At 68.2% G+C, this 41,454-nt stretch carries 52 protein-coding genes and 1 pseudogene; 10 read left to right on the top strand and 43 right to left on the bottom strand.

All coding sequences use genetic code 11. From position 1 onward, the window contains the following. The 3 genes and pseudogenes from D466_RS24110 to D466_RS24105 all read left to right on the top strand — a co-directional run. Nucleotides 1-138, top strand: a pseudogene (locus D466_RS24110) (IS5/IS1182 family transposase); the annotation flags it as partial. 462 nt (nt 139-600) lie between these two features. Next, the gene (locus tag D466_RS0116020) at nt 601-1,266 is read left to right on the top strand and encodes a recombinase family protein (RefSeq protein WP_018914723.1); all 666 of its coding nucleotides are present in this window, start codon (nt 601-603) and stop codon (nt 1,264-1,266) included. A 91-nt stretch (nt 1,267-1,357) separates the two neighbouring features. After that, nucleotides 1,358-2,134: a hypothetical protein gene (locus D466_RS24105; protein ID WP_156004368.1), complete on the top strand. Its 777-nt coding sequence runs from the start codon at nt 1,358-1,360 to the stop codon at nt 2,132-2,134. A 227-nt stretch (nt 2,135-2,361) separates the two neighbouring features. Here the strand turns inward: D466_RS24105 and D466_RS24100 are convergent, their stop codons facing one another. The 8 genes from D466_RS24100 to tsaB form a co-directional block, all read right to left on the bottom strand. Beyond that, on the bottom strand, nt 2,362-3,606 hold the full coding sequence (locus D466_RS24100; protein ID WP_156004366.1) for a hypothetical protein: 1,245 nt from the start codon (nt 3,604-3,606) through the stop codon (nt 2,362-2,364). Nucleotides 3,607-3,618: 12 nt separating this feature from the next. Continuing rightward, entirely contained in the window at nt 3,619-3,975 is a 357-nt protein-coding gene (locus D466_RS24095) for a hypothetical protein (protein ID WP_156004364.1), read from the bottom strand. A 330-nt stretch (nt 3,976-4,305) separates the two neighbouring features. Beyond that, the gene (locus D466_RS0116015) at nt 4,306-5,289 is read right to left on the bottom strand and encodes a site-specific integrase (protein WP_026285368.1); all 984 of its coding nucleotides are present in this window, start codon (nt 5,287-5,289) and stop codon (nt 4,306-4,308) included. 132 nt (nt 5,290-5,421) lie between these two features. Continuing rightward, nucleotides 5,422-5,928, bottom strand: a complete 507-nt coding sequence (gene moaC / locus D466_RS0116010; protein ID WP_018914721.1) for a cyclic pyranopterin monophosphate synthase MoaC — start codon at nt 5,926-5,928, stop codon at nt 5,422-5,424. A 31-nt stretch (nt 5,929-5,959) separates the two neighbouring features. Continuing rightward, on the bottom strand, nt 5,960-6,784 hold the full coding sequence (pyrF, locus tag D466_RS0116005) for an orotidine-5'-phosphate decarboxylase (RefSeq protein WP_018914720.1): 825 nt from the start codon (nt 6,782-6,784) through the stop codon (nt 5,960-5,962). A gap of 9 nt (nt 6,785-6,793) precedes the next feature. Further along, nucleotides 6,794-7,723, bottom strand: coding sequence for a uracil-DNA glycosylase (locus tag D466_RS0116000; RefSeq protein ID WP_018914719.1), 930 nt, complete (start codon nt 7,721-7,723; stop codon nt 6,794-6,796). An 11-nt stretch (nt 7,724-7,734) separates the two neighbouring features. Continuing rightward, nucleotides 7,735-8,235: a ribosomal protein S18-alanine N-acetyltransferase gene (gene rimI / locus D466_RS0115995; RefSeq protein WP_018914718.1), complete on the bottom strand. Its 501-nt coding sequence runs from the start codon at nt 8,233-8,235 to the stop codon at nt 7,735-7,737. Further along, entirely contained in the window at nt 8,232-9,002 is a 771-nt protein-coding gene (tsaB, locus tag D466_RS0115990; protein ID WP_018914717.1) for a tRNA (adenosine(37)-N6)-threonylcarbamoyltransferase complex dimerization subunit type 1 TsaB, read from the bottom strand. The genes rimI and tsaB overlap by 4 nt, the downstream gene beginning before the upstream one ends. Before the next feature lie 165 nt (nt 9,003-9,167). Here tsaB and dacB point away from each other — a divergent pair, with 165 nt between their 5' ends. From dacB to D466_RS0115975, 3 genes are all read left to right on the top strand, one after another. After that, entirely contained in the window at nt 9,168-10,622 is a 1,455-nt protein-coding gene (dacB, locus tag D466_RS0115985) for a D-alanyl-D-alanine carboxypeptidase/D-alanyl-D-alanine-endopeptidase (protein ID WP_196803500.1), read from the top strand. 98 nt (nt 10,623-10,720) lie between these two features. Beyond that, entirely contained in the window at nt 10,721-11,449 is a 729-nt protein-coding gene (locus D466_RS0115980; protein WP_018914715.1) for a response regulator transcription factor, read from the top strand. Between the two features lie 3 nt (nt 11,450-11,452). Continuing rightward, nucleotides 11,453-12,937: a sensor histidine kinase gene (locus D466_RS0115975; protein WP_018914714.1), complete on the top strand. Its 1,485-nt coding sequence runs from the start codon at nt 11,453-11,455 to the stop codon at nt 12,935-12,937. Between the two features lie 46 nt (nt 12,938-12,983). Here the strand turns inward: D466_RS0115975 and D466_RS0115970 are convergent, their stop codons facing one another. Further along, nucleotides 12,984-15,611, bottom strand: coding sequence for a DNA topoisomerase III (locus tag D466_RS0115970; RefSeq protein WP_018914713.1), 2,628 nt, complete (start codon nt 15,609-15,611; stop codon nt 12,984-12,986). A gap of 123 nt (nt 15,612-15,734) precedes the next feature. Between D466_RS0115970 and D466_RS0115965 the strand changes: the two genes are divergently transcribed. From D466_RS0115965 to D466_RS22940, 3 genes are read left to right on the top strand one after another with little or no spacing between them, the layout of a single operon-like run. Then, the gene (locus D466_RS0115965) at nt 15,735-16,232 is read left to right on the top strand and encodes an SET domain-containing protein (RefSeq protein WP_051083772.1); all 498 of its coding nucleotides are present in this window, start codon (nt 15,735-15,737) and stop codon (nt 16,230-16,232) included. A gap of 13 nt (nt 16,233-16,245) precedes the next feature. Then, a complete protein-coding gene (locus tag D466_RS22040; protein ID WP_018914711.1) occupies nt 16,246-17,088 on the top strand; it encodes a biotin--[acetyl-CoA-carboxylase] ligase in 843 nt (280 codons plus the stop codon). A 19-nt stretch (nt 17,089-17,107) separates the two neighbouring features. Further along, nucleotides 17,108-18,082: a hypothetical protein gene (locus tag D466_RS22940; RefSeq protein ID WP_026285364.1), complete on the top strand. Its 975-nt coding sequence runs from the start codon at nt 17,108-17,110 to the stop codon at nt 18,080-18,082. A gap of 181 nt (nt 18,083-18,263) precedes the next feature. Here the strand turns inward: D466_RS22940 and D466_RS0115950 are convergent, their stop codons facing one another. After that, nucleotides 18,264-19,466 (bottom strand): M20 aminoacylase family protein, encoded by a 1,203-nt coding sequence (locus tag D466_RS0115950; protein WP_018914710.1) that lies wholly within the window; start codon nt 19,464-19,466, stop codon nt 18,264-18,266. A gap of 126 nt (nt 19,467-19,592) precedes the next feature. Between D466_RS0115950 and D466_RS0115945 the strand changes: the two genes are divergently transcribed. After that, nucleotides 19,593-21,713, top strand: coding sequence for a molybdopterin-dependent oxidoreductase (locus D466_RS0115945; RefSeq protein WP_081629991.1), 2,121 nt, complete (start codon nt 19,593-19,595; stop codon nt 21,711-21,713). Between the two features lie 21 nt (nt 21,714-21,734). On the opposite strand, the gene dsbD is transcribed toward D466_RS0115945, so the two are convergent. From dsbD to tuf, 33 genes are all read right to left on the bottom strand, one after another. After that, on the bottom strand, nt 21,735-23,711 hold the full coding sequence (dsbD, locus tag D466_RS0115940; protein ID WP_018914708.1) for a protein-disulfide reductase DsbD: 1,977 nt from the start codon (nt 23,709-23,711) through the stop codon (nt 21,735-21,737). 87 nt (nt 23,712-23,798) lie between these two features. After that, on the bottom strand, nt 23,799-24,623 hold the full coding sequence (locus D466_RS0115935) for an ABC transporter permease (RefSeq protein ID WP_018914707.1): 825 nt from the start codon (nt 24,621-24,623) through the stop codon (nt 23,799-23,801). 58 nt (nt 24,624-24,681) lie between these two features. Then, nucleotides 24,682-25,659 carry an ATP-binding cassette domain-containing protein gene (locus D466_RS0115930; RefSeq protein WP_018914706.1) on the bottom strand — a complete coding sequence of 326 codons (978 nt, stop codon included), beginning with the start codon at nt 25,657-25,659 and terminating at the stop codon, nt 24,682-24,684. Nucleotides 25,660-25,762: 103 nt separating this feature from the next. Then, complete coding sequence (gene rplQ, locus D466_RS0115925) at nt 25,763-26,161, bottom strand: 50S ribosomal protein L17 (RefSeq protein WP_026285360.1); 399 nt, start codon at nt 26,159-26,161, stop codon at nt 25,763-25,765. A 58-nt stretch (nt 26,162-26,219) separates the two neighbouring features. Beyond that, the gene (gene rpoA / locus D466_RS0115920) at nt 26,220-27,212 is read right to left on the bottom strand and encodes a DNA-directed RNA polymerase subunit alpha (RefSeq protein WP_026285359.1); all 993 of its coding nucleotides are present in this window, start codon (nt 27,210-27,212) and stop codon (nt 26,220-26,222) included. 103 nt (nt 27,213-27,315) lie between these two features. Further along, nucleotides 27,316-27,939: a 30S ribosomal protein S4 gene (rpsD, locus tag D466_RS0115915; RefSeq protein WP_018914703.1), complete on the bottom strand. Its 624-nt coding sequence runs from the start codon at nt 27,937-27,939 to the stop codon at nt 27,316-27,318. Nucleotides 27,940-28,063: 124 nt separating this feature from the next. Next, nucleotides 28,064-28,468, bottom strand: coding sequence for a 30S ribosomal protein S11 (rpsK, locus tag D466_RS0115910; RefSeq protein ID WP_018914702.1), 405 nt, complete (start codon nt 28,466-28,468; stop codon nt 28,064-28,066). A gap of 18 nt (nt 28,469-28,486) precedes the next feature. After that, complete coding sequence (rpsM, locus tag D466_RS0115905) at nt 28,487-28,852, bottom strand: 30S ribosomal protein S13 (protein WP_018914701.1); 366 nt, start codon at nt 28,850-28,852, stop codon at nt 28,487-28,489. A gap of 27 nt (nt 28,853-28,879) precedes the next feature. Beyond that, on the bottom strand, nt 28,880-28,993 hold the full coding sequence (gene rpmJ, locus D466_RS0115900; protein ID WP_026285358.1) for a 50S ribosomal protein L36: 114 nt from the start codon (nt 28,991-28,993) through the stop codon (nt 28,880-28,882). Nucleotides 28,994-29,005: 12 nt separating this feature from the next. Beyond that, on the bottom strand, nt 29,006-29,224 hold the full coding sequence (infA, locus tag D466_RS0115895; RefSeq protein ID WP_018914699.1) for a translation initiation factor IF-1: 219 nt from the start codon (nt 29,222-29,224) through the stop codon (nt 29,006-29,008). A 25-nt stretch (nt 29,225-29,249) separates the two neighbouring features. Continuing rightward, nucleotides 29,250-30,569 (bottom strand): preprotein translocase subunit SecY, encoded by a 1,320-nt coding sequence (gene secY / locus D466_RS0115890; protein ID WP_026285357.1) that lies wholly within the window; start codon nt 30,567-30,569, stop codon nt 29,250-29,252. 20 nt (nt 30,570-30,589) lie between these two features. Then, a complete protein-coding gene (gene rplO / locus D466_RS0115885) occupies nt 30,590-31,039 on the bottom strand; it encodes a 50S ribosomal protein L15 (protein WP_018914697.1) in 450 nt (149 codons plus the stop codon). A 25-nt stretch (nt 31,040-31,064) separates the two neighbouring features. Further along, complete coding sequence (rpmD, locus tag D466_RS0115880; protein WP_018914696.1) at nt 31,065-31,250, bottom strand: 50S ribosomal protein L30; 186 nt, start codon at nt 31,248-31,250, stop codon at nt 31,065-31,067. A gap of 13 nt (nt 31,251-31,263) precedes the next feature. Continuing rightward, on the bottom strand, nt 31,264-31,782 hold the full coding sequence (rpsE, locus tag D466_RS0115875; RefSeq protein WP_018914695.1) for a 30S ribosomal protein S5: 519 nt from the start codon (nt 31,780-31,782) through the stop codon (nt 31,264-31,266). Nucleotides 31,783-31,789: 7 nt separating this feature from the next. Then, nucleotides 31,790-32,149, bottom strand: coding sequence for a 50S ribosomal protein L18 (gene rplR / locus D466_RS0115870; protein WP_018914694.1), 360 nt, complete (start codon nt 32,147-32,149; stop codon nt 31,790-31,792). Nucleotides 32,150-32,160: 11 nt separating this feature from the next. Continuing rightward, nucleotides 32,161-32,694, bottom strand: coding sequence for a 50S ribosomal protein L6 (gene rplF, locus D466_RS0115865; protein WP_026285356.1), 534 nt, complete (start codon nt 32,692-32,694; stop codon nt 32,161-32,163). Between the two features lie 13 nt (nt 32,695-32,707). Beyond that, nucleotides 32,708-33,103 carry a 30S ribosomal protein S8 gene (gene rpsH / locus D466_RS0115860; protein ID WP_018914692.1) on the bottom strand — a complete coding sequence of 132 codons (396 nt, stop codon included), beginning with the start codon at nt 33,101-33,103 and terminating at the stop codon, nt 32,708-32,710. A 33-nt stretch (nt 33,104-33,136) separates the two neighbouring features. Beyond that, nucleotides 33,137-33,442, bottom strand: coding sequence for a 30S ribosomal protein S14 (rpsN, locus tag D466_RS0115855; protein ID WP_018914691.1), 306 nt, complete (start codon nt 33,440-33,442; stop codon nt 33,137-33,139). A 7-nt stretch (nt 33,443-33,449) separates the two neighbouring features. Beyond that, nucleotides 33,450-33,989 carry a 50S ribosomal protein L5 gene (gene rplE, locus D466_RS0115850; RefSeq protein ID WP_026285355.1) on the bottom strand — a complete coding sequence of 180 codons (540 nt, stop codon included), beginning with the start codon at nt 33,987-33,989 and terminating at the stop codon, nt 33,450-33,452. 11 nt (nt 33,990-34,000) lie between these two features. Beyond that, the gene (rplX, locus tag D466_RS0115845) at nt 34,001-34,318 is read right to left on the bottom strand and encodes a 50S ribosomal protein L24 (RefSeq protein ID WP_018914689.1); all 318 of its coding nucleotides are present in this window, start codon (nt 34,316-34,318) and stop codon (nt 34,001-34,003) included. 10 nt (nt 34,319-34,328) lie between these two features. Further along, a complete protein-coding gene (rplN, locus tag D466_RS0115840) occupies nt 34,329-34,697 on the bottom strand; it encodes a 50S ribosomal protein L14 (RefSeq protein WP_018914688.1) in 369 nt (122 codons plus the stop codon). A 206-nt stretch (nt 34,698-34,903) separates the two neighbouring features. Next, the gene (gene rpsQ / locus D466_RS0115835; protein ID WP_026285354.1) at nt 34,904-35,170 is read right to left on the bottom strand and encodes a 30S ribosomal protein S17; all 267 of its coding nucleotides are present in this window, start codon (nt 35,168-35,170) and stop codon (nt 34,904-34,906) included. A gap of 2 nt (nt 35,171-35,172) precedes the next feature. Further along, the gene (gene rpmC, locus D466_RS0115830) at nt 35,173-35,367 is read right to left on the bottom strand and encodes a 50S ribosomal protein L29 (protein ID WP_018914686.1); all 195 of its coding nucleotides are present in this window, start codon (nt 35,365-35,367) and stop codon (nt 35,173-35,175) included. A gap of 10 nt (nt 35,368-35,377) precedes the next feature. After that, nucleotides 35,378-35,794: a 50S ribosomal protein L16 gene (gene rplP / locus D466_RS0115825; RefSeq protein WP_018914685.1), complete on the bottom strand. Its 417-nt coding sequence runs from the start codon at nt 35,792-35,794 to the stop codon at nt 35,378-35,380. Further along, nucleotides 35,791-36,627 (bottom strand): 30S ribosomal protein S3, encoded by an 837-nt coding sequence (gene rpsC / locus D466_RS0115820; RefSeq protein WP_018914684.1) that lies wholly within the window; start codon nt 36,625-36,627, stop codon nt 35,791-35,793. Before rpsC ends, rplP begins: the two co-directional genes overlap by 4 nt. A gap of 9 nt (nt 36,628-36,636) precedes the next feature. After that, on the bottom strand, nt 36,637-36,966 hold the full coding sequence (rplV, locus tag D466_RS0115815) for a 50S ribosomal protein L22 (protein ID WP_026285353.1): 330 nt from the start codon (nt 36,964-36,966) through the stop codon (nt 36,637-36,639). 5 nt (nt 36,967-36,971) lie between these two features. Then, on the bottom strand, nt 36,972-37,247 hold the full coding sequence (gene rpsS, locus D466_RS0115810) for a 30S ribosomal protein S19 (protein ID WP_018914682.1): 276 nt from the start codon (nt 37,245-37,247) through the stop codon (nt 36,972-36,974). A gap of 9 nt (nt 37,248-37,256) precedes the next feature. Next, on the bottom strand, nt 37,257-38,081 hold the full coding sequence (gene rplB, locus D466_RS0115805; RefSeq protein ID WP_018914681.1) for a 50S ribosomal protein L2: 825 nt from the start codon (nt 38,079-38,081) through the stop codon (nt 37,257-37,259). Between the two features lies 1 nt (nt 38,082). Next, nucleotides 38,083-38,397, bottom strand: coding sequence for a 50S ribosomal protein L23 (gene rplW / locus D466_RS0115800; RefSeq protein ID WP_018914680.1), 315 nt, complete (start codon nt 38,395-38,397; stop codon nt 38,083-38,085). After that, nucleotides 38,394-39,017 (bottom strand): 50S ribosomal protein L4, encoded by a 624-nt coding sequence (rplD, locus tag D466_RS0115795; RefSeq protein WP_018914679.1) that lies wholly within the window; start codon nt 39,015-39,017, stop codon nt 38,394-38,396. Before rplD ends, rplW begins: the two co-directional genes overlap by 4 nt. Further along, nucleotides 39,014-39,676 carry a 50S ribosomal protein L3 gene (gene rplC / locus D466_RS0115790; protein WP_026285352.1) on the bottom strand — a complete coding sequence of 221 codons (663 nt, stop codon included), beginning with the start codon at nt 39,674-39,676 and terminating at the stop codon, nt 39,014-39,016. Before rplC ends, rplD begins: the two co-directional genes overlap by 4 nt. A 204-nt stretch (nt 39,677-39,880) precedes the next feature. Continuing rightward, nucleotides 39,881-40,192, bottom strand: a complete 312-nt coding sequence (gene rpsJ, locus D466_RS0115785) for a 30S ribosomal protein S10 (protein WP_018914677.1) — start codon at nt 40,190-40,192, stop codon at nt 39,881-39,883. Between the two features lie 66 nt (nt 40,193-40,258). Beyond that, a complete protein-coding gene (gene tuf, locus D466_RS0115780; protein WP_018914074.1) occupies nt 40,259-41,449 on the bottom strand; it encodes an elongation factor Tu in 1,191 nt (396 codons plus the stop codon). Nucleotides 41,450-41,454: the final 5 nt, after the last annotated feature.

Here is a 41,454-nt window from a genome sequence, read left to right as displayed (position 1 = left end):
GTCATCAAGCGGCTGTGGGGCTTCAGCAAGGTGCGCTATCGCGGACTGGATAAGAACGCGACGCGCGCGTTCGCCGCGCTGGCCTTGAGCAACATCTTCATGTGCCGAAATCGGCTCATGGCACAGGTGCGTCCATAAGGGCGCAAGGCGGGTCGAAAGGCTCGCGAATGAGGCCCGATGGGCGCCAAATCACCCTCATCGAATCGAGTTCCCGCATCCTGAAATCGTAGGGCCCGGCTTCTGCAAAAACAGGTGCTTCTTCAGCGTTGCCTTAGGTCGCGTTGGCGCCACGCCGATTCCGTGCACTTGGGCGCTGAACGGGATGTTCGACGCCCCTCGGCGTATCGGTCCCAGATGTAAGGATCGGCGCTGCCAGGGTCGGAACGAGGAACGCAATACCTCCAAGTCTCGCCTGTTCTTATAGGACATCGATCTCCTGCGCCGGGGAGATGACGCTCGCGGCGTCAACCCCATCCTCGCCGAAGCAACACCTCGCCGGCGCCGTCCTTGGCCTGCACACGCCGGCGTCCTACGGTTGGACCCATCGTGTCCACATACAGGACGAGCGTCCTGGAATGAGGACAGCAACCGGAGAGCAGCATGCAGGGGAAGCAAGCCGTCGTCGCCTACTACCGAGTCAGCACCAGCAGGCAGGGAGCCTCTGGTCTCGGGCTGGAAGCACAGCGTCAGGCCGTGATGAGCTACACCAGCGGGCGCAGCGAGACGATGCTGGCCGAGTTCACTGAGATCGAGACCGGCAAGGGGGCCAACGCTCTCGACAGGCGTCCCGAGCTGCGCAGGGCACTGGAGCTGTGTCGACGGTCAGGTGCCACCCTGCTCATCGCGAAACTGGACCGTCTCGCTCGCAACGTGCACTTCGTCAGCGGGTTGATCGAGACCGGCGTGGACTTCGTCGCGGTCGACATGCCCAACGCGAACAAGGTCATGATCCAGATGCACGCGGTCATGAGCGAGTGGGAGCGCGACCAGATCAGCGAGCGGACCAGGGCGGCATTGGCTGCAGCAAAGGCCCGTGGCGTCGTTTTGGGGGCCACAGGACCGGCAAATCTCGCAAGGCATACCAGGGCACGTCAGGGTGCCGCCAGAGCGTTCAGAGAGCGATTGAAGCCTGTTCTGGACGGGTGTCTTGCCCAGGGGATGAGTCGACGCGCGATCGTCGTGTATTTGAACGACATGGGGCTGAAGGCGCCGAGGGGTGGGGCGTGGTGTTTGGGGCAGGTGCAGCGGCATTTGGCCCAGCAGTGACGCTCTACGTGAGATACTGTCAAAAATTGCAGGTCGGAGCGGAAATGTTCTCCGTCAATCGTAATGCGACACTTAATGCTCGGGGGTTGTTGTGAAACTGACTGATTGGCTCGCATTGATAGGTGCCGCCGCTTGGGTCCCGCAGCTTGTTACCTGGGTTATCAGCTTCTTCTCGCGATCGAAAGTGGTTGTTTTCCCAGCCGCAACAGCCGAAATTTGCTACGGCTCTTTCGGTTCGGCGATAAATATAGGATTCGTCTTTTCCGCCAGCCAAAAGGCCGCCCTGATTACAGGTTTCGCGCTCCAAGTTACGCGATCCGATGGCGCGCGAAAGGAATTTACCTGGACCGGCCTAAATGAGACTATAAGCGAAATAACGGATGCCTATGGAAATAAGCAAATTGTTAAGCGGGCGCAAATCCCGGTCGCTCTTAAGGTTGGCACCGATGACGTAAAAGATAAAATGGTCCTAACGCTGGATGATGAATATTCCAAAGAAAACGACAGGCTCTCCATCGCCGTAGTGAGTCGCATCGACACAATTCGATCAGGCTCCGGAAGCATTGAAGAGATATTTCGGACTCAAGAGTATCGTGATTTGCTTCAATTTCGCAAACGAAATTTTTGGTGGATACCCGGAGGTTATCGAATCGAGATTTCCGTTTCTTCGGCGTCGCCAATCATTTTCCAGCGAAATATATTCGCCTTGGAACTCTCTTCGATAGACTCTGATCGATTGAGGTCAAATGTCGATCTCCTGGAGTCTGACGCCAGAAACGCGATCATGAGAAATTTTGGTCAGAAATCCCTGGAGGAGGCGCCGCTCGTGGTGCCGGTTAATGCTTATCCTCGCCTTGTAAGAAATTAATCTCGAGTTCCGAGGGCGCGCGATGTCGATGGCCGTTCAGCGGAACGCTCGTGGTATTTCGGATCAGGTGGCATCCTCTTCCGTCGGATTACGCCTCGCGCGTTAGATTCTTCCATAAGCGGAAGGCGGCGACGTTCTCCAGCCACGCTTGCGATTCCCATGGATCACTCTCGTTGGCGGGTGGATAAATAATCCTTATATAAGAAAGGCCCGCCAATATAAAGTTCTCAACTGCCTTCGTCGCGATGAAGAAGCGGGGCACGCAAAGCGGTCATAACTGGGCGCAGGAAATTCATTTCTGCAACGCGGCCGTTTTCGGATTCTGACTCGTCCAGCTCCAGACGAGGTTGCGCGTCGCCCTCGCGTATTATACGAAACGCCATACGTTTTTCCAAGCCTTCGCCGGAAGCGCCGACAATTTGAAGGTGCTCGCCAATTATCGGGAGATTCCTCGTCGGCGTTCTATGTCCCGCTTCAAGCCTGCGCACCCAAGACTCACCAATCCAAATAACCCCGGCCGCTCGAAGATTTCTGATTCGATCTCCGACGTGACGCCAAAATATGTATTTATCTGCTTGGTCATCAAAGTTTGTTGATAGTATTAAAATTGGACGCCAGTTGTGGTCGAAGACATGAAGGATTGGGATGTGATTTCCGTAATGATTAAATGTCGCCGCCGCCATGTCAACCAACATACTGAAGGCGCTAAGGAAATCCCTTTGACCACCTAGAGACTGCTGAGACGCTTCAATGTGTTGCAGAAGTTCGCCCGGCGGCACGAAATTCTCATCGCGCTTTAGACGCTCCTGCCCCAAATGGAAGTGCTCTAAGCCATTCAATTTTATATATTCAACCTGCCTCGCCTGCTCTCGCTGCAACTCCAGGGGTTCGGGTTTTCGAATTGAGAGGTCAATTGTGGATCCCAAGTGGTGCGCCAGGCTGTCGCAGCATTCGAACAGCTTCGCGTAGATATAATTTACCGCTCGCAAAAGCTCCCACTCGGGCAAAGATGCCGCAATCCAACGCCGCTCAATTTTAACAACGGCGGCGTCGGATATCCCGGATGGTAGGTTCTTTTGCGCGAATCGAATTAATCTCTTTAGATTTGCGTGAAGCAAAAGATCGCAACCGACATCAACTTGCAGATCTTCCTCCTCAAAATAGGAAAATACTAGAGAAAGAGATAGGGTGCTGTGCAGTTCGAGGTCGCCCTCTTTTTCTATTGTGTTCCTCGACTCAATGGCCCATCGCATCAGGATGTCGTCGGCCCAAGGCCGGCGAACGCTCTCTGCATACCACTCATTGAAACCAACGATTTCCGCTTTTCGCTTCTGGATTAGAAAGGTTACGGTCCGCGCCGTTTGCAGAAATTGATTTATATTCATCCGAAATAAATCCGGATCAAAATAGGTGGCGTGGCAAGATGTCACCAAATGTGCCAGGTCACCAAGTCTTCGCTCCCAGGGGCGCATGTCAACCTCGAATCAAGTTTTGGGGCGTGCTTGCTCGCCGTTTGATTCACAAAAGGCCTGAAGCAAGAACGGGAGCTTCGCCTTGTCAATGACGAGGTCCGAGAAGCGTAGGCCTCGTTTTAATCGCCTTCCTACCCATACCTTCCATGGGCCTCCAAGCCGGCAGACCTCTCGCGTATCGGGATCAAGGAAGGCGTCCTCAAATTTCTCAGTTCGGCGCAGCCTTCCAACAATCTGCGTCGACTCATAGCCGAGCGCGCTGGCAAGCATCGGAAGAGTCACTCTGTTGATTGCCATTGCGTCAACGATCAGGTGGATGGCCGCATCCTCCGTCGTGGCCGAAGGCGTCGGGGCGGGCGCTTCGAGCATGTTGTGTCCCTAGTTCGAGTTGTTGTGAAGCGGCTCAACAAGCGGGTTGAGAATTTGGCCAGAACCCTGCCACACTGTCAGGCAGACAGCGGTGCACGCTGGGACGAGCGATGAAGCACCTGAAGCCCAAGCCCCGGGGTGTGTGCTGGCGGAAGCCGACAAAACGAAAAGGCCATCCTACGATGGCCTTGTTGTCGTTGACCCTAAGAGCTGGATCCTTTGTCCTGCCTTTGCCTGCGGCGAGGTGTCCGGTCCCGGATGTCCTTGATCCTGCAGGAGTGCCTCAGCGGGTCCAGCCTGCGGGGTAGTTCTCGGCCAACCGCACGAGCGCTATCCCAGTTTGAGGGCGATCTCGCTCGCCTGCGGGTGAAAGTATCGCTTGAGCATCTGCAGTGACTCGTGACCCGTCAAAGCAGCAAGCTCGATCACGTTTGGCAGCTTGCGCGCGATTCGACTGGTAGCCGTGTGTCTCAGGTCATGAAAGTGCAAGCCACGCAAACCTGCGCGTCCTGCCGCTCGCGAGAAGGCAGCCTCCATCGCAGCGATACCGATCGGGAAGACACGTCCAGGTTGAGGCGAACCGGTCGACTCGATCACGCGCACCACGCGTGACGACAACGGCACGTAGCGCGGGCGCCCATTCTTGGTCATCGGAAGGAATGCGACGCGCCTGACCAGATCGACATGCTCCCATTGCAGGGTCAGCAACTCTCCCCGCCGCATCGCCGTCTCGATGGCAGCAATCACCAATGGCCGCATGTAGGGATTCCGCCGCCCGCGTGGCTCAAGTTCCTCCAGCAAGCGCAGCTCTTCAACTTCCGACAACACGCGGTCGCGCCCCGCTGGTGCCGCCGGCTTGCGCACCAGCGCGACCGGGTTCTGAATGCGAATGCCCCACTCCCGCCGGGCGTGGTTCACGATCGAGGACAACACCGCCAGGTCTCGAATCACCGTGGCTGCCCCGCAGACCTGAAGGCGCTCATCCCGGTAGCGAGCGACCTCCTGAGGAGCCAAGTTGGCCACGCTGAGCCCGCAGATCCGGTTGCGCAGCATCGCGTTCAAGCGGATCACCTCGTCACGCGCACCGCGCTTGCTGGGAGTCACCTCGACCATGTAGCGCCGCACCAGGTCGCCGAGCGTGGTGCGCGCGACCTCTCGTTGATCGGCGAACTCGCCTCGGTCCATCTCCCCTTCGACCGATCGAGCCCATCGCTCGGCCTCGGCTCTCGTCGGGAAGGTCTTCACCTCATCCGGATAGCCGGCACGGCGCACCCGCGCCTGCCACCCCGTTCCGCGCTTGCGGAAAGCTGCCATGTCGTTCCTCGCTGGGACAAACGAGGGACAAAAGCCCCATGGCGGGCTCTCCAGGCTTCGGGAAGGGGATGGGTGCTGCACGCCCCCATCAGCGTCACCAGCGCGCTGCAAACGCGCCGGAACGCTTGTCGATCAAGGAGTTGCGCCGCCCGCCACCCAGTCCCCCGACTTGCCGCCATGCTTTTCCAGCAGCTTGACGTCGGTGATGGTCATGCCGCGGTCGGCGGCCTTGCACATGTCGTAGACGGTGAGCAGGCCCACCTGCACGGCGGTCAGGGCTTCCATCTCGACCCCCGTGCGCCCGCGCGTCTCGGCGCGCGCGGTGCAGCGCACGGCGCTTGCGGCACGGTCGATCTCGAGCTCCACGGCCACGCGGGTCAGCGCGATGGGGTGGCACAGCGGGATCAGGTCGGAGGTGCGCTTGGCGGCCATGATGGCGGCCAGGCGGGCCACGCCGAGCACGTCGCCCTTGCGCGCGTTGCCGGATTCGACCAGCGCCAGCGTGGCCGGCAGCATGCGGATCATGCCGGTGGCCACGGCCACGCGAGAGGTCTCGTCCTTCGCGCCCACATCGACCATGTGGGCCTGGCCGGCAGCGTCGAAATGGGTCAGCGGCGAGGCGGGGTCGGAAGGCGGCATGGGGCGGGCGAGGCGAAGGATTCCGGGAGCTTCAAAGGGGCGCGAGCTCGGCCATGGTGTCGCGCAGGCGCTCGGCCTCGTCGCGCGCGGCGGCGGCGAACTGGCTGCCGGGCGCCGCGTACAGCACGCTGCGCGAGGCGTTGATCAGGAAGCGGTCGCCGGCGGCGCGCACGGTGGCCTCCAGGTCGCCGCCCTGCGCACCCACGCCAGGGATCAGCAGCGGCAGGTCGGGCGCCACCGCGCGCACCGCGACGATGTCCTGCGGGCGCGTGGCGCCGGTGACCAGGCCGAGCTGCCCGTTGCGGTTCCAGGGGCCGGCGGCCAGGCGCGCGACGCGCTCGAACAGGCGTTCTCCGGGCGCCTCGGCGTCGCGCAGCCCCAGCGCCTGCAGGTCGTCGCTGCCGGGGTTGGAGGTGCGGCACAGCACGAACAGGCCGCGCTCGGGGTAGGCCTCCATGTACGGGTCCAGCGAATCGCGCCCGAGGAAGGGCGAGACGGTCAGCGCGTCGGCGCCGTAGCGCTCGAAGGCCTCGCGCGCATAGTGCCGCGCGGTGGAGCCGATGTCGCCGCGCTTGGCGTCGAGGATCACCGGCACGCCGGGCGCGTTCTCGCGGATGTGGCGGATCAGGCGCTCGAGCTGCGCCTCGGCCCCGACGGCCGAGAAATGCGCGATCTGCGGCTTGTAGGCGCAGACCAGGTCGGCCGTGGCGTCGACCACGGCTGCGCAGAAATCGAAAAACCGCGAGGTGTCGTGGGTCCACGGCGCCGGCAGGCGCTCGGGTTCGGGGTCCAGGCCCAGGCACAGGCGGCTGGAGTTGCGCCGGCAAGCGGCGAGCCATTGGTCGAGGAAGCGCATGCGCGGATTTTAGGCGCCCTGCCCTTCGAGCAGGTCCTGCGCCAGGCAGAGGTCGGCCCAGGCCTTGGCCTTGTCCTGCGGCGTGCGCAGCAGGTAGGCGGGGTGGTAGCTGACCACCAGCGGCGTGCCGTGCCAGTCCCAGGCGCGCTGGCGCAGGCGTCCGATGGGCTCGGCGCTTCCGGTCAGGGCCTGCGCCGCGAAGCGCCCCAGGGCCAGCAGCAGGCGCGGGCGCACCAGCTCGATCTGGCGCTGCAGGATGGGCAGGCACTGCTCGATCTCGTCGGGCTCGGGGTTGCGGTTGCCGGGCGGCCGGCACTTGATGACGTTGGCGATGTACACGGTACGCACCGGATCCTCTCCGGCGCGGCTCAGCCCGCAGGCGCGCAGCATGTTGTCCAGCAGCTTGCCTGCCGCCCCCACGAAGGGTTCGCCGATGCGGTCCTCCTCGGCGCCCGGGGCCTCGCCGACCACCATCACCCGCGCCTGCGGGTGCTCGACACCGAACACGGCGTGGTGGCGCATCGAGCCCAGCTTGCAGGCGCGGCAGTCGTGGGTGAAGGCCTGCAGCGGTTCCCAGGCCAGCGAGCGCACCTGCTGCAGGCGCTGCTCGTTCACCGGCGCGGGCGTGGCCCGCGCGGCCGGCGCCTCGCGGGGCGGCACCGGCGCGCCATGCCCTCGCTCAGTCCGCTCGGTCCGCTCGGTCCGCTCGGTGGCAGCCGGCGGGGCGTCGCGGGCGGGCGTGCCGCGGGTTGCGCCGGGCGCGTCGGAGACCTGCGCGCGACGGCCCTGAGGCGTGGGTGCCGCGGCGGCGCCGGGCAGCGGCGGCAGCAGCGCGGCCAGTTCGGCCGGGTCCAGCGCGTCGCGCGGCACCCAGGCCTGTTCCAGGCCGAGTGCGTGCAGCATGGCCAGGCGGCGCGGGTCGAGCAGCGGGTGGGGCATCGTGGGCACCTTCAGTCCATGCCCCGGCGCCGGCGCAGGGTCTCCACCGGGCAGGACATGACGATGGCGTCCTCGCGCCCAGGCTTGCCGTCCACCAGGGCCGGGTAGTAGGCGCGCCGGCGTGCCACCGGGTGCAGCCCGTAGCCCTCGTACAGGCGCAGCGCGCGCTGGTTGCTGGGGCGCACCTCCAGCCACAGCAGCGCGGCCCCGTGCAACGTGGCGCTGAGCACCACGCCGTCGAGCAATTGCAGGCCGATGCCCTGCCCCTGCAGGCGCGGCTCGACCGTGATGTTGAGCAGGTGCATTTCCTCCACGCCGGCCAGCGCGACGTAGTAGCCCTGCATGTCGCCGCTTTCGTCGCACAGCACCTGGGCGACGTAGCCGGCGGCCAGCGAATCCGCGAAATTGCCGCGGCTCCAGGCGAACTCGTAGGCGCGCACCTCGATGTCCATGACGGCGTCGAGGTCGCTCATGCGCATTTCGCGCAGGCCGGTGCGGGCGACCTGAATCATGCCGGGGACTTCGACGCCGCCGCGGCGGCCTTGGCGCGTGCGCGCTCGTCGCTGGTCAACGCGACCTTGTCGCGCACGTACAGCGGGCGGGCGTCGGCCGCCTGCACGCTCTCGCCGCGAACATGCGCGGCGCGCGCCAGCGCCGCCACCGCGGCGGCCTGCGGCGCCACCGTTCGCGCCGCGCTCAAGGCGGGGGCCCAGCCGGCGCCCAGCGCCTCGCCCAGGGCCTGCGTGTGCTCGACCCAGGCGTTGCCGCACAGGGGCAGCGCGCCCGGGTCGTCGCCGAATTCCCGGCGCCAGCAGGCCGCGGCATCGCGCGGCGACTGCACGTGCGAGGGCCCGGCCAGGCGCCAGCTTCCGGCCGCGCATTCGGCGCGGGCCCAGTACAGCTCGCCCATGCGCGCGTCGTCGGCCGCCAGCACGCAGCCGTCGCGCAGCGCGGGCTCGGCCGCGGCGGCCACCGCCAGCAGCGTGGGCACCGGCACCACCGGGCAGCGCAGGCCGCGCGCCAGGCCCTGCGCGGCCGCGCAGGCGGCGCGCAGGCCGGTGAAGGCGCCGGGGCCGGCGCCGAAGCCGATCAGCCCCACCTCGGCCAGCGTGCGGCCGGCTTGGGCGAGCAGTTCGCCCACCAGCGGCAGCAGGCGCTGCGAGGCGCGCGCGCCTCCCGGCTCGGTGCCTTGCAGCACGCGGCCGTCGCCGAGGTCCAGCGCCACCGAAAGCCACTCGGTGCTGGAATCGAAGGCGAGCACGATCGACGGGGAATTCACGGGAGTTCGAACGGAGAAATGCGGGGCATCCGGCGCCGCGGGATGCGTCCCGGCGCGCAGCCCGCACCGAGCCTGTGCAGTGTAGCCGCGCGGGCGCATCCATCCACGCCCGCGGCATTAGCATCGGGCCGTCCCCGGCACCTCGCCCGCGCCCCCACCCACGCCATGTCCATGCCACCGAACCGCCCCCTGCCCGACCCCCGCCGGCGCCACGCCATGCTGCTCGCGGGGCGCGCTGCGGCCGGGCTGGCGCTGGCCGGCGCGGCCGGCGGCGCCAGCGCACTGCCGGCGGTGCTGGCGCTGCCGCGCCCGGTGCGCCTGGCGCTGCACTCCGCCGGCATCGACCCCGCGCATTGCAGTTTCGTGCTGCGCGACCTGCGCCTGGGCACGGCGCTGGTGGATTGGCAGTCCGATGCGCCGCGCAGCCCGGCTTCGGTGCTCAAGCTGGTGACCATGTACGCGGCGCTGAACCTGCTGGGGCCGGATTACCGCTGGCGCACCCCGGTCTACGCCATCGGCCCGCTGCAGGACGGAGTGCTGGCCGGCGACCTGGGTTTCGCCGGCAGCGGCGACCCGCACCTGATGGCGCAGGACCTGTGGCGCCTGGCGCTGCGCCTGCGCGGGCTGGGGCTGCGGCGCATCGCCGGCAACGTGGTGGTGGACCGCAGCGCCTTCAACCTTCCGCCGCACGACCCCGCGCAGTTCGACGGCCGGCCGCTGGCTCCCTACAACGTGGGGCCGGACGCCTTCCTCGTCGGCTTCGGTAGCGTACAAATGCACATGGAGGCGCAGGGCGGCGCGGTGCGGGCCTGGACCGAGCCGCCCCTGCACGGCTTCGCGCCGCGCCTGCCGCGCCTGGAGCCCGGAGCCTGCGGCTCGCCGGACGCGCGCCTGCACCCGGATTTCAGCCAGACCCTGGCTCCCGACCTGCAGGGCAGCTGGAGCCCCGAATGCGGCGAGATGGACTGGAACCTGGCCGCGCTGATGCCCGCCGACGACTTCGTGCAGGCCGTGCTCGGCGCGGTGCTGCGCGATGCCGGCATCGAATGGACCGGCACCGTGGTGTCGGGGCGCATTCCGCCGGGCGCGCACCTGCTGAGCACCTGGGAGAGCGAGCCGCTGGCGGTGCTGGTGCGCGACATCGACAAGTACAGCAACAACGTGATGGCGCAGCAGGTGTTCCTGACCCTGGCGCTGCATGCGGGGCTGGCACCGGCGGATTTCGGCCGTGCCGCGCAGGTGGTGCAGCAGTGGCTGGACGCGCAGGGCCTGGCCATGCCCGACCTGGTGCTGGACAACGGCTGCGGGCTGTCGCGCGTGGCGCGCATCAGCGCGCGCGACCTCGACCGCCTGCTGGGCGCGGCCTGGCGCGGACCGTTGATGCCCGAGTTCGTGGCCTCGCTGCCGCTGTCGGGGGAGGACGGCACGCTGCGCCGACGCCTGGGCGGCAGGCTGCGCGGCATGCTGCATGCCAAGACCGGCACCCTCGACGGCGTGCTCGGCCTGGCCGGCTACCTGCAGGGCGACGACGGCCGGCGCCGCAGCGTGGTGGCGCTGGTCAACGACCCGCGCGCCGAGCAGGCCTGGCCGGCGCTGCAGGCGCTGCTGGAGCACGGCTGAGAAGCCGCCGGCGCGCTCCGTCCCGGGGCCGCCCGCCAGCTTCTAGAATGGCGCGAGCAGCCGCCAGCAGCTGCCGATCCGGGAGGGAGGAGACCGCGATGCGCATCCTGATCGCCGAGGACGACCAGGTCCTGGCCGACGGCCTGACCCGCTCGTTGCGCGCCAGCCACTACGCCGTCGACCAGGTGGGCGACGGCCTCAGCGCCGACCATGCGCTGCACTCGGGCAGCTTCGACCTGCTGATTCTCGACCTGGGCCTGCCGCGCCTGTCGGGCTTCGAGGTGCTCAAGCGCCTGCGCAGCCGCGGCGACAGCCTTCCGGTGCTCATCCTCACCGCCGCCGACAACCTGGAGGACAAGGTGCGCGGCCTGGACCTCGGCGCCGACGACTACATGGCCAAGCCCTTCGAGCTGGCCGAGCTGGAGGCGCGGGTGCGCGCGCTGACCCGCCGCGGCATGGGCGCCACCAGTTCGGTGATCCGCCACGGCCCGCTCAGCGTGGACCTGTCGGGGCGCGTGGTGATGCTGGACGAGCGCGTGGTCGACCTGTCGGCGCGGGAACTGGCCTTGCTGGAGGTGCTGCTGCAGCGCGCCGGGCGCCTGGTCAGCAAGGACCAGCTGGTGGACCACCTGTGCGTGTGGGGCGAGGAGGTCAGCACCAACGCCATCGAGGTGTACATACACCGCCTGCGCAAGAAGATCGAGACCGGTCCGGTGCGCATCGCCACGGTGCGCGGGCTGGGCTACTGCCTGGAGCGCATCGTCGGCTCGCGCGCGGGCGACACGGCCGCGCCGGGCGCCGGCGGGCAGCCGGCACAGGTCGCCTGAGCCATGTCCGTGGGCGCCACCACGCCCGTGGCGGCCGCCGCCGAGGCGCCCGCGGCCGGGGATCCCGGCGCCGGCCCCAAGCTGCGGCGCCAGCGCTCGCTGTTCGGCGAGATCCTGGACTGGATGCTGGTGCCTCTGCTGCTGGTGTGGCCGCTGGCCATCGGCATCACCTTCCTGGTGGCGCAGGCCATCGCCACGCAGCCTTTCGACCAGGGCCTGCAGCGCCGGCTGGGTGTGATCGCCGCCTGGGTGGAGAGTTCCGGGGCCACGCTGCCGCGCGAAAGCGCCGTGGCGGGCACCCAGCCCCCCGGCGGGCTGCTGACCCAGTTGCGTGCCGGCGACGGCCGCGTGCTGGCCGGAGACCCGCGCCTGCCCGACGCGCCGGACGCGCAGTGGCCGCGCGACGGCGCCGCGCACCTGCGCGACGCCGACGTGGGCGGGCAACGCATGCGCATCGCCTGGCGCTGGGTGCCGGCGCCTCATGCGGGCCTGCTGCTGGTGCAGGTGGCCGAGGGACTGCAGCAGCGCTCGGAACTGGCGCGCAACATCGTCCGCGGGGTGATCCTGCCGCAATTCGTCATCGTGCCGATCTCCATCCTGCTGGTGTGGTTCGGGCTGGGCCAGGGCATCATCCCTCTGGACGAGTTGCAGGCGCGCATCCGGCGGCGGCGCCCCGACGACCTCAGCCCCATCGACCAGCGCGAGGCCCCGGAGGAGATCGCCCCGCTGGTGGACTCCATCAACAGCCTGCTGGGGCGCCTGGAGCATTCCATCCACACGCGCAAGCGCTTCATCGCCGACGCCGCGCATCAGCTCAAGACGCCGCTGGCCGGGCTGCGCATGCAGGCCGAGCTGGCGCAGCGCCAGACCAACCCGGAGGAACTGCGCACCAGCCTGCGCCAGATCGAGGTCTCGGTGGTGCGCACGACCCGCCTGGTGAACCAGCTGCTGGCGCTGGCGCGCGCCGAGAACCAGGGGGTGCTGGCGCAGCGCAGCCCGGTGCTGCTGGACCTGCGCCAGCCGGTGCGCGACGCGCTGCAGGAACTGGCTCCGATGGCGCTGGCCAAGTCCCTGGAGCTGGAATTCGATGCCCCCGAGCACGCGCTGTGGGTGCGGGGCAATCCCATGCTGCTGCAGGAACTGGCGAAGAACCTGCTGGACAACGCCATCGCCTACACCCCCCCGGGCGGAGGCGTCGCGGTGCGCCTGCGCCAGCTGGACGAGCAGGTGATGCTGGGGGTGGAGGACACCGGGCTGGGCATCGCGCCGCCCGAGCGGGAGATGGTGTTCAGGCCCTTCTACCGCGTGCTCGGCACCGGGCACGACGGCAGCGGCCTGGGCCTGTGCATCGTGCAGGAGATCGCGCGCCAGCACACCGCCGCGATGAGCCTGGACGACAACCCGATGAGCGCCGACCCGGCCTGCCCCGGGCTGGTGGTGCGGGTGCAGTTCCCGGGAGCGCCTGCACCCGGGGCCGAGCCCTCCTGAGCCGGCGCCGCGGGCGCGGCGCCCGGCCCTGGCGCCACCGCCGCGCTCAGCCGCGGGTCTTGCGCGCCGCCGGGGCTTTTTTCGCCGCCGGGGCCTTGGCAGCCGCGGTCTTCGTGGCGGTGGTCTTCGCAGCAGCGGACTTGGCGGCGGGCGCCTTGGCCGCCGCGCTCTTGCGCGCGGCGCCGCCCTTCGCCGCGGGGCCGCCCGGCCGGGGGGCGAACTCGAAGCCCACCTTGCCGTCGGGCTGGCGCACCAGGAAGGCCTTGAACTTGCGTCGCGTGCGCGCCGAGACGAAGCCGTCGAGCAGGTCGGTGCGCCCGTCCACCAGCAGCTTGCGCAGCTGCGCGGCGTCGACGGGCTGCTGCAGGATCATCTTGCCGGTGCGGAAGTCGCAGCTGGGCTGTGCCCCCACGCTGTGCTCGCAGACGTAGGAGCTGCCGGCCTCGAACACGCGGCCGCCGCATTTCGGGCAGGCGCCCAGCGGCTCCTGGGCGCTGAAATCGGGCGCCTCGGAGGATTCGCCGGGAGCCGCCTGACCGAAGTCGAACTCCAGCTTGTACTGGCCGCTGCCGCCTTCACGCCCCAGGCGCAGTTCGGCGGAGAAGGGGCGCCCCATCTTGCTGCGGAATCCGCTGAGCGGCCCCAGGTGCTTGTGCTCCAGCAACTGCTCCACCTCCGACAGCTCGAAACTGCGCCCGCCCGGGTGCTTGCCGATGGAGAAATCGCACTGGGTGCACGCGAAGCGGTGGTAGTTCTCGCGCACCACGCCGCCGCAGTTCGGGCAGGGCGTGCCCAGCGTGGCGTAGTCGCCCGGCACGCTGTCGCGGTTGAACTCCTTGGCGCGGCGCACGATGGCCTCGGTCATCTGCGCGATCTCGTGCATGAAGGCGTCGCGGGGCATCTGCCCGCGTTCCATCTGCGCCAGCTTGTGCTCCCACTCGCCGGTGAGCTCCGGCTTGGTCAGCTCCTCCACGCCCAGGCCGCGCAGCAAGGTCATGAGCTGGAAGCTCTTCGCGGTGGGCACCAGTTCGCGCCCCTCGCGGATCATGTACTGCTCGGCCAGCAGGCCCTCGATGATGGACGAGCGCGTGGCCGGGGTGCCCAGGCCCTTGCCGGCCATGGCCTCGGCGTAGTCCTCGTCGTCGACCATCTTGCCGGCGTTTTCCATCGCGCTGAGCAGCGTGGCCTCGGTATAGCGCGCCGGCGGTCGGGTCTTGAGCTCGAGCAGGTTCACCGACTCGGCCAGCACCTTCTCGCCGGCGGCGACGGCCGGCAGGTCGGCTTCGTCGCCCTGCTGCGCGCGGCCGTGGATCTCCAGCCAGCCCGGCACCACCAGGATGCGGCCCTCGGTGCGGAAACGCTGCTCGCCGATGCGGCTGATGCGCGTGGTGACGAGGAATTCCGCGGCCGGGTAGAACACCGACAGGAAGCGCCGGGCCACCATGTCGTATAGCTTGGCCTCGGCCTCCGACAGCGCGCCCGGCTGCTGGTTGGTGGGGATGATGGCGAAGTGGTCCGACACCTTGGAGTTGTCGAACACCCGCTTGCTCGGCTTCACGTAGCCCTGGTCCAGCGCGCGCCGCGCGAAACCGGACAGCGGCCCGCCCGCGTCGCTCATCGCGTGCAGGGTGTCGCGCGCCACGCCGACGTAGTCCTCCGGCAGGTGGCGCGAGTCGGTACGCGGGTAGGTCAGCGCCTTGTGCCGCTCGTACAGCGACTGCGCCAGCGCCAGGGTCATCTTGGCGGAAAAGCCGAAGCGCGAGTTGGCCTCGCGCTGCAGCGTGGTCAGGTCGAACAGTGCCGGCGACATCTGCGTGGTCGGCTTGGATTCGTCGTGCACCTCGGCGCTCGCGCCGCTGCAGGCGTCGACCAGCGCCTGGGCCTGCGCGCGGTCCCAGAGGCGGTCGGCGCGGCGGTCGGCGTCGGCGTCCTTCTTGAATTCCGGGTCGAACCACTTGCCCACGTAGCCGCCGGCGGCCGCCGCGAAATGCGCCTGCACCTCGAAATAGGGCCGCGCCACGTGGCGGCGGATCTGCTCCTCGCGCGCCACGACCACCGACAGCGTGGGCGTCTGCACGCGTCCCACGGGGGTCAGGAAAAAGCCCCCGTCGCGCGAATTGAAGGCGGTCATCGCCCGCGTGCCGTTGATGCCCACCAGCCAGTCGGCCTCGCTGCGGCAGCGCGCGGCATCGGCCAGCGGCAGCATGTCGGCGTCGCTGCGCAGGTGCTCGAAGCCGTCGCGGATGGCCTGCGGGGTCATGGACTGCAGCCACAGCCGGCGCACCGGCTGGCGCGCGGAGGCGTATTGCTGGATCAGGCGGAAGATCAGCTCGCCCTCGCGCCCCGCGTCGCAGGCGTTGACCACCGCGGTCACGTCCTTGCGCTTGAGCAGCTTGACGATCGCCGACAGGCGCGAGCGGGTCTTCTCGATGGGCTTGAGGTCGAAATGCGGCGGCACCACGGGCAGGTGGGCGAAGCTCCACTTGCCGCGCTTGACCTCGAAGGCCTCGGGGGCGCCGATCTCCACCAGGTGGCCGACCGCCGAGGTCACGACGTAGCCCTCGTTCTCGAAGTACTCGTCGTGCTTGTCGAACTTGCCCGCGACCGGGGTGAGCGCGCGCACGATGTCTTGTGCGACGCTGGGTTTTTCGGCGATGACCAGGGTTTTGCTCATGGCTTGGGTTTCGTCACGCGGGGATCATGAATGATTCGCGTATTTACAATGGCGCGCGGATATCCTTTGGCCCTTTGCGGCCACATCGCCCCTTTTTCTACTGTAACCACATTCGTGTCCGCGTTGCTCAACCGTCCCCGGCGCCCGCGCGCCAACCCCGCCCCCGCCGCGCAACACGGCCCCCGCACCGAGGTGCGGCAGTCCCCTGTTCACGGCAAGGGCGTATTCGTGCGCCGGCCGATGGCCGAGGGCGCGCGCATCCTCGAATACCGCGGCGAGCGCATTTCGTGGAAAGAGGCGCTGCGCCGCCACCCGCACGACCCGGCGCAGCCGAACCATACCTTCTATTTTTCCCTGGAGACCGGCGGGGTCATCGACGCCAACGTGGGCGGCAACAGCGCGCGCTGGATCAACCACTCCTGCGCGCCGAACTGCGAGGCCCGGGAAATCGAGGGCCGCGTGTTCATCCACGCGCTGCGCGACCTGCGCGCCGGCGAGGAACTGTTCTACGACTACCACCTGAGCCTGGACGAACGCCACACCCCCAGGCTCAAGCGCGAATACGCCTGCCGCTGCGGCGCGCCGGATTGCCGCGGCACCATGCTCGCGCCCAAGCGCTGAGAAGGCCCAGCGCGTGAGCGTAGCCGCCCCCGCCGAGCCGAGCGCCTCCCCGCGCGCTGCGCCTTCCGAGGACCACGCGGCCGCGGCGGCGCTGCAAGGCGCGCTGGAGGCCGCGGGACACGCCTGCGGGGTGCGCTGGTTGGCCGAGACCGGCTCCACCAACTCCGACCTGCTGGCGCAGGTGCGCGCCGGCCGCGGCATGGTGCAATGCCTGGTCGCCGGGCACCAGAGCGCCGGCCGCGGCAGGCGCTCGCGCAGCTGGCAGGACCAGGCGCAGGACGGCGCCGGCGCGGCGCTGCTGTGCTCGCTGTCGTGGCCGCTGCCGCGCGGCTGCGAGCTGTCCGGGCTGAGCCTGGCGGTGGGCGTATGGCTGGCGCAGGCGCTGCAGGCGCTGGGGCTGCACGGCGCCGCCCTGAAATGGCCCAACGACCTGCTGCTGGGCCCGCGCAAACTGGCCGGCGTGCTGGTGGAGGTGGCCGACGCGCCGCAGGCGCGCTGGGCGGTCATCGGCATCGGCCTGAACCTGCGCGCCCCGCAGGGCCTGGAACAGGCCGCGAGCCTGCAGCAGGCGGGCGTGCAGGCCGGGCGCTGGCAGGTGCTGCAAGCCCTGCTGCCGCGCCTGCTGTCGGGCCTGCAGGGCTTCGCGCAACACGGCTTCGCGCCCTGGATGCAGGACTGGAACCGGCTGCACGCCTGGGCCGGGCGCCCGGTGCGGGTGCTGGGCGAGGACGGCACGCCGGGCCTGCAAGGCCAGGCGCTGGACGTGGACGAGCACGGCTTCCTGTGGCTGCGAACCGCCCAGGGACGCGAGCGCGTGGCCAGCGGCGACGTGTCGCTGCGCGTGCAGGAACACTGAGCCGGGGAGCCGAACGAACATGTTGCGCAAGCTGGTGTTGCTGCTGCTGCTGGGCAATCTGATCCTGTGGGCCTGGTCCCACGGAGCACTGACCGGCTTCGGCTGGGCCGCACCGGGTGCCGGCGAACCGCAGCGCCTGCGCGAGCAGGTGCACGCGTCGAACCTGGCGCTGCTCGGCCCGGACGGCCAGCCGCTGACGGCCTCGGTGCCCGCGGCGCCGGCGGCCCCGGCCTCTCCGCCGGCCACCCGGGCAGCCTCCGCTCCTGGCTCTTCGCCAGCATCTTCGGCGGCCTCCTCGGCGTCGGCTGCATCGTCGGCCGCGTCTTCGCCGGCCTCGGCGGCTTCGTCGGGCTCCAAGGCCCGTCCGCCGGGTTCGGGCTCACCGGCGGCGAGCTCCGCCACCGGGGCCTCCGCATCGGCGCCCGCCCCGGCCGCCACCGCCACCGCCACCGCCTCCCACACGGCCGCGGCCGCGGCCGCGCCCGCGCGGGGCGCCTCGGGCACGCTGGCCCAGGCCACCGCGCCGGCCGCCACCTGCCTGCGCATCGGCCCCTACGCGGACCAGGCCGACGCGAAACTGGGCGCCGCGCTGCACGCCGCCGGCCTGCAGGCCCAGGCGCAGCGCCAGGACCTGCCCGAGCAGTGGATGGTGCTGATGGGCCCCTATGCGAACACCGCCGACCTGCAACGCAAGCTCGACGAGCTTCGCCGGCTGTCGCTGCCCGCGGGCAGCTTCATCCAGGTCACCGGCCGCCCGCGCTACGAGCCGGGCATTTCCCTGGGCGTGTTCGACCAGCGCACGCAGGCCCAGACCCAGCTCAAGCACATGCAGGCCCACGGCGTGCAGACGGCCCACGTGGTGCAGCGCAACCTCGGCATGCAGGCCCTGTACTGGGTGCTTCCCGCCCTCGACGCCGCGCAGGCCCAGCGCCTGCGCGCCCTGCCGGCGCTGCACGCCGCCGGCATGCACGCGCAGGACTGCCTGGCGCACTGAATCCCGCGCGGCGCGCCGGGTGAGGCCGCGGCTCAGGCATATCGGTTCCCCAGGATGCGCAACGGCTCCAGCATGCGTGCCTGGCACTTCCGTGCCGGCGTGGGGATGCAAGACCTGAATGCCCCGCTTGTGGGCGTGGGCGCCGCTGCCCGCCCTGGCCTGCTCCTCGGCGGGGCTCGGCTCAGGCGGCCGCGTCCTGGCTCAGCCAGCGGTGCACCAGATGCACCCAGAAGCTGGCGCCCAGGGGCAGGATCTCGTCGTTGAAGTCGTAGCTGGCGTTGTGCAACGTGCAGGGGCCCGCGCCATGGCCGGGCAGGCGGTGGTCGCCCGCGCCGTTTCCGATGATCACGTAGGAGCCCGGGCACTGCTGCAGCATGTAGGAGAAGTCCTCCGCGCCCATCGAGGGCTCGAAGGCCAGCACGCCCTGCTCGCCCACCAGGTCGACCAGCACGCGGCGCGCGAACTCGGTGGGCCCGGCGTGGTTCACGGTGGGCGGGTAGTTGCGCGAGAACTCGAACTCGCAGCTCAGGCCGAAGGCCTGCGCGGTGTGCGTGGCGATGCGCTGCATGTTCGCCTCGATCATGTCGAGCAGCGCGGTGCTGAAGGTGCGCACCGTACCCTGCAGTTCCACGGTGTCGGGAATGACGTTGGTGGCCTCGCCGCCGTGCACCATGGTCACCGAGACCACGCCGGCCTCCAGGGGGTTCTTGTTGCGGCTGACCACGCTTTGCAGCGCCAGCACGATCTGGCAGGCCACCGGCACCGGGTCCAGGCCCAGGTGGGGCATGGCCGCGTGCGAGCCCTTGCCGCGCACGACGATGCGGAATTCGTTGCTGGAGGCCATCACCGGGCCGGTGTTCACCGCGAACTTGCCCGCCTCGATGCCCGGCCAGTTGTGCATGGCGAACACGGCGTCCACCGGGAAGCGCTCGAACAGGCCGTCGCGCAGCATCTCGCGCGCGCCGCCGCCGCCCTCCTCGGCCGGCTGGAAGATGCACACCACGCGCCCGGCGAAGTCGCGCTCGCGGCTGAGGTGGCGGGCCGCCGCCAGCAGCATCGCGGTATGCCCGTCGTGCCCGCAGGCGTGCATGCGCCCGGGGTGCCGGCTGGCATGGTCGAAGCTGTTCTTCTCGGTCACCGGCAGCGCGTCGATGTCGGCGCGCAGCCCGATGGCGCGCGTGCCGGGCTTGCGCCCCTGGATGACCCCGACCACGCCGGTGCGCCCGAGCCCGCGGTGCACTTCGATGCCCCAGTCCTGCAACTGCTGGGCGATCTTGTCCGAGGTGCGGCGCTCTTCGAAACAAAGTTCAGGATGAGCGTGAATATCCCGACGAATCTGCCGAAAAAGAGCCGCTTCAGCGACGATGGAATCGATGATCTGCATGTCCAACCACCTCGGGACTCCGGGCCGCGGCGGCCCGGGCTGTACCGATTGTCGCGCAAGCGCGAGACACGGGCATCCGCGCGCGTGCGTGTATTCGGCAGGATCAGCGTCTAGACTGACGAAACCATGTCGACGCTCCCGGATTCCTCCCCAGCATCCTCCCTGAGTGCCTCCGCTGGCGCTGAGGCCGGCCTGCGCGTGGTGCGCGCCGCCTGCCCGCACGACTGTCCCGACACCTGCGCCATGCTGGTGGGGGTGCGCGACGGGGTCGCGGTGCAGCTGCGCGGGGATCCGCAGCACCCGACCACCGCAGGCGCCCTGTGCACCAAGGTGTCGCGCTACCTGGAACGCACCTACCACCCCGAGCGCGTGCTGCAGCCGCTGCGCCGCTGCGGACCCAAGGGCAGCGGGCAGTTCGAGCCGGTGTCCTGGGACCAGGCGCTGGACGACATCGCGTCGCGCCTGCGCACGCTGGCCGCGGCGGACCCCGAGTCCATCCTGCCCTACAGCTACGCCGGCACCATGGGCTTCGTGCAGGGCGAATCGATGGCGGCGCGCTTTTTCCACCGCCTGGGCGCCAGCCTGCTCGACCGCACCATCTGCGCCAGCGCCGGCGCCGAGGGGCTGCGCCAGGTGCTGGGCGGGCTGGTGGGCATGGACGTGGAGCAGTTCGCCCACAGCCGGCTGATCGTCATCTGGGGCAGCAACAGCATCACCAGCAACCTGCATTTCTGGTCCCTGGCGCAGCAGGCCAGGCGCGCGGGGGCGACCCTGGTGTGCATCGACCCCTGGCGCAACGAGACGGCGCGGCGCTGCCACCTGCACCTGCAGCTGCGCCCCGGCACCGATGCGGCGCTGGCCTGGGGACTGATGGGCGAGCTGGTGCGCAACGACTGGCTGGACCACGACTACATCCGGCACCACACCCTGGGCTTCGAGGCGCTGCGCGAGCGTGCGCTGGAATGGAGCGCCGAGCGTGCCGCCGAAACCTGCGGCCTGGAACCGCAGCAGGTGCGCGAGCTGGCGCGCCTGCTGGGCACCACGCGCGCCGCCGGCATCCGCGTGAACTACGGGCTGCAGCGCGTGCGCGGCGGCGGCAACGCGGTACGCGCCATCGCCTGCCTGCCGGCACTCACCGGCGCCTGGCGCGAAGCCGCCGGCGGCCTGCTGCTGTCGAGCTCGGGGCATTTCGCGGTGGCGCACGATGCGCTGGAGCGGCCGGATCTGCTGGGCGCGCGGCGCCCGCGCACCATCAACATGTCCACCATCGGCGACGCGCTGCTGCACCCCGGCGGCGAGGGCTTCGGCCCGCGCATCGACGCGCTGGTGGTCTACAACAGCAATCCGGCGGTGGTGGCGCCCGAGTCGGCCAAGGTCCTGCAGGGGCTGCGCCGCGAGGATCTGTTCACCGTGGTGCTGGAGCATTTCCGCACCGACACGGCGGATCACGCCGACTACGTGCTTCCGGCCACCACCCAGCTGGAGCACCTGGACGTGCTCAAGTCCTACGGCCACCGCTACTGGGTGGCCAACGAGCCGGCCATCGCCCCCGTGGGCCAGGCGCGCCCGAACTCGGCGATCTTCCGCGAACTGGCCGCGCGCATGGGCTTCGACGAACCCTGTTTCCTGGACAGCGACGAGGCGATCGCCGGGCAGGCGCTGGCCGAGGACCCGCGCAACGCCGGGCTGGACTTCGCCACGCTGCGCCGCCGCGGCTGGGGCAAGCTGGCGGTACCCGACGCGCCCTTCGCCGAAGGGGGCTTCCCGACGCCCAGCGGACGTTGCCAGTTCGTCTACCCGCCCGACCAGGAGGCCGGGCGCGACCCCTTGCCGCAGGTGATCCTGCCCCACGAATGCGCGCAGACCCGCCCGGACCTGGCGGCCCGCTACCCGCTGGCCCTGCTGTCGCCGCCGGCGCGCAATTTCCTGAACTCGAGTTTCGTCAATGTGGAGTCTTTGCGCGCGGGCGAGAAGGGCCCGCAGCTGCTGGTGCACCCGCGCGACGCGGCCGCGCGCGGCCTGCGCGAGGGCCAGGAGCTGCGCTGCTTCAACGACCGCGGCGAGATGCGCGCGGCCTGCCGCATCACCGAGGACACGCGCGAGGGCCAGGTGATCACGCTGGGGCTGTGGTGGCGCAAGCTCTCGCCGGACGGGCGCAGCGTCAACGACCTGACCCACCAGGGACTCACCGACCTGGGCGGCGGACCCTGCTTCTACGACTGCCTGGTGGAGGTGGCGCCGGCCTGAGCCGGCGCGCCGACCCGGGCCTCAGGCCCCCACGCGGTCGAGGGAGCGCAGGAAGGCCTGCGCGTTCTCGTCGCCCACCACGCGGCCGATCTCGCGGCCGTCGCGGAAAAAGAGGATGCCCGGCGGCCCGAACAGCTGGAAGCGCTTGAGCAGCGCCTGGTCGGCCGGGTTGTTGGCGGTGACGTCGGCGCGCAGCAGCTGCATGCGCTGCAGGCGCGAGCGCACCTGCGGGTCGGTGAAGGTGAAGTGGTCCATTTCCTTGCAGGACACGCACCAGTCGGCCCAGAAGTCCAGCATCACGGTGCCGCGAGCCTGGGCCAGCGCGGCGTCGAGCTGGGTGTTGGAGGCCACCGGCGCGAAGTGAAGCTCGGTCGCGCCGGCCTGCGCCAGCGAAGGGCCCGCGCCCAGGCCCTGCAGCGGCTGCAGCACGTTGCGCCCACCGGAGGCCACGCCCACCACCAGCGCCGCGCCGGCCAGCGCCAGCACCACGCCCAGCCCCTTCCACAGGCGCATCCAGCCGGAGGCGCCGTCGGGCAGGCGGTCGAACACGTGCAGGAAACTGGCGCTGACCACCAGCAGCGCGGCCCAGGCCAGCATCTGCACCCAGGCCGGCAGCACGCCGGCCAGCATGTACAGCGCGGTGGCCAGCAGCAGCACGCCGAACAGCGCCTTGACGGCGTCCATCCAGCGCCCGGCGTGCGGCAGCAGCGCGGAGGCGCCGGCGCCCACCGCCAGCAGCGGCAGGCTCATGCCGGCGGCCAGCGAGAACAGCGCCACGCCGCCGATCAGGGCGTTGCCGGTCTGGCTGATGTACAGCAGCGTGCCGGCCAGCGGCGCGGCCACGCAGGGACCGACGATCAGCGCCGAGATGCCGCCCATCACGAACACGCCCAGCGCATGCCCGCCGGGCAAGGCGCTGGAGCCGCGGCTGAGCCGGCTCTGGATGCTGCTGGGCATCTGCAGCTCGTAGAAGCCGAACATGGAAAGCGACAGCAGCACCAGCAGCGCGGCGAACACCGACAGCACCCAGGGGTTCTGCAGCGCCGCGGCCAGGCCGTGGCCGAGCAGGCCCGCGGCCACGCCGAAGGCGGTGTAGACCAGGGCCATGCCCAGCGAATAGATGGCGGCCAGCGCCAGCCCGCGCCAGCGCGAGACCTTGTGATCGCCCGCGCCTGCGCCGACCACGATACTCGACAGGATGGGCACCATCGGCAGCACGCAGGGCGTGAAGGACAGCAGCAGCCCGAAGGGCACGAACACGAGGACGATGGCCCACAGCCGGCCGCCACCCAGCACCGTGGCGATGCGCGAGCCTTCGCCGCCCGCGGCGGGAGCCGATGGGGGGGATGGCGGCTGCGCGGAAGCCGGCTGGGTGGAATCCGGCTGCGTGGAAGCCAAGGGCTGGGCCGCGGAGGTGGGCGAGGAAGCCGCCTCGGGGGCGGGCGCCGGCTGCTCCGTCTGGCCGCCGCGCAGCGCCCCCAGCAGCTTGCCCAGGGCCGACGGCGCGGCCGCCTCCTGGCCCTGCACCGCGGCGCTGCCGGTGCCGCCGAAGGCCTTCAGGCTGACCTCCACCACCTTGTCGATGGGGGGATAGCACAGACCCTGGTCGGAGCAGCCCTGGTAGGTGACCTTGAGGGCGAATTTCGCTGGCGCGGCCTGTACCGGCAGCGGCACCAGCACCTGGTTGCGGTAATGGGCGACGACGTGGCCCAGGTTGGGGTCGAACTTGCGGTGCGCCGGCGGGAAATCGGGCGCCCCCAGGCGCACGCCCGGGGTTTCGGAGACGAAGTGGAAGCGCTCCTGGTACAGGTAATAGCCCTTGGCGATGTCGAAGCGCAGCAGCACGCCGCTCGCCGTCGGGGCGGGTACCGACAGGCGGAAGGCCGCGTCGGGCTGCAGGAACTGGCCTTGCTGGGCCTGCGCGCCGGCGACGGCGAACAGGGCCAGCGCGCCGGCCAGCCAGCGGACCACGGCGGGGGGAACGCGGAATGGGAACATCGCGGGCAGGTCTATATCAGTTCAAGTTGATATTGTGGCATCAAACCACCGCCATGGTGCTCCCGCGCGCCGGATCCTGCAGGAAGATCAAGCCCGGAAGCGCCTGCGGGTGAGGCGCAGCGCCAGCCACCACGCCGCCCCCAGGTAGGCCAGCAGCACCGCCAGGTGCAGCGGCCAGGCCGGGTCGAAGCCGCCCAGGAACAGCGGGCGCACCAGGCGTACCGCGGCCTGCAGCGGCAGGATCTGCGCGAAACCCTGCAGCCAAGGCGGCATCGCGCTGAGCGGGAAGAAGATCCCCGACAGGAAGGCCATCGGGGTCAGCGCCAGGGTCAGGTAGTAGGTGAAGAAATCGTAGGAGCGCGCCAGCGCGTTGACCACCAGCGAGATGGCGGCGAACACGGCCGCCACCAGCGCCAGCAGCGGCAGCACCAGCAACAGCGTGGGTGCGCGGCTGATGCCCAGCAGCACCACCACCAGCAACAGGGCCGCGCCGCTCATCAGCGCCTTGGTGGCCGCCCAGGCGAGTTCGCCCAGCAGCACGTCGCCCAGCCCGGTGGGCGTGAGCAGGATGGCGTCCCAGGTGCGCTGCACGTGCATGCGCGAGAAGCTGGAATAGGTGGCCTCGAAACTGGCTGCGTTCATCACCCCCATGCACACGCTGCCCGAGGCGAGGAACAGGATGTAGGGCACGCCGTCCACCCGGCCGACCAGCGAGCCCACCCCCCAGCCGAAGGCGGCCAGGGTGAGCAGCGGTTCAGCCACGTTGCCGATCAGGCTGGCCAGCGCCAGCTTGCGCCACACCAGCGCGTTGCGCCGCCACACCGGCACGAAGCGCCAGCGCGGCAGGGGCGAAAGGCCCGGGCGCATGCCGGCGGGCAACTGGGCGCGGGAAGACGGGGCCGGGTCGGACATGAGGGTGCGGGAGTACGGGGAAGCTGGACTGCGGATGCCTGCGGACGCGGGGCGTGGCTCAGTCGCGCAGCTGGCGCCCGGTGAGCTTGAGGAACACGTCCTCGAGGTTGGCGGGCCGGTGCAGCACGCGCACGCCGTCGCCCAGCGCCTGCAGGGCCTCGAGCACGGGCTCGGGGGCATGGGCGTAGGCGAACAGCGTATCGCCGCTGCGCTCCACGCGCTCGGCCAGCGGCGTGGCCAGGGCCTGCGCGCGGTCGACCAGAGCGCCGTAGACCTCGATCACCCGCGGCTCGACGTGGCGCTGGATCAGCGCCAGCGGCGTGTCCTCGTCGAGCCGGCGGCCGTGGTCGAGCACCAGCACGCGCGCGCAAAGGCGCTCGGCCTCGTCCATGAAATGGGTGGTCAGCAGGATGGACTTGCCCTGGGCCAGCAGGCTCTTGAGCCGGTCCCAGATCAGGTGGCGCGCCTGCGGGTCCAGCCCGGTGGTGGGCTCGTCCAGGAAGATCAGCGCGGGGTCGTGGATCAGCGCGCGGGCCAGGCTCAGGCGCCGCTTCATGCCGCCCGACAGTTCCTGGATGCGCGCGTCGGCCTTGTGTTCCAGCGCGGCGAATTGCAGCAGGGCGGGGATGCGCTGCCGGGTCTGCGCGTCGCTCATGCCGAAGTAGCGGCCGTAGACCATGAGGTTCTCGCGCACCGTGAAATCGGGGTCGAGGCTGTCGAACTGGGTGACCACGCCCACGCGCATGCGCGCGCGCGCAGCCTCCGAGGGCACCGGCAGGCCCATCAGCTCGATGCGCCCGGCGTCGGGCGCGGCCAGACCCAGGCACAGCCGGATGGTGGTGGTCTTGCCTGCGCCGTTGGGGCCGATGATGCCGTGGCATTCGCCGGGCAGGATGTCGAAGTCCAGCTGGCGCACCACTTCGGTGGCGCCGTAGCGCTTGACCAGCCCGCGCACGCTCAGCCAGGGCGGCGCGGCGGCCGCGCGAGGCTCGGCGGCGGCGGGGGCCGGGACTTGCTCTGCCAGCAGGGTCTGCACGGTGCGGGACTCGCGAGGGGTTGAACGCAAGGGTGGAGCGCAAATGCAAACGGCGCGCCCACCCCGTCGAACGGGATGCGGCGCGCCGCGCGGGGCAGGCGGATTACTCGGCGGCCTTGTCGTCGGCGGCGGCCGCGGCCGGATCCGGACGGTCCACCAGTTCCACCAGCGCCATCGGCGCATTGTCGCCGACCCGGTAGCCGAACTTCAGGATGCGGGTATAGCCACCCGGACGGCTGCGGTAGCGCTCGCCCAGTTCGCCGAACAGCTTGACCACCGACTCACGGTCGCGCAGGCGGTCGAAGGCCAGGCGGCGGTTGGCCAGGCTGGGCTTCTTGCCCAGGGTGATCAGCGGCTCCACCACGCGGCGCAGTTCCTTGGCCTTGGGCAGCGTGGTCTTGATCGCCTCGTGCTCGATCAGCGAGTTGGCCATGTTGCGCAGCATGGCGAGGCGGTGGCTCGAAGTACGGTTGAGTTTGCGCAGTCCGTGTCCGTGACGCATGGTGAAGTTCCTTTTGCAGGGGTTCTCGGGCCGGCCGTATCAGGTACCGGCCCCGTTATCAGGGGTTGCGGCCGTCGAGCTCGGCGGGCGGCCAGCTCTCGAGCTTCATCCCCAGGGTCAGGCCGCGGGCGGCCAGCACTTCCTTGATCTCGTTCAGGGACTTGCGTCCCAGGTTCGGCGTCTTCAGCAGCTCGGTCTCGCTGCGCTGGATCAGATCGCCGATGTAGTAGATGTTCTCGGCCTTCAGGCAGTTGGCCGAACGCACCGTCAGCTCCAGGTCGTCGACCGGGCGCAGCAGGATCGGATCGAACTGCTGGGCGCTGGCGGAGCCGGCGGCTTCCAGCGACTTCTCGGCGCCTTCCAGGCTGGCGAACACCGACAGCTGCTCCACCAGGATGCGCGCGGAGGTGCGGATGGCCTCCTCGGCGCTGATCGAGCCGTTGGTCTCGATGTCCATCACCAGCTTGTCGAGGTCGGTGCGCTGCTCGACGCGGGCGTTCTCGACCGCGTAGCTGACGCGACGCACCGGCGAGAAGGAGGCGTCGAGCACGATGCGCCCGATGGTCTTGCCGCCCTCGTCCGCGTAGCGGCGCAGGTTGCCGGGCACGTAGCCGCGGCCCTTCTCGACCTTGATCTGCATGTCGAGCTTGCCCTGGTGCGACAGGTGGGCGATGACATGCTCGGGGTTGACGATCTCGACGTCGTGCGGAGTCTGGATGTCGGCGGCCGTGACCACGCCCTCGCCTTCCTTGCGCAGCGACAGCGTGACCTCGTCGCGGTTGTGGAGCTTGAACACCACGCCCTTGAGGTTCAGCAGCACGCCGATCACGTCCTCCTGCAGGCCGTCGACCACCGAGTACTCGTGCAGCACGCCGTTGATGCTGACCTCCGTGGGCGCGTAGCCCACCAGCGACGACAGCAGCACGCGGCGCAGCGCGTTGCCCAGGGTGTGGCCGTAGCCGCGCTCGAAGGGCTCGAGCGTGACCTTCGCGCGCAGGGCGCCGAGGCTTTCGACCTGGATGGATTTGGGACGCAGCAGTGCGGTTTGCATCATGGTTCCTTCAATACCCTCCGCTCGTTACGCGGATAAGGCTGAAAAGCGGGCATCGCGCCCGCCGGAAGACGCCGCGGCACCAGCGTGCCGCGGTCGGGAATCAACGCGAATACAGTTCGATGATCAGCGATTCGTTGATGTCGCTGCCGAACTCGTCGCGGTCGGGAGCCTTCTTGAACACGGCTTCCATCTTCGAGGGGTCGACCTGCATCCACGCGGGGAATCCGTTGCCCTCGGCCAGCTTGAGCGCATCGGCGACGCGCAGCTGCTTCTTCGCCTTGTCGCGCACCGAGATGGTCTGGCCCGGGTGGACGCGGGCGGACGGAATGTCGGTGACGTGGCCGTCGAGCACGATGGCGCGGTGGCTGACCAGCTGGCGGGCTTCGGCGCGGGTGGACGCGAAACCGGCACGGTAGACCACGTTGTCCAGGCGCGACTCCAGCAGGGTCATCAGCTGCGTGCCGGTGTTGCCGCGCAGGGTCTGCGCCTTCTCGTAGGTGCGGCGGAACTGCTTTTCCAGCACGCCGTACATGCGCTTGACCTTCTGCTTCTCGCGCAGCTGGGTCGCGTAGTCGGACTGGCGCGAACCCGAGGTGCGGCCGTGCTGGCCGGGCTTGGTGTCGAACTTGGCCTTGGACTCGATGCCGCGGCGCGAGCTCTTGAGGAACAGGTCTGCGCCTTCGCGACGCGAGAGTTTGGCCTTGGGGCCGAGATAGCGTGCCACTTGATGGATCCTTCGATGGTGCTGCCGCGGCCGTGATGGCTGCCGCGGGAGCCTGGGCCCCGGGGGGACTCAGGCAGTGGGCTTGCCGCCGCTCGCGCGGCGGGGACTCGATGAAAAACCTGCTTCAGATGCGACGGCGCTTGGGCGGACGGCAACCGTTGTGCGGCACCGGGGTCACGTCGGCGATCTGCATCACCTTGATGCCCAGGCCGTTGAGCGCGCGCACCGCCGACTCGCGGCCGGGGCCGGGGCCCTTGATGCGCACTTCGAGTTGCTTGATGCCGCATTCGATGGCCTGGCGCCCGGCGTTCTCGGCCGCGACCTGGGCCGCGAACGGGGTCGACTTGCGGGAGCCCTTGAAGCCCTGGCCGCCCGACGAAGCCCACGACAGCGCGTTGCCCTGGCGATCGGTGATGGTGATGATGGTGTTGTTGAACGACGCATGCACGTGCGCAATGCCGTCCGCAACGTTCTTGCGGACCTTCTTGCGCGCTCGCTGCGCCGAACCGGTGGTGGAGCCTTTTGCCATGACTTGGTCCTTGAGAACTTATTTCTTCAGCGCGGCGGCGCCCTTGCGCGGTCCCTTGCGGGTGCGGGCGTTGGTGCGGGTACGCTGGCCGCGCACCGGCAGGCCGCGGCGGTGACGCATGCCGCGGTAGCAGCCGAGGTCCATCAGGCGCTTGATGTTGATCGACACCTCGCGGCGCAGGTCGCCTTCGATGACGAAGCGCCCCACCTGCTCGCGGATGCGCTCGAGCTCGGTGTCGGTGATGTCCTTCACCTTGGTCGCATAGGCCACGCCGGCCGCTTCGCAGATCTTGCGCGCGGTCGTGCGTCCGATGCCATAGATCGCAGTCAGACCGATTTCTGCGTGCTGATGCGGCGGAATGTTGATACCAGCGATACGGGCCATGGAAATCCTCGATTCAATGAAGTCCGCTCAACCCTGACGCTGCTTGTGGCGCGGGTCGGCGCAGATCACGCGCACCACCCCCTTGCGGCGGATGATCTTGCAGTTCCTGCACATTTTCTTGATGGACGCACTGACTTTCATCATTTACCTCTTTTATTTGGCGCGGAATATGATCCGCGCACGCGTCAAATCGTAGGGCGTCAGCTCTACCGTAACCTTGTCGCCCGGCAGGATGCGGATGTAATGCATGCGCATCTTGCCGGATATATGTCCCAGAACGATGTGCCCGTTCTCCAGCTTCACACGGAAGTTTGCATTGGGGAGGTTCTCCAGAATCTCCCCCTGCATCTGAATGGCGTCATCCTTGGACATTGGCGTGTCGAGGAATCCGGAAAACTCAACGCAGTGTCATGCCGCCCTTGAAGTTGGACCGCTTGAGCAGCGCATCGTACTGGTGCGACATGGCGTAGGCCTGGACCTGTGCCATGAAATCCATGGTGACGACGACGATGATCAGCAGGGACGTCCCGCCGAAATTGAACGGAACATTGTATTTCAGCACCAGGAACTCGGGCAGCAGGCACACCAGCGTGATGTACAGGGCTCCCGCGAGGGTCAGGCGCATCAGGATCTTGTCGATGTAGCGCGCGGTCTGCTCGCCGGGACGGATCCCGGGGATGAAGGCGCCGCTCTTCTTCAGGTTGTCCGCGGTCTCCCGGCTGTTGAACACCAGGGCCGTGTAGAAGAAGGTGAAGAAGATGATGGCGCCCGCGTACAGCGCGATGTAGATCGGCTGGCCGGGAGACAGCAGTCCGGCGATGTCCTTCAGCCAGTTCGCGCTGGTGCCGGTACCGAACCAGTTCACCACGGTGGCCGGCAGCAGGATGATCGACGATGCGAAGATCGGCGGAATCACGCCCGACATGTTCAGCTTGAGCGGCAGGTGCGAGGACTGGCCGCCGTACACGCGGTTGCCCACCTGCCGGCGCGCGTAGTTCACCAGGATCTTGCGCTGGCCGCGCTCGACGAACACCACGAAGTAGGTGACGGCGACCACGATGGCCAGCACGAACAGCGAGACCAGGATGCTCATCGCACCGGTGCGCACCAGCTCCAGCAGCCCGCCCAGCGCGTTGGGCAGTCCGCTGGCGATGCCGGCGAAGATGATGATCGAGATGCCGTTGCCCAGGCCGCGTTCGGTGATCTGCTCGCCCAGCCACATGAGGAACATGGTGCCGGCGGTCAGGCTGACCACCGCGGTCAGGCGGAAGCCCAGCCCGGGGTCGAGCACCAGGCCCTGCGTCGAGCTCAGCGCCACCGAGATGCCCAGCGACTGGAAGATCGCCAGGAACAGGGTCAGGTAACGCGTGTACTGGGTGATCTTGCGCTGGCCCGACTGGCCTTCCTTCTTCAGCGCCTCCATCGACGGCAGCACGTAGGTCATCAACTGCATGATGATCGACGCCGAGATGTAGGGCATGATGCCCAGCGCGAACACGGTGAAGCGCGACAGCGCGCCGCCCGAGAACATGTTGAACAGGCCGAGGATGCCGCCCGAGTTGTTCTGGAACAGTTTCTGCAGCTCATCGGGGTTGATGCCCGGAACGGGGATGTGCGCCCCGACCCGGTAGACCACGAGCGCGCCCAGCAGGAAGAACAGGCGCTTGCTCAAGTCGCCGTACTTTCCGCCGCCGAGTGCTTTCGGTGCCTGTGCCATGCCAATAGCTCCGTGTCCGCTCAGGCCTGCGCCTGGGCTTCGACGATGCGTCCGCCGGCGGCCTCGATGGCCGCGCGCGCGCCGCGGGTGACCGCCACGCCGTCGACCACGAAGGCGCGCTCGACCTTGCCCGAGGCGAAGATCTTCACCTGGCGGGCCTGCTGCGAGACCAGCCCGGCGGCTTTCAGGCTCAGCAGGTCGACCTGCTCGCCCTGCACCTTGGCCAGCTCCGACAGGCGCACCTGGGCCTTCAGGTCGGCCGTGGGCGACTTGAAGCCGCGCTTGGGCAGGCGGCGCTGAAGCGGCATCTGGCCGCCTTCGAAGCCGACCTTGTGGTAGCCGCCCGAACGCGAGCGCTGGCCCTTGTGGCCGCGGCCCGCGGTCTTGCCGAGCCCGCTGCCGATGCCGCGGCCCACGCGCTTGCTGGCGTGCTTGGAGCCTTCGGCCGGAGAAAGGGAATTCAGTTCCATGATGCGGTTCCGGGGGATTGCGTGCTCAGCCGACCACGCGGACCAGATAGTCCACCTTGCGGATCATGCCACGCACGGCGGGGGTGTCTTCCAGGACGCGCTCGTCGTTCAGACGGCGCAGGCCCAGGCCGCGCACGGTGGCGCGATGGTCCTCGCGGGTGCCGATGACGCTGCGCACCAGCTTGACCTTGATTTGCTTGTTCTGTTCCATGCTTTGCGCCTCCTCAGCCGAGGATGTCCTCGACGCTCTTGCCGCGTTTCATCGCGACCTCGGCCGGGGTCTGTGCCCGGGTCAGCCCGTCCAGCGTGGCGCGAACCATGTTGTACGGGTTGGTGGAACCGTGGCTCTTGGCCACCACGTCGGTGATGCCCACGACCTCGAAGATCGCGCGCATCGGGCCGCCGGCGATGATGCCGGTACCCGCCGGAGCCGGCGACATCCACACGTCGGAGGACGCGTGGCTGCCTTCGACCTCGTGGTGCAGCGTGCCGTTCTTGAGCTTGACGGTCACCATGTTGCGACGCGCCTGGTCCATGGCCTTCTGCACGGCCACCGGAACTTCGCGCGCCTTGCCCTTGCCCATGCCGACCTTGCCGTCGCCGTCGCCGACCACGGCCAACGCGGCGAAGCCCAGGATGCGACCACCCTTGACCACCTTGGTGACGCGGTTCACCGCGATCATCTTCTCCCGCAGACCGTCGTCGCGGCCTTCGGGGCTCATCTTCGCTTGGATCTTGGCCATTGCAACCTCAGAATTTCAGACCGGCCTCGCGGGCCGCTTCGGCCAGGGCCTTGACGCGACCGTGGTACTGGAAGCCGGAGCGGTCGAAGGCGACCTGCTCGATGCCCGCGGCACGCGCCTTCTCGGCGATGCGGCGGCCCACGACCTGCGCCGCCGCGACGTTGCCGCCACCGGAGCCCAGTTGTTCGCGCACCTCGCGCTCGTTGGTGGAGGCGCTGGCCAGCACGCGGCCACCGTCGCCGCTGATGATGCTGGCGTAGATGTGCGTGTTGGAACGATGCACGGCGAGTCGCGTCGCGTTCAAGCGTGCGATGCGCGCACGCGTCGCCTTGGCGCGACGCAGACGGGCTTCTTTCTTGTTCAGCATTTCGCGACCCCTTACTTCTTCTTGGTTTCCTTGATCACCACGCGCTCATCGGCGTAGCGAACCCCCTTGCCCTTGTAGGGCTCGGGCGGACGGATGGCGCGGATATCGGCGGCGACCTGGCCCACCAGCTGCTTGTCGCAGCCTTTGAGGATCAGCTCGGTCGGCGTCGGGGTCTCGGCCTTGATGCCGGCGGGCATCTCGCGCACCACGGGGTGCGAGAAACCCAGCGACAGGTTCAGCTTGGCGCCCTGCACCTGCGCGCGGTAGCCCACGCCCACCAGCGTGAGCTTCTTCTCGAAGCCCTTGGCGACACCGTCGACCATGCCGGCGACCAGCGCACGGTAGGTACCCGACAGCGCGTGCGCCTCGCGGGATTCGTCGGCCGGCGCGAAAGTGATCGCACCGTCCTTGTGTTCGATCTTCACCCGTGCGTCCAGCCCGCGTTGGAGCGCGCCCAGCGCGCCCTTGACGGCGATCTGTTCGGCGCCCAGCGTCACTTCGACGCCCTTCGGGACCAGAACGGGGTTCTTGGCAACTCGTGACATGGCCCGTCCTCGATTAGGCAACGTAGCAAAGAACTTCGCCGCCGACGCCCACCTGGCGCGCCTTGCGGTCGGTCATCACGCCCTTGGGCGTGGACACGATGGCCACGCCCAGACCGTTCATGACCTTCGGAATGGATTGATGGCCGCGGTAGATGCGCAGACCCGGGCGGCTGACCCGCTCGATGTGCTCGATCACGGGGCGACCGGCGTAGTACTTCAGCGCGATCTGCAGATCGGCCTTGGCGCCGTCTTGCAGCACCTCGAAGCCGTCGATGTAGCCTTCATCCGCCAGCACTTGCGCGATGGCCGCCTTCAGTTTGGACGCAGGCATCCGCACGGAGGCCTTCTCGACCATCTGCGCGTTGCGGATGCGGGTCAACATGTCGGCGATGGGATCACTCATGCTCATGGAAATATTCTCCGGTGCGTTCCGACAAACGCCTTACCAGCTCGACTTGGTCACACCCGGGATTTCCCCGCGGAACGCCAGCTCGCGAATCTTGTTGCGCGCAAGACCGAACTTGCGGAAGGTGCCACGCGGACGGCCCGTGATCGCGCAGCGGTTGCGCAGACGGGTCGGGCTGGCATTGCGCGGCAGCTGCTGCAGCTGCAGGCGCGCGCTCATCTGTTCGTCGTGCGACTTGCTCGAGTCTGCGATCACAGCCTGCAGCGCTTCACGCTTGGGCGCGTACTTCTGCACGAGCTTCTCGCGCTTCTTCTCGCGGTTGATCAGGGAAAGCTTGGCCATGGCAACCTCAGTTCTTGAAGGGAAAGCGGAAGGCGGCAAGCAGGGCCTTGCACTCGTCGTCGGTCTTCGCGGTGGTCGTGATGCTGATGTTCAGGCCGCGCAGCGCGTCGACCTTGTCGTACTCGACTTCCGGGAAAATGATCTGTTCCTTCACGCCGATGTTGTAGTTGCCGCGGCCGTCGAAGGCGCGCGACGAAACACCGCGGAAGTCGCGCACGCGCGGCAGCGCGACGGTGACGAGGCGATCGAGGAATTCGTACATGCGCCGTCCGCGCAGCGTGACCGAGCAGCCGATGGGCATGCCCTCGCGCACCTTGAACGCGGCGATGGCCTTGCGGGCCTTGGTCACGACCGGCCTCTGGCCGGCGATCTTGGTCAGATCACCGACGGCGTTCTCGATCACCTTCTTGTCCGCCACCGCCTCGCTCACGCCCATGTTGAGCGTGATCTTGGTGATGCGGGGAACTTCCATGACCGACTTGTACCCGAAGCCCTTGAGCAGTTCGGGCACGACGTGGCCTTTGTACATTTCTTGCAAGCGCGACATATCGCCCCCGTTTAGACCTTGATCTCTTCGCCGCTGGAGCGGAACACCCGAGTCTTCGCACCGTCCTCGGCCACGCGCACGCCCACGCGATCGGCCTTGCCGGTGGCGGGGTTGAAGATCGCGACGTTGCTCTGGTGGATCGGCATTTCCTTCGACACGATGCCGCCGTTCTCGTTGCGCATCGGGTTCGGACGCGTGTGGCGCTTGACCAGGTTCACGCCTTCGACGATCAGGTGCTCGGTGCCTTGACGGCCCAGCACCTTGGCGCGGCGACCCTTGTCGGCGCCGGTGATGACGATGACTTCGTCACCCTTGTGGATCTTGTTCATGCAGGGCCTCTTACAGCACTTCGGGAGCCAGCGAAACAATCTTCATGAAACGCTCGGTGCGCAGCTCGCGGGTCACCGGGCCGAAGATGCGGGTGCCGATCGGCTCCAGCTTGGCGTTGAGCAGCACGGCGGCGTTGCCGTCGAACTTGATCAGCGAACCATCGGGGCGACGCACGCCCTTGGCGGTGCGCACGACCACGGCGTTGAACACCTCGCCCTTCTTCACCCGGCCACGCGGCGCGGCTTCCTTGACGCTGACCTTGATGACGTCGCCGATGCCGGCGTAACGACGCTTGGAGCCGCCGAGCACCTTGATGCACATGACGGATTTGGCGCCCGTGTTGTCGGCCACGTCGAGCCTAGATTGCATCTGAATCATGTCGAATCCTGGAATGGTTTCCCAACTTTCCGAGGCGGCCTGGCGGGTATCGCGGCTTTCGCCGCACCCGCCGGCATCTGCGCCGGCAGTCTTGGGCCCGTGGAGCGGGTAATGCACATCAGCCGCACCCGAAGGTGAGCGAACATCGTATTCTCGTTGCGCGAGGCCGCCTTGTCAAGAGGCGGCCCCGCACAGTCTCGCAGGCCTCAGACCAGGCGGGACTTTTCCAGCAGACGCGTGACCACCCAGGCCTTGGTCTTGGAGATCGGACGGGTCTCCGCGATCTCGACCAGGTCGCCCAGGTGGTACTCGCCCTTCTCGTCGTGCACGCTGTACTTCTTCGAGCGCACGATGTACTTGCCGTACAGCTCGTGCTGCACGCGGCGCTCGACCAGCACGGTCACGGTCTTCGAGCGCTTGTCGCTGACCACGCGGCCCGACAAGGTACGGGTCAATCCTTGGCTTTCCGACATATTCACTCCTGCGAGGCCTTCTGCTGGATCACGGTGCGCACGCGGGCGATCTCGCGGCGCACACGGCTCAGCTGCGCCGTGTTGCTCAGTTGTTGCGTGGCCTTTTGCATGCGCAGGCCCATGTGGGCCTTGAGCAGCGAGTCCAGCTCTTTTTGCAGGCCCGATGCGTCGAGCTTGCGCAGTTCTTCAGTATTCATGGTCTTGACCTCACAGCCCGAAGCGGCGGCCGACGAAGGTGGTACGGAACGGCAGCTTGGCCGCCGCCAGTTCGAAGGCCTCGCGAGCCAGCTGCTCGGGCACGCCGTCGATTTCGTACAGCACCTTGCCCGGGGTGATTTCGGACACGTAGTACTCGGGGTTGCCCTTGCCGTTGCCCATGCGGACCTCGGCCGGCTTGGTGGAGATCGGCTTGTCCGGGAACACGCGGATCCAGATGCGCCCGCCGCGCTTGACGTGACGCGAGATCGCGCGGCGCGCGGCCTCGATCTGGCGCGCCGTCAGGCGCCCGCGGGTGGTGGCCTTCAGGCCGTATTCGCCGAACGCGACGGTGGCCCCACGCGTGGCCACGCCCTTATTGCGACCCTTTTGTTCCTTGCGGTACTTGCGCCGCGCGGGTTGCATCATGACGGTTCTCCTTGCTTGGCCGGCGCGGCAGCGCCTTCCGGTTTGCTCACTTTGCGCGCACGGCGGTCCGGCGCACCGGCGCCGCCGGCGCCGCCGGCGCCTTCACCGCGACGCGGGCCGCGGCGCGCGCCAGGACGCTCGTCGCGGCGCGGACGGCGCTCGTTCGGCTCGGGAGCCTCGGCGGCCTTCTGCGCCAGGGCGCCACGGCCCAGGTTGTCGCCCTTGTACACCCACACCTTGACGCCGATGACGCCATAGGTGGTCTTGGCCTCGGAGAAGCCGTAGTCGATGTCGGCGCGCAGGGTCTGCAGGGGCACGCGGCCCTCGCGGTACCACTCGGTGCGCGCGATCTCGATGCCGTTCAGGCGGCCCGAGGACATGATCTTGATGCCTTGAGCACCCAGGCGCATGGCGTTCTGCATCGCACGCTTCATCGCGCGGCGGAACATGATGCGCTTTTCCAGCTGCTGGGTGATCGAGTCGGCGATCAGCTTGGCATCGATCTCGGGCTTGCGCACCTCCTCGATGTCCACGGCCACCGGCACGCCCAGGCGCTTGGTCAGCTCGGCCTTCAGCGCCTCGATGTCCTCGCCCTTCTTGCCGATCACCACGCCCGGACGGGCGCTGAAAATGGTGATGCGGGCGTTCTTGGCCGGACGCTCGATGACGACGCGCGACACGGACGCGCCCTTGAGCTTCTTGGCCAGGTATTCGCGCACCTGGATGTCCTCGTTGAGCATCTTGGCGAACTGGGCGCCGCTGGCGTACCAGCGCGAGGACCAGTCGTGCGTGACCGCCAGCCGGAATCCGGTCGGGTTGATTTTCTGTCCCATCTCGAGTCCTCAGTTTCCGACGGTGATGAAGATGTGGCAGGTCGGCTTGCTGATGCGGTTGCCGCGGCCCTTGGCACGCGCGGAAAAGCGCTTCAGCGTGGCGCCCTGCTCGACCATGATCGACTTCACGCGCAGCTCGTCGATGTCGGCACCGTCGTTGTGCTCGGCGTTGGCGATGGCCGACTCGAGCACCTTGCGGATGATCAGGGCCGCCTTCTTGGGCGTGTAGGCCAGGATGTTCAGGGCGTGATCGACCTTCTTGCCGCGGATCAGGTCGGCAACCAGCCGGCCCTTCTGCTCGGACAGGCGCACGCCGCGTAGTGTGGCTCGTGTTTCCATGGTCTTTACTTCTTCGCTTTCTTGTCCGCGGGGTGACCCTTGAACGTGCGCGTCAGCGCGAACTCACCGAGCTTGTGGCCGACCATCTGGTCGGTCACGTACACGGGCACGTGCTGGCGGCCGTTGTGCACGGCGATCGTGGCGCCGATGAACTCCGGCAGCACCGTGGAGCGACGCGACCAGGTCTTGATCGGCTTCTTGTCCTTGTTGGACAGCGCATGTTCGACCTTGCGCAGCAGGTGGGCGTCGACGAACGGGCCCTTCTTGAGAGAACGTGTCATGGCTGTGCCTTACTTTTTCCGGCGCGAGACGATCATCGACTGCGTGCGCTTGTTGGAGCGGGTGCGGTAGCCCTTGGTCGGGGTACCCCACGGGCTCACCGGGGTGCGGCCCTCGCCGGTGCGGCCCTCGCCGCCGCCGTGCGGGTGGTCGATCGGGTTCATGGCCACGCCGCGCACGGTCGGGCGGATGCCCTTCCAGCGCTTGGCGCCCGCCTTGCCGTACTGGCGCAGGCTGTTTTCCTCGTTGCTGACCTCGCCGATGGTGGCGCGGCACTCGACGTGCACGCGGCGCACTTCACCGGAGCGCAGGCGCACCTGGGCGTACACGCCCTCGCGCGCCATCAGCACGGCCGAGCCGCCCGCCGAGCGGATCATCTGCGCGCCCTTGCCGGCGGTCAGTTCCACGCAGTGGATGGTCGAGCCCACGGGAATGCTGCGGATGGGCAGGCAGTTGCCGGCGCGGATCGGCGCTTCCGAGCCGCTGAGCAGCTGCGTTCCGACCTCGACGCCGCGCGGGGCGATGATGTAGCGGCGCTCGCCGTCGGCGTAGCACAGCAGCGCGATGTGCGCGGTGCGGTTCGGGTCGTACTCGATGCGCTCGACGCGCGCCGGGATCCCGTCCTTGTCGCGACGGAAATCGATCACGCGGTAGTGGTGCTTCGAGCCGCCGCCACGGTGACGCACCGTGATGTGACCGTTGTTGTTACGGCCGGCGTTCTGCTTCTGCGGCTCCAGCAGGTTCTTCTCGGGAGCGCCCTTGTGCAGGTGCTTGTGCACCACCTTGACCACGGCACGGCGACCGGGCGAGGTAGGTTTGACCTTGACGACTGCCATTTCAGACACCCTCCTGGGCGAAGTTCAGCTCCTGACCGGCAGCCAGGCTCACATAGGCCTTGCGCACGTTGGAGCGCTTGCCGGTGCCGCGCGCGTTGCGCTTGACCTTGCCGGCCTGGTTCAGCACCTGCACACTGGTGACCTGGACCTTGAAGAAGGCCTCGACGGCCGCCTTGATCTCGTCCTTGGTCGCGTCGGGCAGCACGCGGAAGGCCACCTGGTTGGCCTTGTCGGCCAGCATCGTGGCCTTTTCCGAGATGATCGGCTCGACCAGCACCTGCATCAGGCGTTGTTCTTGGGTCTGTTGCCGGCTCATGACAGCATCTCCTGCAGCTTGCTGACCGCACTCTTGGAAATCAGCACGTTCTTGTAATAGATCAGCGACAGCGGATCCATGTAGCGCGTCTCGACCAGCAGCACGTTGGGCAGATTGCGCGCGGCCAGCATCAGCTTCTCGTCGATGGACTCGGCGATGTACAGCACCGACTCCAGGCCCAGGGCCTTGAGCTTGGCGGCCAGCAGCTTGGTCTTGGGCGCGTCCACGGCCAGCTCGTCGACCACGGTCACGCGGCCTTCGCGGGCCAGCTGCGAAAGGATCGAGCGCATGCCGGCGCGGTACATCTTCTTGTTGATCTTCTGCGTGAAGTTCTCGTCCGGGCTGTTCGGGAAGATGCGACCGCCCCCACGCCACAGCGGGGAGCTGGTCATGCCGGCGCGCGCGCGGCCGGTGCCCTTCTGACGCCACGGCTTGCGGGTCGAGTGACGCACGTCGGTGCGGTCCTTCTGGGCCCGCGTGCCCATGCGCGCGTTGGCCTGGAAGGCGACGACCATCTGGTGGATCAGCGCCTCGTTGTACTCGCGGCCGAAGATCGTGTCGGGCGCGTCGAACGCAGCGCCCTTCGAGCCGTCGGCGGTGATGGTTTGCAATTGGGTCATGCCTGGACTCCCGCCTTCTTCACCGCCGGGCGCAGAGTCACGCAACCGGAGTCGGCGCCGGGCACGGCGCCCTTGACCATGATCAGCTCGCGCGCTTCGTCCACGCGCACGACCTCGAGGTTCTGCACCGTCACGTTGACTCCGCCGAGGCGGCCCGACATCTTCTTGCCGGGGAACACGCGACCGGGGTCCTGCGCCATGCCGATGGAGCCGGGCGCGCGGGTGGTCACCGAGTTGCCGTGGGAGGCGCGGTTGGACGAGAAGTTGTGACGCTTGATGGCGCCGGCGTAGCCCTTGCCGATGCTCACGCCGCGCACGTCGACATGCTGGCCGACGGCGAACAGGCTGGCGGGCAGCTTCGCGCCGGGCTGGTAGGCAGCGGCGACGTCGGCGGGCACGCGGAATTCACACAGGACCTTCGCGGGTTCCACGCCGGCCTTGGCCAGGTGGCCGGCTTCGGCCTTGTTCATGCGGGAGGGCTTGGCGGCCCCGAAGGCCACCTGGATGGCGGTGTAGCCGTCCTGGTCGGGCTGACGCACCTGCGCCACGGCGTTGCGGGAGACGTCCAGCACGGTCACGGGGATCGAGACCCCGTCGTCGGTGAACACCCGCATCATGCCGACCTTGCGCGCGACAAGGCCGAGTGCTTGCGTACTCATTATCAGGCTCCATGCCGGCTGCGATTGGCCGGCTGACGTTGTTGCAGCCCATCCGCCGGGGCGGATCGGGACAAGCAGCGCAGGCCCTGGCCTGCACGAACGCTGCGAGGCGCCGGCTCGATGACCAGGCGCCCAGCACCGAAAAGCCGCTAAGTATAGCGCAGGCCCTGTGGCCTGCGCCAGTCCCCGGCGGCTGGACCGCGATTACTGCAGCTTGATCTCCACATCCACGCCGGCGGGCAGATCCAGCTTCATCAGCGCATCGACCGTCTTGTCGGTGGGGTCGACGATGTCCATCAGGCGCTGGTGGGTGCGGATCTCGAACTGGTCGCGCGAGGTCTTGTTCACGTGCGGCGAGCGCAGGATGTCGAAGCGCTGCAGACGCGTGGGCAGAGGCACCGGGCCCTTGACGATGGCACCCGTGCGCTTGGCGGTATCGACGATCTCCAGCGCGGACTGGTCGATCAGGCGATAGTCGAAAGCCTTCAGGCGGATGCGGATCTTCTGGTTTTGCATGATGGTTCCAAAGAGCGTTGGGGTGGTATTCCCAGGGCCGGGCTGCGCCCGGCCGGGTTGCTGACTTTACTCGATGATCTTGGCCACGACGCCGGCGCCGACGGTGCGGCCGCCTTCGCGGATGGCGAAGCGCAGGCCTTCTTCCATGGCGATGGGGGCGATGAGCTTGACGGTGATGCTCACATTATCGCCCGGCATGACCATTTCCTTGTCCTTGGGCAGCTCGATGGCGCCGGTGACGTCGGTGGTGCGGAAGTAGAACTGCGGCCGGTAGTTGTTGAAGAACGGCGTGTGACGGCCGCCCTCGTCCTTGCTCAGCACGTACACCTCGGCGGTGAAGTGGGTGTGCGGCTTGATGCTGCCGGGCTTGCACAGCACCTGGCCGCGCTCGACGTCCTCGCGCTTGGTGCCGCGCAGCAGGATGCCCACGTTGTCCCCAGCCTGGCCCTGGTCGAGCAGCTTGCGGAACATCTCCACGCCCGTGCAGGTGGTCTTCTGGGTGTCGCGCAGGCCGACGATCTCGATTTCCTCGCCCACCTTGACCACCCCGCGCTCCACGCGCCCGGTCACCACCGTGCCGCGCCCGGAGATCGAGAACACGTCTTCCACCGGCATCAGGAAGGCGCCGTCCACCGCGCGCTCGGGCGTGGGGATGTAGCTGTCGAGCGCCTCGGCCAGCTTGAAGATGGCCTGCTCGCCCAGCTCGCCCTTGTCGCCTTCGAGCGCCAGCTTGGCCGAGCCCTTGATGATCGGCGTGTCGTCGCCGGGGAAGTCGTACTTGCTCAGCAGCTCGCGAACTTCCATCTCCACCAGCTCGAGCAGCTCGGCGTCGTCCACCATGTCGCACTTGTTCAGGAACACGATGATGTAGGGAACGCCCACCTGGCGCGCCAGCAGGATGTGCTCGCGCGTCTGCGGCATCGGGCCGTCGGCGGCCGACACCACCAGGATCGCGCCGTCCATCTGCGCGGCTCCCGTGATCATGTTCTTCACGTAGTCGGCGTGCCCGGGGCAGTCCACGTGCGCGTAGTGACGGTTGGCCGTCTCGTACTCCACGTGCGCCGTGTTGATGGTGATCCCGCGCGCCTTCTCTTCCGGCGCCGCGTCGATCTGGTCATAGGCCTTGGCCTCGCCGCCGAACTTGTTCGACAGCACCGTCGTGATCGCCGCCGTCAGCGTCGTCTTGCCGTGGTCCACGTGTCCGATCGTCCCCACGTTCACATGGGGCTTGGTCCGCTCGAATTTGCTCTTCGCCATGATGA

Source organism: Thiomonas sp. FB-6, assembly GCF_000377645.1.
Taxonomy (GTDB): domain Bacteria; phylum Pseudomonadota; class Gammaproteobacteria; order Burkholderiales; family Burkholderiaceae_C; genus Thiomonas_A.
Note: the sequence above shows the minus strand (reverse complement) of the source record. Positions and strands in the feature narration are given on the sequence as shown.

Excerpts from the sequence above, each read along its gene's own strand:
- D466_RS0116020 (WP_018914723.1), top strand. The coding sequence starts at position 601 with ATGCAGGGGAAGCAAGCCGTCGTCGCCTACTACCGAGTCAGCACCAGC.
- D466_RS24100 (WP_156004366.1), bottom strand. The coding sequence starts at position 3,606 with ATGCGCCCCTGGGAGCGAAGACTTGGTGACCTGGCACATTTGGTGACA.
- D466_RS24095 (WP_156004364.1), bottom strand. The coding sequence starts at position 3,975 with ATGCTCGAAGCGCCCGCCCCGACGCCTTCGGCCACGACGGAGGATGCG.
- D466_RS0116015 (WP_026285368.1), bottom strand. The coding sequence starts at position 5,289 with ATGGCAGCTTTCCGCAAGCGCGGAACGGGGTGGCAGGCGCGGGTGCGC.
- moaC (WP_018914721.1), bottom strand. The coding sequence starts at position 5,928 with ATGCCGCCTTCCGACCCCGCCTCGCCGCTGACCCATTTCGACGCTGCC.
- pyrF (WP_018914720.1), bottom strand. The coding sequence starts at position 6,784 with ATGCGCTTCCTCGACCAATGGCTCGCCGCTTGCCGGCGCAACTCCAGC.
- D466_RS0116000 (WP_018914719.1), bottom strand. The coding sequence starts at position 7,723 with ATGCCCCACCCGCTGCTCGACCCGCGCCGCCTGGCCATGCTGCACGCA.
- rimI (WP_018914718.1), bottom strand. The coding sequence starts at position 8,235 with ATGATTCAGGTCGCCCGCACCGGCCTGCGCGAAATGCGCATGAGCGAC.
- dacB (WP_196803500.1), top strand. The coding sequence starts at position 9,168 with ATGTCCATGCCACCGAACCGCCCCCTGCCCGACCCCCGCCGGCGCCAC.
- D466_RS0115980 (WP_018914715.1), top strand. The coding sequence starts at position 10,721 with ATGCGCATCCTGATCGCCGAGGACGACCAGGTCCTGGCCGACGGCCTG.
- D466_RS0115975 (WP_018914714.1), top strand. The coding sequence starts at position 11,453 with ATGTCCGTGGGCGCCACCACGCCCGTGGCGGCCGCCGCCGAGGCGCCC.
- D466_RS0115970 (WP_018914713.1), bottom strand. The coding sequence starts at position 15,611 with ATGAGCAAAACCCTGGTCATCGCCGAAAAACCCAGCGTCGCACAAGAC.
- D466_RS22940 (WP_026285364.1), top strand. The coding sequence starts at position 17,108 with ATGTTGCGCAAGCTGGTGTTGCTGCTGCTGCTGGGCAATCTGATCCTG.
- D466_RS0115950 (WP_018914710.1), bottom strand. The coding sequence starts at position 19,466 with ATGCAGATCATCGATTCCATCGTCGCTGAAGCGGCTCTTTTTCGGCAG.
- D466_RS0115945 (WP_081629991.1), top strand. The coding sequence starts at position 19,593 with ATGTCGACGCTCCCGGATTCCTCCCCAGCATCCTCCCTGAGTGCCTCC.
- dsbD (WP_018914708.1), bottom strand. The coding sequence starts at position 23,711 with ATGTTCCCATTCCGCGTTCCCCCCGCCGTGGTCCGCTGGCTGGCCGGC.
- D466_RS0115935 (WP_018914707.1), bottom strand. The coding sequence starts at position 24,623 with ATGTCCGACCCGGCCCCGTCTTCCCGCGCCCAGTTGCCCGCCGGCATG.
- rplQ (WP_026285360.1), bottom strand. The coding sequence starts at position 26,161 with ATGCGTCACGGACACGGACTGCGCAAACTCAACCGTACTTCGAGCCAC.
- rpoA (WP_026285359.1), bottom strand. The coding sequence starts at position 27,212 with ATGCAAACCGCACTGCTGCGTCCCAAATCCATCCAGGTCGAAAGCCTC.
- rpsK (WP_018914702.1), bottom strand. The coding sequence starts at position 28,468 with ATGGCAAAAGGCTCCACCACCGGTTCGGCGCAGCGAGCGCGCAAGAAG.
- rpsM (WP_018914701.1), bottom strand. The coding sequence starts at position 28,852 with ATGGCCCGTATCGCTGGTATCAACATTCCGCCGCATCAGCACGCAGAA.
- rpmJ (WP_026285358.1), bottom strand. The coding sequence starts at position 28,993 with ATGAAAGTCAGTGCGTCCATCAAGAAAATGTGCAGGAACTGCAAGATC.
- infA (WP_018914699.1), bottom strand. The coding sequence starts at position 29,224 with ATGTCCAAGGATGACGCCATTCAGATGCAGGGGGAGATTCTGGAGAAC.
- secY (WP_026285357.1), bottom strand. The coding sequence starts at position 30,569 with ATGGCACAGGCACCGAAAGCACTCGGCGGCGGAAAGTACGGCGACTTG.
- rplO (WP_018914697.1), bottom strand. The coding sequence starts at position 31,039 with ATGGAACTGAATTCCCTTTCTCCGGCCGAAGGCTCCAAGCACGCCAGC.
- rpmD (WP_018914696.1), bottom strand. The coding sequence starts at position 31,250 with ATGGAACAGAACAAGCAAATCAAGGTCAAGCTGGTGCGCAGCGTCATC.
- rpsE (WP_018914695.1), bottom strand. The coding sequence starts at position 31,782 with ATGGCCAAGATCCAAGCGAAGATGAGCCCCGAAGGCCGCGACGACGGT.
- rplR (WP_018914694.1), bottom strand. The coding sequence starts at position 32,149 with ATGCTGAACAAGAAAGAAGCCCGTCTGCGTCGCGCCAAGGCGACGCGT.
- rplF (WP_026285356.1), bottom strand. The coding sequence starts at position 32,694 with ATGTCACGAGTTGCCAAGAACCCCGTTCTGGTCCCGAAGGGCGTCGAA.
- rpsH (WP_018914692.1), bottom strand. The coding sequence starts at position 33,103 with ATGAGCATGAGTGATCCCATCGCCGACATGTTGACCCGCATCCGCAAC.
- rpsN (WP_018914691.1), bottom strand. The coding sequence starts at position 33,442 with ATGGCCAAGCTTTCCCTGATCAACCGCGAGAAGAAGCGCGAGAAGCTC.
- rplE (WP_026285355.1), bottom strand. The coding sequence starts at position 33,989 with ATGTCGCGCTTGCAAGAAATGTACAAAGGCCACGTCGTGCCCGAACTG.
- rplX (WP_018914689.1), bottom strand. The coding sequence starts at position 34,318 with ATGAACAAGATCCACAAGGGTGACGAAGTCATCGTCATCACCGGCGCC.
- rplN (WP_018914688.1), bottom strand. The coding sequence starts at position 34,697 with ATGATTCAGATGCAATCTAGGCTCGACGTGGCCGACAACACGGGCGCC.
- rpsQ (WP_026285354.1), bottom strand. The coding sequence starts at position 35,170 with ATGTCGGAAAGCCAAGGATTGACCCGTACCTTGTCGGGCCGCGTGGTC.
- rpmC (WP_018914686.1), bottom strand. The coding sequence starts at position 35,367 with ATGAATACTGAAGAACTGCGCAAGCTCGACGCATCGGGCCTGCAAAAA.
- rplP (WP_018914685.1), bottom strand. The coding sequence starts at position 35,794 with ATGATGCAACCCGCGCGGCGCAAGTACCGCAAGGAACAAAAGGGTCGC.
- rpsC (WP_018914684.1), bottom strand. The coding sequence starts at position 36,627 with ATGGGACAGAAAATCAACCCGACCGGATTCCGGCTGGCGGTCACGCAC.
- rplV (WP_026285353.1), bottom strand. The coding sequence starts at position 36,966 with ATGGAAACACGAGCCACACTACGCGGCGTGCGCCTGTCCGAGCAGAAG.
- rpsS (WP_018914682.1), bottom strand. The coding sequence starts at position 37,247 with ATGACACGTTCTCTCAAGAAGGGCCCGTTCGTCGACGCCCACCTGCTG.
- rplB (WP_018914681.1), bottom strand. The coding sequence starts at position 38,081 with ATGGCAGTCGTCAAGGTCAAACCTACCTCGCCCGGTCGCCGTGCCGTG.
- rplW (WP_018914680.1), bottom strand. The coding sequence starts at position 38,397 with ATGAGCCGGCAACAGACCCAAGAACAACGCCTGATGCAGGTGCTGGTC.
- rplD (WP_018914679.1), bottom strand. The coding sequence starts at position 39,017 with ATGACCCAATTGCAAACCATCACCGCCGACGGCTCGAAGGGCGCTGCG.
- rplC (WP_026285352.1), bottom strand. The coding sequence starts at position 39,676 with ATGAGTACGCAAGCACTCGGCCTTGTCGCGCGCAAGGTCGGCATGATG.
- rpsJ (WP_018914677.1), bottom strand. The coding sequence starts at position 40,192 with ATGCAAAACCAGAAGATCCGCATCCGCCTGAAGGCTTTCGACTATCGC.
- tuf (WP_018914074.1), bottom strand. The coding sequence starts at position 41,449 with ATGGCGAAGAGCAAATTCGAGCGGACCAAGCCCCATGTGAACGTGGGG.